Source organism: Pseudomonas xantholysinigenes (assembly GCF_014268885.2).
GTDB lineage: Bacteria > Pseudomonadota > Gammaproteobacteria > Pseudomonadales > Pseudomonadaceae > Aquipseudomonas > Aquipseudomonas xantholysinigenes.
The window spans coordinates 815,001-870,115 of the sequence record NZ_CP077095.1; the positions used below are offsets into that span (position 1 = coordinate 815,001).

Genomic DNA, 55,115 nt, shown 5'->3' on the forward strand with positions numbered 1-55,115 from the left:
CTTGCTGCGTAAGCCCACGCCGGTCGAAGATACCAGGCCGCTGCGACTGTTTATTAAAAACACAGCACTCTGCAAACACGAAAGTGGACGTATAGGGTGTGACGCCTGCCCGGTGCCGGAAGGTTAATTGATGGGGTTAGCGCAAGCGAAGCTCTTGATCGAAGCCCCGGTAAACGGCGGCCGTAACTATAACGGTCCTAAGGTAGCGAAATTCCTTGTCGGGTAAGTTCCGACCTGCACGAATGGCGTAACGATGGCGGCGCTGTCTCCACCCGAGACTCAGTGAAATTGAAATCGCTGTGAAGATGCAGTGTATCCGCGGCTAGACGGAAAGACCCCGTGAACCTTTACTATAGCTTTGCACTGGACTTTGAGCTTGCTTGTGTAGGATAGGTGGGAGGCTTTGAAGTGGGGACGCCAGTTCTCATGGAGCCATCCTTGAAATACCACCCTGGCAACCTTGAGGTTCTAACTCAGGTCCGTTATCCGGATCGAGGACAGTGTATGGTGGGTAGTTTGACTGGGGCGGTCTCCTCCCAAAGAGTAACGGAGGAGTACGAAGGTGCGCTCAGACCGGTCGGAAATCGGTCGTAGAGTATAAAGGCAAAAGCGCGCTTGACTGCGAGACAAACACGTCGAGCAGGTACGAAAGTAGGTCTTAGTGATCCGGTGGTTCTGTATGGAAGGGCCATCGCTCAACGGATAAAAGGTACTCCGGGGATAACAGGCTGATACCGCCCAAGAGTTCATATCGACGGCGGTGTTTGGCACCTCGATGTCGGCTCATCACATCCTGGGGCTGAAGCCGGTCCCAAGGGTATGGCTGTTCGCCATTTAAAGTGGTACGCGAGCTGGGTTTAGAACGTCGTGAGACAGTTCGGTCCCTATCTGCCGTGGACGTTTGAGATTTGAGAGGGGCTGCTCCTAGTACGAGAGGACCGGAGTGGACGAACCTCTGGTGTTCCGGTTGTCACGCCAGTGGCATTGCCGGGTAGCTATGTTCGGAAGAGATAACCGCTGAAAGCATCTAAGCGGGAAACTTGCCTCAAGATGAGATCTCACTGGGATCTTGAATCCCCTGAAGGGCCGTCGAAGACTACGACGTTGATAGGTTGGGTGTGTAAGCGCTGTGAGGCGTTGAGCTAACCAATACTAATTGCCCGTGAGGCTTGACCATATAACACCCAAGCAATCTGCGCACGAAAGCAGATTGTGGTGGTGAAGACGAAAGACCCGAAAGTTCGCAACATCACAAATCACATATCCGAATTGGCTGAGGGTGCTGCAAGGCATTCACGGCAACAGAATTTCTTGACGACCATAGAGCATTGGAACCACCTGATCCCATCCCGAACTCAGTAGTGAAACGATGCATCGCCGATGGTAGTGTGGGGCTTCCCCATGTGAGAGTAGGTCATCGTCAAGATTCATTTCGCAAAACCCCTATCTGCGCGAGCAGGTAGGGGTTTTGTCTTTTCCGCATTCGCCAAATCAACACCGCCCCCCCCTGTAGGAGCGGCCTTGCGCCGCGAAAGGGCCGCAACGCGGCCCCAGGATTTGCGCATCAAGCTGATACGCCGGGTCTGCTTCGCAGCCCTTTCGCGACACAAGGCCGCTCCTACAGGGGGGGGGCGATTTGCTTGCAAAAAATGTGACTCGAACGCCGATACAGTTCCTCATAATGGCCATCTCCCACAATTCGAGTCGGAACACTAGAATAGAGCCGACGCATCCACTCAGAACGCCCTTATGTCCAACCCTGTTGAACCCGAAGCGCTCGCGCAGTTGCCGCTGGACGACCTTGTGGCCTGCCACGAGTGCGACCTGCTGATGCGCAAGCCGCAGCTGCAACATGACGAGAAGGCCCAGTGCCCGCGTTGCGGTTATGAGCTCTATGCCCACCGGCACAACCTGGTCAACCGTAGCCTGGCCCTGGTGCTTACGGCCCTGCTGCTGTACGTGCCGGCCAACTTCCTGCCGATCATGCAACTGCACCTGCTCGGCCAGACCTCCGATGACACGGTCTGGAGTGGCGTGCTTGGCTTGTACAACTCCGAGATGCGCGGCATCGCCGTGGTGGTGTTCCTGTGCAGCATGGCTATTCCGCTGCTCAAGCTGCTCTGTCAGCTGGCGGTGCTGTTGAGCATTCGTCTGGACATCGGTCGCAGCTATGGCTTGCTGATCTACCGTATCTACCACCACCTGCGCGAGTGGGGCATGCTCGAGGTCTACTTCATGGGCGTACTGGTGGCCATCGTCAAGCTGGTCGACCTGGCTGAATTAAGCATCGGCCTGGGCCTGGTCTGTTTCGTCAGCCTGCTGCTGGTACAGGTTTGGCTTGAGGTGGTGATGTCGCCACACCAGATCTGGGTGGCTCTGTCGGGGGAGGATGTCCATGCGGGCGATTGATGCAGGCATCCTGGTCTGCAATGAGTGCCATGAGCTGAACCGCCAGGAGGCCGACAGCACGTCGCAGACCTGCACTCGCTGCGGTGCCACCGTGCACGCGCGACGGCCGAACAGCATCGTGCGTACCTGGGCGCTGCTGATCACGGCGATGATCCTCTATATCCCGGCCAACGTGCTGCCGATCATGACCGTCAGCGCCCTCGGCCAGGGCAGTCCGGACACCATCATGTCCGGCGTGATCACCCTGATGAAGCACGGCATGCTGCCGATCGCGGCGGTGGTGTTCATCGCCAGTATCCTGGTGCCGACCTTCAAGCTGGTGGGTATTGCCCTGCTGCTGTATTCGGTGCAGCGCCACCAGCCGCTCTCGGCCCGGCAGCGCATCCTGATGTACCGCTTCATCGAGTTCATCGGGCGCTGGTCGATGCTGGACATCTTCGTCATCGCCATTCTCGTGGCGGTGGTGAATTTCGGCCGCATCGCCAGTGTCGAAGCCAACCTGGGCGCCGTCGCCTTCGCCTCCGTGGTGATCCTGACGATGCTCGCTGCTTTAACTTTCGATCCCCGACTGATCTGGGATAACACGGAGTCGGATGACGACCATGAGTGACTTGCCTACGGCTAAAACCCGCCCCGCTTCAAACTGGTCGGCCATCTGGATCCTGCCGCTGATTGCCCTGGCGATCGGTGGCTGGCTGGCCTGGCAGGCCTATCGTGACGCCGGCATCGAAATCCAGGTGCGCTTCGAGACCGGCGAAGGCATTGTCGCCAACAAGACCGAGGTCATCTTCAAAGGGATGTCCGTGGGTAAGGTCACTGCCCTGGTGCTGGATAACCAAGGCGACAACCGCGGGGTGATCGCGACTATCGAAATGCGCAAAGAAGCCGGGCCTCATCTGACCAAAGGCACGCGTTTCTGGCTGGTGAAGCCGAGCGTCAGCCTGGCCGGGATTTCCGGCCTGGAAACGCTGGTCTCGGGCAACTACATCGCTGTGGACCCGGGCGAGGGTGAGCCGACCAAGCGCTTCACTGCGTTGAAGGAAGCGCCGCCGATGTCCGACGCCGAGCCGGGCTTGCACTTGACGCTGAAGGCCGAGCGCCTGGGTTCGCTCAACCGTGACAGCCCGGTGTTCTACAAGCAGATCCAGGTTGGCCGGGTGAAGAGCTACCGGTTGTCCGAGGACCAGGGCACTGTCGAGATCAAGGTGTTCATCGCCCCGGCCTATGCGGCGCTGGTCCGCAAGCACACACGCTTCTGGAACGCCAGCGGTGTCAGCATCGATGCCGACTTCTCTGGGGTGAAGGTGCGCACTGAGTCCTTGTCGAGCATCGTTGCCGGCGGTATCGCCTTCGCCACGCCAGAGAACCGCAAGGATAGCCCGCCCACCGACCCGAGCCTGCCGTTCCGTCTGTATGAGGACTTCGACGCAGCCCAGGCGGGCATCCGTGTGAAGGTCAGGCTCAGCGACTTCGAGGGCCTGCAGAAGGGCCGTACGCCGGTGCTGTACAAGGGCATCCAGATCGGCTCGTTGAAAAACCTGCAGATCGAGAACGACCTCTCCAGCGCCATGGCCGAGTTGACGCTGGACCCGCTGGCTGAAGACTACCTGGTCGAGGGCACCCAGTTCTGGGTGGTCAAGCCGTCGATCTCGCTGGCGGGCATCACCGGCCTCGAGGCGCTGGTCAAGGGCAACTACATTGCAGTGCGTCCGGGAGAGCCGGGAGCCAAGCCTCAACGCGAGTTCGAGGCTCGTGCGAAGGCGCCGCCGTTGGACCTGAAGGCACCGGGCCTGCACATGGTGCTGTTCGCCGACACCCTGGGCTCGCTGGAAGTGGGCAGCCCGGTCATGTACCGCCAGGTGCGCGTGGGTAGCGTGCAGAGCTACCAGTTCGCCCGCAACAGCAAGCGGATCCTCATCGGCGTGCACATCGAGAAGGAATACGCCAACCTGGTCAACGGCTCCACGCGTTTCTGGAATGCCAGCGGTATCACCTTGACCGGCGGCCTGTCGGGCATCCAGGTCAAGAGCGAGTCGCTGCAGACCCTGATGGCCGGTGGTATCGCTTTTGACACGCCAAAGCCGGATGTGCCGCTCAAGCGCCGCATTCCACGCTTCCGTCTGCATGAGAGCCAGGATGCGGCCGACCGTGCCGGTGCCCTGATCACCATTCGTGTGGACCGTGCCGATGGCCTCAAGCCTGGCACGCCGATTCGCTTCCGTGGGCTGGATGTGGGCAGTGTTGAAAGCGTGGACCTGACCGCCGATCTGCAGGCCGTGCTGCTGCGGGCGCGAATTACCCAGGCGGCCGAGCGCATCGCCCGCACGGGCACTCAGTTCTGGGTGGTCAAGCCGGCCTTGGGCCTGGTGCGTACCGAAAACCTCGACACCTTGGTCGGTGGCCAATACCTGGAAGTGCTGCCTGCGTTCAAGGACAAGGGCCCACAGCGTGATTTCATCGCCCTGAGCGACGCGCCCGAGGTGAAAGGCGAGGAGGTCGGCCTGCCATTGACCCTGAGCGCCCCGCGGCGAGGCTCGATCAAGCCTGGGGTGCCGGTGACCTATCGTGAGGTCACGGTGGGCAAGGTGACTGGCTTCGAGCTGGGCCAAAGCGCCGATCGCGTGCTGATCCATATCCTTATCGAGCCGCGCTATGCCGGCCTGGTGCGCGGCGGCAGCCGATTCTGGAACAGTAGTGGATTCGGTTTCGACTGGGGCTTGTTCAAGGGCGCCACCGTGCGTACCGAGTCGGTGGAGACGCTGATCGCCGGTGGGATCGCCTTCGCCACCCCGGATGGCGAACAGATGGGCAACCCGGCGCGGCCGCAGCAGACCTTTGCCTTGTTCGACAAGCCTGAGGATGCCTGGCTGGAGTGGGCACCGAAGATTCAGATCGGCAAGTGATCGAACGGCTGAGCTGGTACCTGTAGGAGCGGCCTTGCGTCGCGAAAGGGCCGCAAAGCGGCCCCGGCGATCTTTGCATCAGCACAGAAATCCTGGGGTCGCTACGCGACCCTTTCGCGACGCAAGGCCGCTCCTACAGGCAGAGGGGGAGTGTTGGTGGCAAGAAATCACAGGCATAAAAAAACCGACCCTAGGGTCGGTTTTTTCGACAAGAACGTCGCTTAGGCAGCTGCAGCTTCTTTCAGCGCCTTGATGTGGCCATTCAGACGGCCTTTGTGGCGAGCAGCTTTGTTCTTGTGGATGATACCTTTGTCGGCCATACGGTCGATGACAGGTACAGCCAGAACGTAAGCGGCTTGCGCTTTTTCGGCGTCTTTTGCGTCGATGGCTTTGACTACATTCTTGATGTAGGTGCGGACCATGGAACGCAGGCTGGCGTTGTGGCTGCGACGCTTCTCAGCCTGTTTTGCACGTTTCTTGGCGGAAGGTGTGTTGGCCACCGTCGAGCTCCTCGAAAGACTTTAGGTAAATAGCAAACAAAATAGGCCGCGAATCATGCCGACGAGTCGAACGGATGTCAAGGCCACCTGCAGGGTTCCGCCGAGTGGTGGGTCGATGAGCGGGAAATGTTCCCTTCTGCCGCACGACCTGTAAACTCGGGAATTTTGGCTCCCCCTGCGAAGGCGCGGGAGTATCGCACATTCGAACGCTCTCTGCAGCGTCCTCTGCCCTTGGCGTGAAACTTTTCGATGAACCTGCTCAAATCACTGGCCGCAGTCAGCTCCATCACCATGGTTTCCCGGGTGCTCGGCTTCGTCCGCGACACCATCCTGGCGCGGGTCTTCGGTGCGGGCATCGCCACCGACGCCTTCTTCATCGCCTTCAAACTGCCCAACCTGCTGCGCCGGATCTTTGCCGAGGGCGCGTTCTCCCAGGCGTTCGTGCCGATCCTGGCCGAGTACAAGACCCAGCAGGGCGAGGAAGCCACCCGGACCTTCATCGCCTATATCAGCGGCCTGCTGACCCTGGTTCTGGCCCTGGTCACCGTCGTTGGCATCCTCGCCGCGCCCTGGGTGGTCTGGGCCACCGCGCCGGGCTTCGTCGACAGCGCCGAGAAGTACGCGCTCACCACCAGCCTGTTGCGGGTGACCTTTCCTTATATATTGCTGATCTCGCTGTCGTCGCTGGTGGGGGCCATCCTCAATACCTGGAACCGTTTCAGCGTGCCGGCCTTCACGCCGACCCTGCTGAACGTGGCGATGATCGCCTTCGCCGTGCTGCTGACCCCGTACTTCGACCCGCCGATCATGGCCCTGGGCTGGGGCGTGCTGGCCGGTGGCCTGGCGCAGCTGCTGTACCAGCTGCCGGCCCTGAAGAAAATCGGCATGCTCGTGCTGCCACGCCTGAATCTGCGCGACACCGGGGTGTGGCGCGTGCTCAAGCAGATGCTGCCGGCCATCCTCGGCGTATCGGTGAGTCAGATCTCGCTGATCATCAACACCATCTTCGCTTCGTTCCTGGTGGCAGGCTCGGTGTCGTGGATGTACTACGCCGACCGCCTGATGGAGCTGCCCTCGGGCGTGCTCGGCGTGGCCCTGGGCACCATCCTGCTGCCGACCCTGGCCAAGACCTACGCCAACAAGGACCGTGAAGAGTACTCGCGGATCCTCGACTGGGGCCTGCGCCTGTGCTTCCTGCTGGTGCTGCCGTGCACCCTGGCCCTGGCGATCCTCGCCGAGCCGCTGACCGTGGCGCTGTTCCAGTACGGCAAGTTCACCGCCTTCGACGCGGCCATGACCCAGCGTGCGCTGATCGCCTATTCGGTGGGCCTGTTGGCGATCATCCTGGTCAAGGTACTGGCACCTGGCTTCTATGCGCAGCAGAATATCCGCACGCCGGTGAAGATCGCGGTCTTCACCCTGGTCTGCACCCAACTGCTCAACCTGGCGTTGATCGGCCCGCTGGCCCATGCCGGGCTGGCCCTGGCCATCAGCCTGGGCGCCTGCCTCAACGCCGGCCTGCTGTACTGGAGGTTGCGCAGCCAGCAGCTGTTCCAGCCGCAACCTGGGTGGACGATGTTCCTGCTCAAGCTGGTGCTGGCAGTGACGTTGATGTCGGGCGTGCTGTTACTGGGCATGCACTACCTGCCCGCCTGGGACCAAGGCAACATGCTCGCGCGCTTCCTGCGCCTGGGCGCCTTGATCGTGGCGGGCGTGGTGACCTATTTCGGTTGCCTGTACCTGTGCGGTTTCCGCCCGCGGCATTTCGCCCGCAAGGCGTTGCATTGAGGCGCCGGCAGGGTCAGGCGTCGGTTTTTCGCATTCCACGCCCACCGGTGGCGCTGCTGCCTGTCGCCAGCGCCCGGGTGTGGTTATAATCGGCCACTTTATGAGCAAGAAGCGCGTTATGCAGCTGGTTCGAGGTCTTCACAACCTGCGCCCCGAGCACCGGGGCTGTGTCGCCACCATTGGCAACTTCGACGGGGTCCACCGAGGTCACCAAGCTATTCTCGCGCGCCTGCGCGAACGTGGCCAGGCGCTCGGCCTGCCGACCTGCGTGGTGATCTTCGAGCCACAGCCGCGCGAATACTTCGCCCCGGACAGTGCGCCGGCCCGTCTGGCGCGCCTGCGCGACAAGGTCGAGCTGCTGGCCGCCGAGGGTATCGACCGGGTGTTGTGCCTGTCGTTCAACCAGCGCCTGAGCCGGCTCAGCGCCGAACAGTTCGTCAAGGCGGTGCTGGTCGATGGCCTGGGGGTGCGTCACCTCGAAGTGGGCGATGACTTCCGCTTCGGCTGCGACCGCGCCGGCGACTTCGCCTTCCTCACCGAAGCCGGCAAACGCCACGGATTCACCGTCGAAGCGGCCAATACCGTGATCCAGGACGGCCTGCGGGTCAGCAGCACCGAAGTGCGCAAGGCCTTGGCCGAAGGCGATTTCCAGCTCGCCGAACATTTGCTGGGCCGCCCATACTGCATCACCGGTCGCGTGCTGCACGGCCAGAAACTGGCCCGCCAGCTCGGCACACCTACCGCCAACATCCAGCTCAAGCGCCGTCGCGTACCGCTGTCCGGGGTCTATCTGGCCAGCATCGAGATCGACGGCAAGCACTGGCCGGGTGTCGGCAACATCGGGGTACGTCCCACCGTCAGCGGTGATGGTCGTCCCCACCTGGAGATTCATCTCCTGGACTACGCCGGCGACCTCTATGGCCGGTGCCTGACGGTGGAATTCCACCACAAGCTGCGTGAAGAGCAGCGTTTCGCCTCCCTGGAGGCGCTGAAGTCGGCGATCGACGCGGACATCGCCGCCGCACGTGCCCACTGGCACGCTCAACCGCTAACGAAGAGCCTGAAATGACCGACTACAAAGCCACGCTTAACCTTCCGGACACCGCCTTCCCCATGAAGGCCGGCCTGCCTCAGCGCGAACCGCAGATCCTGCAGCGCTGGGACAGCATTGGCCTGTACCGGAAGCTGCGCGAGATTGGCAAGGATCGTCCGAAGTTCGTCCTGCACGACGGCCCGCCCTACGCCAACGGCAAGATCCACATCGGTCATGCGCTGAACAAGATTCTCAAGGACATGATCGTCCGCTCCAAGACCCTGTCCGGCTTCGACGCGCCGTACGTGCCGGGCTGGGACTGCCACGGCCTGCCGATCGAGCACAAGGTCGAGGTCACCCACGGCAAGCACCTGACCGCCGACCGCACCCGCGAGCTGTGCCGCGAGTACGCCGCCGAGCAGATCGAAGGGCAGAAGACCGAGTTCATCCGCCTGGGCGTGCTGGGTGACTGGGATAACCCGTACAAGACCATGAACTTCGCCAACGAGGCCGGCGAGATCCGCGCCCTGGCCGAGATGGTCAAGCAAGGCTTCGTGTTCAAGGGCCTCAAGCCTGTGAACTGGTGCTTCGATTGCGGCTCGGCCCTGGCCGAAGCCGAGGTCGAGTACGCCGACAAGAAATCCCAGACCATCGACGTGGCCTTCCCGCTCGCCGATGAGGCCAAGCTGGCCGCCGCTTTTGGCCTGGACGCGCTGAGCAAGCCCGCCGCCATCGTGATCTGGACCACCACCCCGTGGACCATTCCCGCCAACCAGGCGCTGAACATCCACCCGGAGTTCAAGTACGCCCTGGTCGACACCGGCGAGCGCCTGCTGGTCCTGGCCGAAGAACTGGTCGAGTCGTGCCTCAAGCGCTACAACCTCGAAGGCTCGGTCATCGCCACCGCGCCAGGTTCGGCGCTGGAACTGATCAACTTCCGTCACCCGTTCTATGATCGCCTGTCGCCGATCTACCTGGCCGACTACGTCGAGCTGGGCGCCGGCACTGGTGTAGTGCACTCCTCGCCGGCCTATGGTGAAGACGACTTCGTCACCTGCAAGCGCTACGGCATGGTCAACGACGACATCCTCACCCCGGTGCAGAGCAACGGCGTGTATGTCGAGTCGCTGCCATTCTTCGGCGGCCAGTTCATCTGGAAGGCCAATCCGGCCATCGTTGAAAAGCTGAGCGAAGTCGGCGCGCTGATGCACACCGAAACCATCAGCCACAGCTACATGCACTGCTGGCGCCACAAGACCCCGCTGATCTACCGCGCCACCGCGCAGTGGTTCGTCGGCATGGACAAGCAGCCGAGCACCGGCGAGCCGCTGCGTGAGCGTGCGCTCAAGGCCATCGAAGAGACCAAGTTCGTCCCGGCCTGGGGCCAGGCGCGCCTGCACTCGATGATCGCCAACCGCCCGGACTGGTGCATCTCGCGTCAGCGCAACTGGGGCGTGCCGATCCCGTTCTTCCTCGACAAGCAGACCGGCGAGCTGCACCCGCGTACCGTCGAGCTGATGGAAGCCGTGGCCCAGCGCGTCGAAAAGGAAGGCATCGAGGCCTGGTTCAAGCTGGACGCCGCCGAACTGCTCGGTGACGAAGCCGGCCAGTACGACAAGATCAGCGATACCCTCGACGTGTGGTTCGACTCCGGCACCACCCACTGGCATGTGCTGCGCGGCTCCCACGATATCGGCCACGCCACCGGCCCACGCGCCGACCTGTACCTGGAAGGCTCCGACCAGCACCGTGGCTGGTTCCACTCATCCTTGCTGACCGGTTGCGCCATCGACGGCCACGCGCCGTACCGCGAGCTGCTGACCCACGGCTTCACCGTGGACGAGAACGGCCGCAAGATGTCCAAGTCGCTGGGCAACACCATCGAGCCGCAGAAGGTCAACGACACCCTGGGTGCCGACATCCTGCGCCTGTGGGTCTCGGCCACCGACTACTCCGGCGAGATGGCGGTTTCCGAGCAGATCCTGCAGCGCAGCGCCGATGCCTACCGCCGCATTCGTAACACCGCGCGCTTCCTGCTCTCCAACCTGTCCGGCTTCGACCCGGCCCGTGACCTGCTGCCGGCCGAAGACATGCTGGCCCTGGACCGCTGGGCGGTGGACCGCACCCTGCTGCTGCAGCGCGAGCTGGAAGAGCACTACGGCGAGTACCGTTTCTGGAACGTCTACTCGAAGATCCACAACTTCTGCGTGCAGGAGCTGGGTGGCTTCTACCTCGACATCATCAAGGACCGCCAGTACACCACCGGCGCCAACAGTGTCGCCCGCCGTTCGTGCCAGACCGCGCTGTACCACATCAGCGAGGCGCTGGTGCGCTGGATCGCGCCGATCCTGGCATTCACCGCCGACGAGATCTGGCAGTACCTGCCGGGCGAGCGCAACGAGTCGGTGATGCTCAACACCTGGTACCAGGGCCTGGCCGAACTGCCGGCCGACGCCGAGCTGGACCGTGCCTACTGGGACCGCGTGATGGCTGTTAAAGCCGCGGTCAACAAGGAGCTGGAAAACCAGCGTACCGCCAAGGTCATCGGCGGCAACCTGCAGGCCGAAGTCACCCTGTTCGCTGAAGAGGGCCTGACCGCCGACCTGAACAAGCTCGGCGACGAGCTGCGCTTCGTGCTGATCACCTCGGCCGCCAGCGTGGTGCCGTTCGTCCAGGCGCCGGCCGATGCCGTGACAACCGAAGTCGAAGGCCTCAAGCTGAAAGTGGTCAAGTCCGGCCATGCCAAGTGCGGCCGTTGCTGGCACTTCCGCGCCGATGTGGGCAGCCACCCGGAGCATCCGGAAATCTGCGCCCGTTGCGTCGACAACCTGAGCGGTTCGGGCGAGGTGCGCCACTATGCCTAATGCTCCTGCGGGGCGCTTCGGGCGCCTTGCCTGGCTCTGGCTGAGCCTGGTGGTCCTGGTCCTCGACCAGGCCACCAAGCTGTACTTCGACAGCGCGCTGACCATGTACCAGCAGATCGTGGTCATCCCCGACTACTTCAGCTGGACCCTGGCCTACAACACCGGCGCGGCGTTCAGCTTCCTGGCCGACAGTTCCGGCTGGCAGCGCTGGCTGTTCGCGCTGATCGCCGTGGTGGTCAGCGCGGTGCTGGTGGTCTGGCTCAAGCGCCTGGGGCGCAACGAGACCTGGCTGGCCGTGGCCCTGGCCCTGGTGCTGGGTGGCGCGCTGGGCAACCTGTACGACCGCGTCGTGCTGGGCCATGTGGTCGACTTCATCCTGGTGCACTGGCAGAACCGCTACTACTTCCCGGCCTTCAACCTGGCCGACAGCGCGATCACCGTGGGCGCGGTGATGCTGGCGCTGGACATGTTCAAGAGCAAGAAGTCCGAGGAAGCCGTCCATGACTGAGACCCGCATCGGCCAGAACACCGAAGTCACCCTGCATTTCGCGCTGCACCTGGAAAACGGCGACACCGTCGACAGCACCTTCGACAAGGCCCCGGCCACGTTCAAGGTCGGCGACGGCAACCTGCTGCCGGGCTTCGAGAACGCCCTGTTCGGCTTCAAGGCCGGTGACCAGCGCAAGCTGAGCATCGCCCCGGAGAACGCCTTCGGCCAGCACAACCCGCAGAACGTGCAGGTGATGCCGCGCTCGCAGTTCGAAGGCATGGAGCTGTCCGAAGGGCTGCTGGTGATCTTCAACGACGCCGCCAACACCGAGCTTCCGGGCGTGGTCAAGGCGTTCGACGACAACCAGGTGACCATCGATTTCAACCATCCACTGGCTGGCAAGACCCTGAACTTCGAGGTGCAGATCCTCGACGTGAAGGCCGTGTGAGCCTGGAGCCGAGCATGCAAATCAAACTCGCCAACCCGCGCGGCTTCTGCGCGGGGGTCGACCGGGCGATCGAGATCGTCAACCGCGCCCTGGAAGTCTTCGGCCCGCCGATCTACGTGCGTCACGAAGTGGTGCACAACAAGTTCGTGGTCGAGGACCTGCGCAATCGTGGCGCGATCTTCGTCGAAGAGCTGGACCAGGTGCCGGACGACGTCATCGTCATCTTCAGCGCCCACGGCGTTTCCCAGGCCGTGCGCCAAGAAGCCGCCGGCCGTGGCCTGAAGGTGTTCGATGCGACCTGCCCGCTGGTGACCAAGGTGCATATCGAGGTGGCCAAGTACAGCCGCGACGGCCGTGAGACCATCCTCATCGGCCACGAGGGGCACCCGGAAGTCGAAGGCACCATGGGCCAGTACGACGCCAGCAATGGCGGCGCCATCTACCTCGTCGAGGACGAGGACGATGTCGCCAAGCTGCAGGTGCGCAACCCGGACCACCTGGCCTTCGTCACCCAGACCACCCTGTCGATGGACGACACCAGCCGGGTGATTGATGCCCTGCGCGCGCGCTTCCCGAACATCGGCGGCCCGCGCAAGGACGATATCTGCTACGCCACGCAAAACCGCCAGGACGCCGTCAAGCAACTGGCCGACGAGTGTGACGTGGTGCTGGTGGTGGGCAGCCCCAACAGTTCCAACTCCAATCGCCTGCGCGAGCTGGCCGAGCGGATGAGCACGCCCGCCTACCTGATCGATGGCGCCGAGGACCTGCAGCGTGCCTGGTTCGATGGCGTACAGCGGATCGGCATCACCGCCGGTGCCTCGGCCCCCGAAGTGCTGGTGCGTGGTGTGATCGAGCAGCTCAAGGCCTGGGGCGCCAGCGGCGCCGAAGAGCTTGACGGTCGTGAAGAGAACATCACCTTCTCGATGCCCAAGGAACTGCGGGTACGCTCGCTGATCTGACTCAGCCTTCTGCGCACCGGCGGCCCTCGTCGCTGCGCAGGCTGACCCGGCCACTGGGGCTCAGCACCACCTGGTGCTGACTCCCTGGCCCGCCGCGCTGGCAGATGTCCAGCGTGATGCCGACGAAGCCGACCCCGATCGGCGCCCCTCGCTGGCTGAACCTGACTTCCCGGTTGGAACTCGCGACGATCCTTGTCGGCCTGGCCAGACGCTGCTCGCGCAGCAATTGGCCATCGCGCTCGCGCGATACACGCCAGCCCTTGCCCCAATCACCCTCCAGCGGACTGAACGTCAGTGCCTGCTGTTGCAGCGCGGCCTGGTTGCGCGTGGCTCGCAGCGCGTGTGCCAGGTCCTGGGCCACGGCGGCCTGTTGCAAGGTATCGCTGAGCCTGGCGTAGGCCGTTACGCCCACGTGTGTGAGCAGGCTGCCAATGGCCAGCGCCGACATCATTTGCAGCAGTGTTACCCCGTGTTGCCTCACCGTGCATTCCTCCCAGCAAGTGCTTCGCTGTAGCTTCCGGCCTGGCCATGCGAGGCGCCAGTCAGCCGGTTCGGGCAAGGGCCGAGGAAAGGTCCTGGGAGGGAGAGGATGCGAGCGAAAGAGGGCGGGATGACACTGCTGGAGGTGCTGCTGGCCATGACCGTGCTGGCGCTGGGGGTATTCGCCTCGGCGGCCTTGCAGGTGCGTGGCTTGCAGGCGGGCGATAGTGCCCGGCGCGATAGCCAGGCGCTGCAGCTGGCCCAGGGCATGCTCGAAAGGGTGCGGGCGCAGGGCGGGCTGGATGTTGGCGAGGCGGGCGCCTGGCAGGCGCGGGTCGCGCAGGTGCTGGGGGCGTCGGCGCAAGGGCGGCTCAGGCCTTTGGGGCAGATGCTGGTGTTGGAGGTACATTGGCCTGCCATGGCCGAACGGCCGGCGTTGCAGTTGCAGGGCAGGGTGTTGCCATGAGACGCAGGGCGACGGGGTTTGGCCTGGTCGAGGTGATGTTGGCCGTGGCCCTGGGCTCGTTGCTGCTGGTGGCGGCGGGGCAGGTGTTTGTCCAGGGCTACCAGGCTTGGCGTCTGCACGCGGCGACCGCCCAGTTGCAGGATGATGCCCGCCTGGCCCTGCAGCGCATGGCCGAGGATATCCGCCAGGCCGGGATGTTCGGCTGCCTGCGATTGGACGCGGCGGACTTCGACGACCCGGCCACTGTGCAGGCGTTCGCCAGGCCCGTGCAGGCCAGCGGCGATAGCTTGACGCTGGTAGGGGCCGAGCTGCCGGGGTTGCTGGGGGCGCCGGACTGGACCGTGCTCACCGACTGCCGCAGCTGGGCGCGCGTACAGCGCGGGCAACATGTGCCGGGGGACACCTTGCTGGCCTTGCCGGTGCGCCGAGTGACCTACCGTGTGCGCGGTGGCAGTCTCATGCTCACCACCAACGCCCAGCACGCCAGCCTGATCGACAATGTTGGAGGGCTTGAGGTACGCCAGAGCGAGGACCGCGTGGATATCGACCTGCGCATGCATGATCGCGACCATCACCTGGAACAGCGCCATAGCCTGAGCGTGGCCCTGCGCAACCCCGAGGGTGGAGTATGAATCGCCAGCGCGGCGTGGTGCTGTTGCTGGCGCTGAGCCTCAGCCTGCTGCTGGGGCTGCTGACGGCGTTGGGGATGCGTAGCGCCTTGCTGCAGGCGCGACAGGTGGGCGAGCAGATCTTGCGTGTGCAGGCTTTCGAGCAGGCCGAGGCGAGCTTGATCGAAGGCACGGCGCTGCTGAACGAAGGGCTGCCCGCGCAATGCGGGGCATGCCTGCCACCGGACCTGCCACTCGCCAGCCCCGGCGCAGCCTGGCAAGCCACCGAAAGTGGTTTTGTCTTGCTACAGGTAATCGGCGAAACCCGTCGTGCCGCGGGCCTGGCCACTGGCGAGCCGGTGATGCTGGTGCGGATCACCGCGCTGGGCCGCGAGACGCGCGCCCGGCAATTTCTCGAGGCGGTCTATGCCGTGGACGACCAGGCCGGCGTGCGGCGTGTCAGCTGGCGCCAGCGATTGGAGGAAGGCTGAGATGCAGCGCGGCCTTGGGCTGATCGAATTATTGATTGTCGTGGCGCTGATCGGCATGCTGGCAGCCATTGCCTACCCCAGTTACAGCGACCAGCTTCGGCGAGCCGCGCGCAGCGAAGCGGTCGGGCTGCTGCAGGATGCCGCGCTGCGCCTGGAGCAGCATCGCGCGCGTGCCGGTGGCTATGCCGATAGCGAGCAGCTGAAGACGGTATTGCCGGACGGCAGCCGTTACTACCAGTTGCACGCTCGCCGCGACGAAGATGTCTTCATGCTGCTTGCCCGGCGGGTAGCAGGCGGGTTCATGGCGGACGACCGCTGTGGCGATTTTCGCCTCGATCACGCCGGCGTGCGTGACAATCCGGGTGGCAGCGAAGGCATTGAAGCCTGCTGGGGAAGCTGAAGCGCATTGGGTGCCTGCGCACCGTGGGATTTCTTCAGGTGTTGGATCGAACGATGAGCAAGCAAGTAGTGATAGTCGGTGGCGGGGTGATTGGCCTGCTGACAGCGTTCAACCTGGCGGCCGAGGTCGACCGGGTGGTGGTGTGCGACCAAGGCGAGGTCGGCCGGGAGTCGTCCTGGGCGGGCGGCGGCATTGTCTCGCCACTGTACCCGTGGCGCTACAGCCCGGCGGTGACCGCGTTGGCGCACTGGTCACAGGATTTTTATCCACAACTGGGCGAACGCCTGTTCGCCAGCACGGGGATCGACCCCGAGGTCCATACCACCGGGCTGTACTGGCTTGACCTGGACGACCAGGCCGAGGCCTTGGCCTGGGCCGCCCGGGAGCAACGACCGCTCAGCGCCGTGGATATTTCCGCCGCCTATGATGCCGTCCCGGTGCTGGGGGCGGGCTACCGTCACGCCATCTACATGGCGGGCGTGGCCAACGTGCGTAATCCGCGCCTGGTGAAGTCGCTCAAGGCCGCCGTGCAGGCGCTGCCCAACGTGACCCTGCGCGAGCACTGCCAGGTCAGCGGCTTCGTTCGCGAGGGCGGGCGGGTGATCGGTGTGCAGACCGACGACGGTGTGCTGGCCGCCGACGAGGTGGTGCTCAGTGCCGGGGCCTGGAGTGGCGACCTGCTGCAGACCCTGGGCCTGAGCCTGCCGGTGGAGCCGGTGAAGGGGCAGATGATCCTGTTCAAGTGTGCCGAGGACTTCCTGCCGAGCATGGTCCTGGCCAAGGGGCGCTATGCGATCCCGCGGCGTGACGGGCACATCCTGGTCGGTAGTACCCTGGAACATGCCGGTTACGACAAGACCCCGACCGGGGATGCGCTGGAGAGCCTGAAGGCCTCGGCGGTGGAGTTGCTGCCGGCGCTGGCGGATGCCGAGGTAGTGGGGCACTGGGCTGGCTTGCGCCCAGGGTCGCCGGAAGGCATCCCGTATATTGGCGCGGTACCGGGGCACGCGGGGCTATGGTTGAACTGCGGGCATTACCGCAACGGACTGGTGCTGGCGCCGGCATCGTGCCAGCTGTTCAGCGATCTGCTGCTGGGGCGCGCGCCGATCATCGATCCGGCGCCGTATGCACCTGAGCGTATCGGATCATTGTAGATACCGTCTTGACTCTCACCCCGCAAGAGGGATTTTGGGGTCAAACGGTATCCCCGACTTCACCACCCCGTAAACCAGGTGCAGCAGCTTGCGCATCGCCGCGCAGACGATCTGTTTGTAAGCTTTGTGCCGGCTGCTCAACCGCTCTGCCAGTTCCTTCACAACAGGGTTATGTCTGATTGAGACAGTGCCTGACATCCACAAGCCTGCACGCAGCCTTGAGGCGCCTGTACGCGAAATAGTGCTCTTACCTATGAACTCTCCCGATTGCTGCACCACTGGGTTTAAGCCTGAAAACGCGACAATCGCAGAAGGGCTTTGGTATTTCAGTGGATCGCCCAGTTCGGCGAGCAGCAACGTAGCAGTGGTGTCACCCAAACCATCAATCGAGGTAATCAGCTCACGTCGCTTGCGCAGGTCTGGATCATCATCGATCGTCTGCTCGATGGCCTTCCTGGTCTTTTCCAGCTCTTCGTTGATGTGCCCGATTACGTCTTGAATCGACTGCTGTACCGCATCTAGTGCGACATCCAAACGATTCTGCTCCATCTGGCGCATTTCCTTGAGGTCGTCCAGTCGCCGCACCAGAGCACGCAAGCGGCGCTGCGCAGGGGGCTCAGGCTCCCACTGGCGAAGCGAGACAGCCTTTTGTTGGCCATAGGCAGCAATGACTTTGGCGTCAGCCTTATCTGTTTTGACGCGCCGAAGCTCCACGTCAGCGAATTTCGCAATCACCGCCGGGTTCAGAATGCACACCCGATAACCTTGGTTGTGACAGTGCTCGGCCAGCGCTTCGTGATAGATGCCTGTAGCCTCCATAACAATCCAGGCGCCTGGTTCAGCATGGCGCTCAAGCCAGTCGCTAAACTGCCTGAACCCTCCAGGATCATTGGACAGCTTGGCTTTGGTGCGCATCTTGCCATTGGGGAGCGGGATGGCAATGTCGAAAGATTTTTTGGCGACATCAACGCCAACAAAGACGGACATGATCTCCTCCTTCAAACTACGAAAGTCGATCACCCTACACTCAGTTCAACCTTGTTAATGCGTGCTCACGCCGGGGGCGGGCACTAGATACCGTTCGAACTCGTCGAGTGGGGTTGGAAGACCAGAGCGTTATCTACAGTGCGGGCTTGATGCCCTTGGAGCGGCTCTGCTTCAAGGCCTTCCCTCGATGATCAGTCGAGAACTTTCGCCTCTAGGGAGGCGAAAGTCGAGATACAAGGAGCGGCCTTGCCGAGGCGTCGGACCGGTCGGAAAGGGCTGCGTAGCAGCCCCAGGATTTCAGCGTTTACACAAAGATCGTTGGGGCCGCTCCGACGCCTCGGCAAAGCCACGCCTACGCAAGGTGCTCAGCGCTGCTGCCCTGGCCCTTGCTCCAGATGCTGCTGGCTGCAATACCATTCCTGGCCCCGCGACAGCGCGCGGTCGTTGGGCAGGTGCACGCCGCAGTGGGCGCAACGCACCATCTTCAGCGGATCTTGCAGCTGCGGCTCGGCAGGGGATTGCTGACTGGTCTTGAACTTGCGCCACAGCCAGAACGCGGCGGCGATCAGGGCGATCCAGAAAAGTAGGCGAACCATGGTGTCCAGCTTGTCGAATGAAGAAGGCGACAGTCTAGGGTGCGGCCATGAAAAAAGGGAGGCCTCAGGCCTCCCTTTCTTTTGCGCGTTCGCCGATCAGTCGAACAGACCGAAGGTCATGTAGCTGAACCAGGAACGGTCTTTCTCGGCTTCCTTCGGACCTTCCGGCAGGATCGGGTCGCCGTTCTCGTCCTTGGGCAGCAGCTCTTGCGGGATCTCCGAACGGGCATCCTGGAACTGCTTGACCACGTCCTGGTTGGCGCGGGTTTCACCCGGCGGCAGTGGGGTCTTGGTTTCGATCAGGCCCAGGGTGGCCTTGGACAGCCACGAACGGTTGCCGTTTTCGTCCACCTTGGTGACGAACTGGCCGTCGACCAGGCTCGGGTGGTCCGGGTAGTTGAGCTTGAGGGTCTCGAGGCTGGTAGCGGCCAGTTCGTCCAGGTGCATGCGCTGGTACGACTCGACCATCACTGCCAGGCCGTCGCCCACCGATGGGGTTTCCTGGAAGTTCTCCACCACGTAGCGGCCACGGTTGGCGGCGGCGACATAGGCCTCGCGGCTCAGGTAGTAGTTGGCCACGTGGATCTCGTAGGAGGCCAGCAGGTTGCGCAGGTAGATCATGCGCTGCTTGGCGTCCGGCGAGTAACGGCTGTTGGGGAAGCGGCTGGTCAGCTGGGCGAACTCGTTGTACGAGTCGCGGGCGGCGCCCGGGTCGCGCTTGGTCATGTCCAGCGGCAGGAAGCGCGCCAGCAGGCCACGGTCCTGGTCGAACGAGGTCAGGCCCTTCAGGTAGTAGGCGTAGTCGACGTTCGGGTGCTGCGGGTGCAGACGGATGAAGCGCTCGGCGGCCGATTTGGCGGCCTCGGGCTCGGAGTTCTTGTAGTTGGCGTAGATCAGCTCGAGCTGCGCCTGGTCGGCGTAGCGGCCGAATGGATAGCGCGACTCCAGGGCCTTGAGCTTGTTCACGGCACTGGTGTAGCTGGAGTTGTCCAGGTCGGCCTGGGCCTGTTGGTACAGCTCGGCTTCACTGAGGTTCTCGTCAATGACTTCCTTGTTAGAGGAACAGGCCGCGGTGAGCCCGAGGATGGCGATCAGCAGCAGGTGTTTCACTTGCATGGCGGCTTGCGTCCCTTTGACGGCCGCTGTCTTGGGCGGTGCCGTCCTGTTATGATGAGCGCCCCCGGCCAACCCCGGGGCAAAAGAAGCCGTATTTAACCACAAGCGCGCAGCCGAAACCAAAGGCTGAACGCCCGTCGATTCGAGCATGTCCGAGATCATTCAACTTAGCGCAGAGGTCCCGTCCGAACTGGGCGGCCAACGCCTCGACCAGGTCGCCGCCCAATTGTTCGCCGAGTACTCGCGTTCGCGCCTGTCCTCGTGGATCAAAGATGGCCGCCTGACCGTCGATGGCGCGGTGCTGCGACCGCGCGACACCGTCCACAGCGGCTCCATCCTGGCCCTCGAGGCCGAACAGGAGGCCCAGGGCGAATGGGTGGCTCAGGACATCGAGCTGGATATCGTCTATGAGGACGACCAGATCCTGGTGATCAACAAGCCCGCCGGGCTGGTGGTCCACCCAGCGGCCGGCCACCCGGATGGCACCCTGCTCAATGCCCTGTTGCACCATGTGCCAGACATCGTCAACGTGCCGCGCGCCGGTATCGTGCACCGTCTGGACAAGGACACCACCGGTCTGATGGTGGTGGCCAAGACCCTGCAGGCGCAGACCAACCTGGTCGATCAACTGCAGAAGCGTTCGGTCAGCCGCGTCTACGAATGCATCGTGGTCGGCGTGGTGATCGCGGGCGGCAAGATCGACGCCCCGATCGGCCGCCACGGCGGTGAGCGCCAGCGCATGGCGGTCACCGACGGTGGCAAGCCAGCGATCAGCCATTACCGCGTACTCAAGCGCTTCCGTTCGCACACCCATGTGCGGGTCAAGCTGGAAACCGGCCGTACCCACCAGATTCGCGTGCACATGGCCCATGTCGGCTATCCGTTGGTCGGCGACCAGACGTATGGCGTGCGTTTCCGCATTCCACCGGCCGCCAGCGTGGCCATGGTCGAGGCGGTGAAGCACTTCCCGCGCCAGGCCCTGCACGCCCGCTTCCTGGCGCTGGACCACCCGACCACCGGTGAGCGCATGGAATGGAAGTCGGACCTGCCGGACGACTTCCAGTGGTTGCTGTCGTTGCTCGACCAGGACCGCGAGAGCTTTATCGGATGAGTGGTCTGACGCAGTCGCTGATCATGCCCGACTGGCCGGCCCCGGCCTCGATTCGCGCCTGTGTCACCACCCGCGAGGGCGGCGTCAGCTTGCCGCCCTATGAATCCTTCAATCTTGGCGACCATGTGGGCGATGATCCGCAGGCGGTCGCCGAGAACCGTCGTCGTCTCAGCGATGAATTTGCCATCCAGCCCGCCTGGCTCAAGCAGGTGCACGGGCTGGTGGTGGCCGATGCCGACCCCGCCGTGGTGGCCGAAGCCGACGCCAGTTGGACCGATCAGCCTGGCATCGCCTGTGCCGTGATGACCGCCGACTGCTTGCCCGCTTTGTTCTGCGACCGTGCCGGGACCCGTGTAGCGGCTGCTCATGCCGGATGGCGCGGGTTGGCCGGGGGCGTGCTGGAAGCCACCCTGGACCGCCTGGCCGTGCCGCCTGACGAGGTGTTGGTGTGGCTGGGCCCGGCCATCGGGCCACAGGCGTTCGAAGTGGGCCTGGAAGTGCGCGATGCCTTTACCGCCGTGCATCCCGAAGCTGCCGCAGCCTTTGTCGACGGTGAGCGTCCGGGCAAGCTGATGGCCGATATCTACCAGCTGGCGCGGATCCGATTGGCGGCGCGGGGTGTCACCGCCGTTTACGGTGGCGGCTTCTGCACGGTCAGCGATCCACGCTTCTTCTCCTATCGCCGCACCCCGCAGGGTGGGCGATTTGCTTCGTTGGTCTGGTTGCAGCCGCGTTAACCTGTACCGGCCCCTTCGCGGGTAAACCCGCTCCCACAGGATCTCCACAGCCCTTCAGCCCACCACAGCCCCTGTGGGAGCGGGTTTACCCGCGAAGAACCCAGCGGCGAACCTTCAGGCTGACTCTTGTCAACCCCGCTAAGCTTGAATCTTCCAGAATCACCCTTATCTATTGGTCATCTCAGGCAGGTTCTTCATTACAGGTGCTGTCCATCGCTCCGCCTGCCCTTTATAGGAAGGTACCCCCATGCGAATAGACCGACTGACCAGCAAGCTGCAACTCGCGTTATCCGATGCCCAATCCCTGGCCGTGGGCATGGACCACCCGGCCATCGAGCCCCTGCACCTGCTGCAGGCGCTGATCGACCAGCAGGGCGGCTCGATCAAGCCGCTGCTGATGCAGGTGGGCTTCGACGTCAACAGCCTGCGTAAGGCGTTGAGCAAAGAGCTCGACCAACTGCCGAAAATCCAGAACCCGACCGGCGACGTGAACATGTCCCAGGACCTGGCGCGCCTGCTTAACCAGGCCGACCGCCTGGCCCAGCAGAAGGGCGACCAGTTCATCTCCAGCGAGCTGGTGCTGCTCGCCGCCATGGACGAGAACAGTAAGGTCGGCAAGTTGCTGCTCGGCCAGGGCGTGAGCAAGAAGGCCCTGGAAAACGCCATCAACAACCTGCGCGGTGGCGCGGCGGTCAATGACGCTAATGCTGAAGAGTCGCGCCAGGCCCTGGACAAGTACACCGTCGACCTGACCAAGCGCGCCGAAGACGGCAAGCTCGACCCGGTGATCGGCCGTGACGACGAGATCCGCCGCACCATCCAGGTGCTGCAACGCCGGACCAAGAACAACCCGGTGCTGATCGGCGAGCCCGGCGTCGGCAAGACCGCCATCGCCGAGGGCCTGGCCCAGCGCATCATCAACGGCGAAGTGCCCGACGGCCTGAAAGGCAAGCGCCTGCTGGCGCTGGACATGGGCGCGCTGATTGCTGGCGCCAAGTACCGCGGCGAGTTCGAAGAGCGCCTGAAAGCCCTGCTCAACGAACTGAGCAAGCAGGAAGGCCAGATCATCCTGTTCATCGACGAACTGCACACCATGGTCGGCGCCGGCAAGGGCGAGGGCGCCATGGACGCCGGCAACATGCTCAAACCGGCCCTGGCCCGTGGCGAGCTGCACTGCGTCGGCGCCACCACGCTCAACGAATACCGCCAGTTCATCGAGAAGGACGCCGCCCTCGAGCGCCGCTTCCAGAAGGTGCTGGTAGAGGAGCCGAGCGAGGAAGACACCATCGCCATCCTGCGCGGCCTGAAAGAACGCTATGAAGTGCACCACAAGGTGGCCATTACCGACGGCGCGATCATTGCCGCGGCCAAGCTCAGCCATCGCTACATCACCGACCGCCAGCTGCCGGACAAGGCCATCGACCTGATCGACGAAGCCGCCAGCCGCATCCGCATGGAAATCGACTCCAAGCCGGAAGTGCTCGACCGCCTCGACCGTCGCCTGATCCAGCTGAAGGTCGAGTCCCAGGCGCTGAAGAAGGAAGAGGACGAAGCGGCGAAGAAACGCCTGGAGAAACTGACCGAGGAAATCGAGCGCCTGGAGCGCGAGTATTCCGACCTCGAAGAGATCTGGGCTTCGGAAAAGGCCGAGGTACAAGGTTCGGCACAGATCCAGCAAAAGATCGAGCAGGCCCGCCAGGAGCTCGAAGCCGCCCGCCGCAAGGGCGATCTCAGCCGCATGGCCGAGCTGCAGTACGGGGTTATCCCGGACCTGGAGCGCAGCCTGCAAATGGTCGACCAGCATGGCAAGACCGACAACCAGTTGCTGCGCAACAAAGTGACCGAGGAAGAAATCGCCGAAGTGGTGTCCAAGTGGACCGGCATCCCGGTGGCCAAGATGCTCGAAGGCGAGCGCGAGAAGCTGCTGAAGATGGAAAGCCTGCTGCACGAACGGGTGATCGGCCAGAACGAGGCGGTGACCGCCGTGGCCAACGCCGTGCGTCGTTCCCGTGCCGGGTTGTCCGACCCCAACCGCCCCAGCGGCTCGTTCCTGTTCCTCGGCCCTACCGGGGTGGGCAAGACCGAGCTGTGCAAGGCGCTGGCCGAGTTCCTGTTCGACACCGAAGAGGCCATGGTGCGTATCGACATGTCGGAGTTCATGGAGAAACATTCCGTGGCTCGCCTGATCGGCGCTCCACCAGGCTACGTGGGTTATGAAGAGGGCGGCTACCTGACCGAGGCCGTGCGCCGCAAGCCGTACTCGGTGGTGCTGCTCGACGAGGTGGAGAAGGCCCACCCGGATGTGTTCAACGTGCTGTTGCAGGTGCTTGAGGATGGTCGCCTGACCGACAGCCATGGCCGCACCGTGGACTTCCGCAACACGGTGATCGTGATGACCTCCAACCTGGGCTCGGCGCAGATCCAGGAGCTGGCCGGTGATCGCGAGGCGCAGCGTGCGGCGGTGATGGACGCGGTGGGCGCGCACTTCCGGCCGGAGTTCATCAACCGGATCGACGAAGTGGTGGTGTTCGAGCCCCTGGGGCGCGAGCAGATCGCCGGTATCACCGAGATCCAGCTTGGCCGTCTGCGCAGCCGCCTGGCCGAGCGCGAGCTGAGCCTGAGCTTGAGCCCGGAGGCGTTGGACAAGCTGATTGCCGTGGGTTACGACCCGGTATATGGCGCACGGCCATTGAAGCGAGCGATCCAGCGCTGGATCGAGAACCCGCTGGCGCAGTTGATCCTGTCTGGCGAGTTCCTGCCGGGTGCGGCGATCACTGCGAAGGTAGAAGGCGACGAGATCGTCTTTGCCTGATCACGGTAGTCAATGAAGAGCCCCGCCTGTGCGGGGCTTTTTTTGCATATTTGCCTGTGCGGGCCTCTTCGCGGGTAAACCCGCTCCCACAGGTACCGCGCCGCGCTCAAGGGTTGTCAGATCCCTGTGGGAGCGGGCTTGCCCGCGAAGAGGTCGGTGCAGCCCCAGAAAAACCGGGCCTTTTCGGGCTTCCCAGATAACTTGCTGAATTTTTTGAAAAAAGTGCTTGCACAAAATCCAGAGTGCCCCTAATATTCGCCCCGCTGTCAGGCACTGAGCGAATCACCAGCAACATCGGGGATCGCAAAACAACTTACAAATCAGTAAGTTGAACGAAAAAAAGTGGTTGACAAGCAAAACGAAGAATGTAGAATAGCCGGCCTCAGCAGCGACAACGCGAAAGCGAAGCAGCTAAAGAGTTCGAAGCTAACACAGGCTTCGAAGCAGTAAAGATGTACCGAAGTTCAGTTCCGCGATAGCTCAGTCGGTAGAGCAAATGACTGTTAATCATTGGGTCCCTGGTTCGAGTCCAGGTCGCGGAGCCAATCTCGGGGTGTAGCGCAGTCCGGTAGCGCGCCTGCTTTGGGAGCAGGATGTCAGGAGTTCGAATCCCCTCACCCCGACCATTTTCCGGGTCGTTAGCTCAGTTGGTAGAGCAGTTGGCTTTTAACCAATTGGTCGTAGGTTCGAATCCTACACGACCCACCATGTAAAAAGGGCATCTCGACTGAGATGCCCTTTTTCTTTTGCCCGCGATTTATGTCCCCGCCCTTGCTACCCTGTGGCCTTTGCCCGCAGGAGCGCCACGCATGTCCCTCAAAGCCCGTGTTTTCATTGCCACCAGCCTGGATGGCTATATTGCCCGTGAAGACGGCGGCCTCGATTGGCTGATGGGCGCCACCCAATCCACCGACGACCATGGCTATGCCGGGTTCATGGCGGGTGTCGATACGCTGGTGATGGGGCGGGGGACCTTCGACAAGGTCATGACTTTTGGCGAGTGGCCGTATCCGGATACGCGGGTGGTGGTGGTCAGCAGCACCCTCGAAGCCTTGCCCAAGGGCGCACCGGAGCAGGTCGAGCTACACCCCGGGCCGATTCCGGCGTTGCTCGAGCATCTGCAGGGCACGGGGGCGAAAAGCCTGTACCTGGATGGCGGCAAGCTGATTCAGGGGTTCTTGCGTGAGGGGTTGGTGGATGAACTGACCATCACCCGCATTCCCGTGCTGCTGGGGCAGGGGATTCCGTTGTTCGGCGGGTTGGCGAAGGATGTGCTGTTGCAGCACATGAAGACGACCAGTTACGAGAGTGGGTTCGTGCAGAGTACGTATCGCGTGGTCAGGTGAATCGCTGGGGCCGCTATGCGGCCCTTTCGCGACACAAGGCCGCTCCTACAGGCGATCGCGTCCCCCTGTAGGAGCGGCCTTGTGTCGCGAAAGGGCTGCGCAGCAGCCCCAGGATCTTGAAGCCTCAGTGCAGCTTCAAACGCGGCTCGGTCCCGCGCCCAATCTTGCTACCCAGCATCATCATCGCCGTGCGGAAGAACCCATACAGCGCCATCTGGTGCATCCGGTACAGCGACACATAGAACATCCGCGCCAGCCAGCCCTCCAGCTTCACGCTGCCCATCAGGTTACCCATCAGGTTGCCCACCGCCGAGAACCGCGACAGCGACACCAGCGAGCCGTAGTCCTTGTACTCGTAGGTCGGCAGCGCCTTGTTCTCCAGGCGCGCCTTCAGGCTCTTGGCCAGCAACGACGCCTGCTGGTGCGCGGCCTGGGCCCGTGGCGGCACGTTGCGGTCGCTGCCCGGCTGTGGGCAGGCGGCGCAGTCGCCGAAGGCGAAGATATTGTCGTCCAGGGTGGTCTGCAGGGTCGGGCGCACCACCAGCTGGTTGATGCGGTTGGTTTCCAGGCCGTCGATGTCCTTGAGGAAGCCCGGCGCGCGAATGCCCGCCGCCCATACCTTCAGGCTGGCCTGGATGACTTCGCCCGAAGCGGTCTTCAGGCCATCCTCGGTCACTTCGCTGACCGCGGCGTTGGTCATCACCGTCACGCCGAGTTTTTCCAGGGTCTTGTGCACCGGCACGCTGATGCGTTCCGGCAGCGCCGGCAGCACCCGTGGGCCTGCTTCGATGATGGTGATGTGCATGTCTTTCGGCTGGATCTTGTCCAGGCCGTAGGCCGCCAGCTCGTGGGCGGCGTTGTGCAGCTCGGCCGCCAGCTCCACGCCCGTGGCGCCGGCACCGACGATGGCCACGCTGATCTGCTCGCTGGCCACATCACCGGCATGGGCGCGCAGGTAGTGGTTGAGCAGTTGCTGGTGGAAGCGCTCGGCCTGCTTGCGGCTGTCGAGGAACAGGCAATGCTGCGCCGCACCCAAGGTGCCGAAGTCGTTGGTGTTGCTGCCCACGGCAATGACCAGGGTGTCGTAGCCGATGGTACGCGCAGGCAGCAGCTCGCGGCCCTCGTCGTCGAGGGTCGCGGCCAGCTGGATCAGCTTGCTTTCACGGTCCAGGCCGCTCATGCGGCCCATCTGGAAGTTGAAGTGGTTCCACTTGGCCTGGGCCACGTAGTTCAGTTCATCTTCCGAGGAGTTCAGCGAACCGGCCGCTACTTCGTGCAGCAGGGGCTTCCAGATGTGCGTCAGGTTGGCATCAACCAGGGTGATCTCGGCCTGTTTGCGCTTGCCCAGGCTTTTACCCAGGCGGGTCGCCAGTTCCAGGCCGCCGGCGCCGCCGCCGACAATCACGATGCGATGAGTCATTGGGATTTCTCACAAGTTTTACGGAATTCTTGGGCACAAGGCCCGGCCACATCCGGCACGAGGGGAGGGCGAGCGCAAGGCAGCTCACAGCACCAGTCCACTCAGCAGGCGGCTCAACAGGCCCAGACCGACGGTCACGGCCACCACCAGCAGCAGGAGCAGCCATGGCCGGAAAGGCCGGCGCTCGACTTGATGCTGGGGGGCACTCAGATACTCATCGACGCGACGCTGATCTTCAGGATTCAGGCGGCTGGTCATGGTGGGCCTCGTCAGATAGACGTTGGTGAATGCGCAAACGCTACAGCGTTCACGCAAACGCATGGGTCGAATGATAATGCTTTCTATCCCCGGCGCCGAGTGTACGTGATCGCAAAGACACCCGGCACTGGATCAAAGACTGATACCTACGTCGAACACGATGCTGCGCCCCAGGTTGCCGCGCAAGAAATCCGGCGCATCCGGGTGGGCAAACAGCACCCGGGCGAAGGTCGGCCCTACCAGCGACAGCGAGCGCCAGCCCTGGCGCAGGTACTCGGTGGGCGGCGGGAAATGGCTGTTGAGGTCGAGCACCTCGCGCTTGAGGCTGGCGAAGGCGATGATGTCCAGCTCGCCCAGGTCGAGCCCACGCTCGCGGTAGTTGTGTGACTTCTTGCGCAGGGTCGGCGCCAGGCGCCCGAGCAGTTCCTGGGCGCTGATTCGCCGAGGCCGCTGCTCGCGACGCACCAACTGGGCCAGGGAAAACGCGCTGCGCCGCCGTTGCAGCTCTTCGCGCCATTCGTCGTTGAGCCGCCGGCCTTCGTCGAGCACGAAGAACACTTCGAACGCCGCGTCGCGGAACAGCACGTCCGGCGGCTCCTGCCCGGCCGGGGTGAAGTCCTCGCTGCGGTAGGGAATGTTCAGCCCTTGCAGCAGGCGTTGGCAGACCCAACGCTCACGCTCCCATTTGCGGGCATTGGACAGGAACGCATTGGCTTGTTCGGCCTGGATGGTTAGCAGGCGGAGGTAGTCTGAGTCATCCATGGGGACAAGCTTAGCCGCTAATTGATGACGGTAAGATGCTGTTTGTGCGTGGGAATCAGCCTAGCACCAGCCATTGCTGGAGCACGCCGAGCAAATGCAGCAGCCCGCCGCCCAGGCAGATCGCCGAACTGACCGCGATGAAACGCCGGCTGCGCCCGGTACCGGCCAGCATCAGCGGGCCCAGCAGGCCACGGGCCAGGTACACCAGGGTGATCAGGCAGATCACCGGTAGCAGCAAGGGTAGCGGTCGTATCAACCCCGCCGCCGACAACGCATAGGCCGACCAGGCCAGCAGCACCGCCGCGATCGCTGCCGTGACCAGGGCAGGGTAGGCGCGCCCTTGTTCGGCGGCCCGGGCCATGCGCTCGCCCGCGCCGAACAACCGATACCAACGGGGCCCCACGGCGATCACCGCCAGGTGCAGCACCCCGGCGATGGTGCTGAACAGCGCGCCGAGCAACAACGGCAGGTTGATTCCTTCGGGCATGGCGGATGCGTCCTGCAGCAAATGGAGGTGCCAGCCTATAGCAACCGGATGAACGGGAGAATGGGTGTAGACTCAGCCTTGCCCACACGGTCGACAGGGATATTGCTTACGTGATCAGCGCACAGGTCTTGTCCAGCACCAGCCTCACACTTGGTTGGCTTGGTTACCTGCCCCTGCTGGCCTGGGCCGCCAGCCGTACCCGCTGGGTGGAGCTGTTCACCGACACCCGCCGCCAGCACCTTTTGTTCGGCACGGTGTTCTGCCTGTTCGTGCTGTGGCTGGTGCGGCGTGACTTCGACACCGGCGTGTCCTATCACTTCATTGGCATGACTGCCGTGACCCTGCTGCTGGACTGGCCGTTGGCGATACTCGGAGGTTTTCTTGCCCAGCTTGGGTTGCTGCTGCTCGGTCGGCAGGACCTTGCCGCACTGGGCGTCAACGGCCTGCTGATCATTGGCCTGCCGGTGCTGGTCACCGAGGTATGCGCGATCGTGGTCGAACGCGCGCAGCCGCGTAACCTGTTTGTGTATATCTTCTGTTCCGGGTTCTTTCCTGCCGCACTGACCGTGCTGGTGTGCCTGGCGGCCGGGCTGGGGTTGCTGTGGATGGACGAGCGGTTCGCCATGCCGGAGTGGCTGAGCGACTTCGTTGGATATCTGTGGCTGATGATGTTCCCCGAGGCGTTCATCAATGGCACGGTGATCAGTGCCTTGGTGGTGTTTTGCCCCGAGTGGCTGGAGACGTTCAACCGCAGCCGATATTTGCAGGCGCCGTGGAAGGATGAAGAGCGCTGACATGAAACCATGTCCGGGTCCTGTGGGAGCGGGTTCACCCGCGAAGCATGCGACTCGGTGCATGGCACCGGCTTCGCCGGTGTTCGCGGGTAAACCCGCTCCTACAGTGATCTCACACGGCCAACAAACCATCCGGCCTCAATGCCGCGGCTCCAGATCCCCCGAATACAACTCATCCTCGGACTCTTGCGCCCCCGCGATCTTATGCTCCTCGGCCGCCCAGGCCCCCAGGTCGATCAGCTTGCAGCGGTCCGAGCAGAACGGCCGGAACGGGCTCTTGTCCCCCCATTCCACGGGCGCCCCACAGGTCGGGCAATCAACGGTCATCGGCTGGCTCATGGCTGGCCTCCTCGCAAAGTCAGGTAAAAGTGGTGCAGGCGGTCGATCTCGTCGTGCAGCGATTGCAGGTCACGATCGTTGACCACCACGTCATCGGCATGGCGCAGGCGTTCTTCCCGGGCCAGCTGGGCCTTGAGAATCGCCTGCACCTGCTCATGATTGGTGTTGTCCCGCTGCAAGGTGCGCTGCACCTGCAACTCGGTCGGCGCATCGATCACCAAAATGCGCTGGGTCTTGCTGAACTGCCCCGACTCGATCAACAGCGGCGACACATACACCGCATAGGGCGTCTCGGCCTTGGCCAGGTAGCTGAAGATCTCCTGGCCGATCAGCGGGTGCAGCAGCTGCTCCAGCCATTGCCGCTGCGCAGGATCCGCGAAGATCTGCTGGCGCAGGGCGCCACGGTCGAGCTGACCGTCTTCGAGCAATACGCCCGGGCCGAAGCGTTCGACGATGCTGGCCAGGGCAGGGCGCCCCGGCTCGACAACCCAGCGCGCGGCCTGGTCGGCATCGACCAGGTGCACGCCCAGCTCGACGAAGCGCTCGGCGGCGGCGCTCTTGCCGCTGCCGATGCCGCCGGTCAGGCCGAGAATCCAGGGGGTGAAAGGCGCTGTGCTCATCAGGTTCCAAGCAGTTGCAGGTAAGAAGCGACTATTTCATCACCCCAGAGCAATGCGATCCACCCCGCAATGGCCAGATAAGGCCCGAAAGGCAACGCAGCGCCCATTTGCGTGCGCTTCAAACGCACCAGCGTCAGCCCGATCAGCGCTCCCACCAGCGAGGCCAGCATCAAGGTCAGCGGCAAAACCTGCCAACCACCCCAGGCCCCGAGCATGGCCAACAGCTTGAAGTCGCCAAAGCCCATGCCCTCCTTGCCGGTCACCAGCTTGAACACCCAGTACACCGTCCACAAACTCAGGTAGCCCGCCACCGCGCCCCACACCGCATCGGCCAGCGGCACCAGCAACTCAAAGGTGTTGACCACCAGCCCCAACCAAAGCAGCGGCAGCACCAGCACATCCGGCAGCAACTGGTGCTCGGCATCGATCAGGCTCAAGCCGATCAGCCCCCAGGTCAGCAGCATCACCGCCAGCGCTTCCACGCCCGGCCCGAAATGCCACGCCACCAGCAGTGACAGCAGGGCGGTGGCCAGCTCCACCAGTGGATAACGCGCACTGATCCGCGCCTTGCACCCCGAGCAACGCCCGCGCAAGGCCAGGTAACTCAACACCGGAATGTTTTCCCACGCCCGGATCGGGCGCTGGCAGTGGGGGCAGCGCGACGCCGGCAGGCACAGGTCGAAACGCTCGTGCTCGGCCTGCGGCAGCCCCAGTACCTCCTGCGCCTCGCGCTGCCACTGGCGCTCGAGCATCAGCGGCAGCCGGTACGCCAGCACATTGAGAAAACTGCCCACCAGCAACCCCAGCACCGCGGCCAGGGTATAGAAGAACGGCGGATGATCGACGATTACGGCCCAGGCATTCATGTTCAGATCAGGCTACCCAACTGGAAGATCGGCAAGTACATCGCCACGACAAGGCCCCCCACCAGCAGCCCGAGGATCAGCACGATGGCCGGCTCCAGCAGCGTGGTCAACTGCTCCAGCGCCTGGCTCACCTGCTCTTCGTAATGTAGCGCGGCCTTGTCCAGCATGGTGTCGAGGGTGCCGCTGGCCTCGCCGACCGCCACCAGCTGGCGCAGCAGCGGCGGAAACAGCCCGTCCGCTTCCATCGCCTGTTGCAGGCTGGCCCCATTGGCCACGCCCTGGCGCAACGCCAGGATCGCCCGCTCATGCAGGCAGTTGCCACTGACCGGCGCCACCGTTGCCAGCGCGTCCAGCAACGCCACGCCGGCTGTATAAGAAGTCGCCAGACTGCGCGCAAACCGTGCCAACGCCGCCTGCCCGAGCAAGGTGCCGACCACCGGCACCCGCAGCCCCCAGCGCACCATCCACAACCGTGCAGGAAGATGCCGCCGATAAACCTCCCGCCCACCCACCCCCCAACACAGTTATCAACAGCACCAACCACCCCACGTGATTGCCCAGCCCTGTGGATAAATCGATCACCCATTGCGTAAACGCCGGCAGCGCCTTGTCGAAACTGGCGAACAGCCCCTGAAAGCGCGGCACCACCTCCAGCAGCAACAACGCCGCCACCCCGAGCCCGGTCAGCAGCAACAGCGCCGGATACAGCATCGCCTTGCGCACCTTCTGCCGCAGCGCCTGGCGCTTCTCCAGCATCCCCGCCATCTGCTCCAGCTGCCGGTCCAGCGTGCCCGACTGCTCGCCCACCCGCACCAGGTTGCAGTACAGCGCATCGAACCACGCCGGATGGCGCTGCAACGCCGCCGCCAGCCCAAGCCCCGCCGCCACATCCTGTTTCAACCGCGCCAGCAACGCCGCCATGCCGCTGTCCACCGTGCTGCGCGCCATCACCTCGAACGCCTGCAACAACGGCACCCCCGCCGTCAGCAAGGTCGCCAGTTGCCGGCTGAACCCCGCCGCATCCGCCTTGCCCGCCCGCTGCGGCCAACGCCACTGCAACCCACCCGCCAGCCGCACCCGCGTGGCCCGGATACCCTGGCGTTGCAGCCAGGCCTGCACGAATGCCGGGCTGCGCCCCGGTTGCTGGCCGTGTTGACGAGTGCCGGAGGCATCGATGCCCTCCCAGGCGTAGAGGCGGGTAGACGGAGGCATGCGAAGGTCCTTTGCAGTGCAGCGACAAGCCCCGTAACAGCTTGCCGGGCCCGAGGGCGGGCGCGTTTCCATGACGCTCACTAGAGTAGTTCAGCGAAGATGACGCCCTGCCGTGCAGGGGTGACAAAAGGTGTCGGTTCAGGCCTACTGCGCGCCTGCCGGCCGGGGCGCCGAAAAGATGAACATGCGCCGACCGCGCCTCCATGTATTACGAAGGAAGACCGTTCATGAAAGGGCAACGAGGTATCACCCTGATCGAACTGATGATCGTCGTCGCGATCATCGGCATCCTGGCGACCATCGCCATCCCCATGTACACCAACCACCAGGCCCGGGCCAAAGCCGCGGCGGCGCTGCTGGAGATCTCCGCGCTGAAAACGCCGATGGACATCCGCCTAAACGAAGGCAAGGACGTGCCTGACGTCGCCAGCCTCGGCGGCCAGCCCGCCACCGCCCATTGCGCGATCACTGCCAGCGGCACGGCGGCCGACGGCACCGCCAGCATCGCCTGCACCCTGGCCGACGCACCGGCCAATGTGCTGGGCAAGACCGTGACCCTGGCCCGCACCCAGGCCGGGTGGAGCTGCGTGACCACGGTGGAGGAAGACCTCGCGCCGAATGGCTGCAAGGCGCCGTGAAAGTGAGGTGAAACAGGGGTTTGCGTAACGAGCACGGCAATGGTACGTTGCGCAACACGCCGGTGTAGCTCAGTCGGTAGAGCAGCGCACTCGTAACGCGAAGGTCGCAGGTTCGATTCCTGTCTCCGGCACCAGTTCAGGTTCCAGCGAAGGCTACCAACATCTCTGAATCCCTGTGAAACCCGCCTTCTGGCGGGTTTTTCATTATGGCTACTTCATTTGCAGCATGCGAAGCTTGCCCGGGCCTAGATTGAAGAAAGTCGAAAAGCGAACAGACTACTTTTTCCTCTGAAGCGCGAGAAAATAAATCCGTCCCTTTTCCCTCGACATGTCGATGATAGGCACGAGTATCATGCACTCGAAGGTATGTTCATCAGGTGCTTTCATTTTTCCTTTCCATGACTCACGACTGAGAGCCATGCCCCCCGCGCATGTGATGCCAAGCAAATGGTAGGTAGGAAACTCACGAACTATTAGGAGTAGGGACATGGTGACCCTTGGTCTATCGCAGCATGAGGCTTGTGCCATTAGGGGGAAGCCGCGTGAGGAATGGCCCACAAGCTTTCGAATTGCATGGGACTTTAGCCCAGCGCACATTTATTTTGCCGAGGATGGAGCTTCTCCGGATGATTATTCATCGTCTGAGTACTGTTTTGGTGAGGCGGATTTGATCGAGCTGGACAGTTTGTTTCACGGGCACAGCCGAAGGAGTGTTTCAGAGCTTTGGACCATCGCTGCCCATAAGGTTGCTGGTGTGATTTGGCATTGGAGCAACGGAGGCGTTATGACGCCGCCGCTGTTAGACATAAATATGGGCTGCCTGGTAATTACAGGAGGTAACAATCGGATTGCGGTATGCAGAGCGGACGGGCAGCTACGACTGCCATTCATCTATCTCAAAGATAAAACCGAGCTGTTTTCTACCAAGATCAAATCTTTTCGCAGTTTGTCCCAGGACATAAACACTTATGGAATGTAGCAAACTAGGTGATTTCGATTGCCCACTGAATCCGGCAGCAGTGAAACTGGCACTCACTGACGTAGGGACAGTCGATAGCCCCCACCATAGGGCCGTTGATTTGACTGGGTTCTGACCTTAAGGATCGTAGATCCGGAAACTAAAGAGTCGCTGCGACTACAACCTCATCCACATCCTAAGACGACCCCGCAAGGGACGCTTTTTCTTTTGCCCAATCGATCATGATTTCACCGACTTTGGTTCCTCGTGGGGTAGGCTGGGGCGTCCAGGGCACTACCGAGTAATAAAATCCGAGTGCGCGACCTCCCTCGTGTGGTTTTAGCGTCTGCGCCCTGTTTACCGTTCGAAGCAGGGGGAAATAAATATATCCCCTTTTCGTGAATTTTTGACAAGTTACCTATCTGGGCCTTCACTACGGTAACGGCACACACGGAAGACAGAGATCGCGACTATGGTTTGGGAACTAATACATGATCCAGACGAATACATTTCGATCACTGCGGAGGTCTTTTACGATACTGCTCGCCGTAGGAATGGTGTTCGCCCTGCGAGTGATCAGCCCTTCCCGCAGACCATGAAGATCGAGTGCGCACGGAAGATCAGAGACTACCCAGTCGGTACGAGGGTGAAGCTGTGGGTGGTGGAAACCACCAAGGAGGGCAGTCGCCCATTCTTGTACAGCAGCTACAAGTGGAAGCATGAGCTTGTATAGGTATCCCGGGTATGGTGGTATCCACTCTGGTCTCCACAACTTAGAGCGCTATCTGTATGGAATGCGTTTTCACCATGGCAGCAGTACGTGGGACACCTTCGGTGTGCCGGTCCCTTTCGTCCCGGTCGGCCAACCCACGTACTGTTGCCACCCAGCCTCTTCGCGCAATCCATTTCCTACGTTTCCCATCGCCATTTCCTGGCCCCAATAACCTTGCACTAGAAGCCCCCGAGGAATAAATTCCGTACCAGTCGCGGCAAATTCCGCGACCGGGTTTGGCGACCCGGATAAACTTGGCGCAGCAGCGCCCCACACGATTGCAGGCGCTTTTTTTGCGTCCGCAGCCTCGTGCCATGGCGGCTGTGCGCGGGAGACCTTCGGGTCTGCCGGGTTCCAAGTTCCCGGTTCGCCAACCTGCGTACAGCTGCCACCCATTGTTTGGCGACAGTGCGTGGTGGTTTCAACCTAACTTGGAGTCTCATGCATGACCATCACACGTCTGTACAGGATCCTCGCATCCGCTCTCCGCCGCCCAACCCCCGCGGCCACCCCATCCCCAACCTTCTACCCGATCGACAGCCAGTCCCTCGCCACCCGCGCCAACCGGGAGGGGCCCCATGCCTGACTATGAACGCCTGTCCACCCTCCAGAGCTACGTCTGGACCCTCGAACTGCTCGGCGAGGCGCTGGTGCAGCATGACGAGGTGCTGGAGTGCGAGCACAACCCGCAGCTGAGCTTTCGCAACACGGCGGGGATTCACCAGGCGATCCGGATCATCAGCCGGTTGGCCAGTGAGCAGTTCGGCAAGCTGGAGGCGATGAAGGAGGAGAGTGTTTCTGGGGATTGATGCTTTGGAATGTTGGGGCCGCTTTGCGGCCCTTTCGCGACACAAGGCCGCTCCACAGGTACGGCGTTGGCTTTAGATTTTGCGCAGTCCTGTTGGAGCGGCGGTGCGGTCTGCACAGCAGCCTCGTTAGTGGCGATGACGCGCTAACTGAGCAGGCCAACATGCTCAAAGCACACCTGCCTCAGCCCCTACCAGAACCACCCACCCCGCGCGAGCTCCTGCTCGCAACTCCGATACTGCGCTCCGAACACCGAAGCCCGGGCCTGGACCTTCTGCGACACATTCTTCAGCCACGGCTTGGCATCGTAGCTGCGGTTGCGGTAGCCACCCCAGCCTTCGTGGTAGTTCAGGTACTGGCCATAGGCGTCCCACTTGGACACGCCGTTGACCTGCTGGCTCTTCTGCATGTACCAGCCCATGAAGTCGATCGCGTCGGCGAAGTCGTCGCGGGCGGCGCCCCAGCCGCCGGCATCGCGCTTGTAGTCGGCCCAGGTCTCGTCCTTGGCCTGGGCATAGCCGTAGGCGGTGCTGACCCGGCCCCAGGGGATGAAGCCGAGGAAGTAGTAGCGCGGCGGCAGGGCGTCGTGCTTGAACGAGGACTCCTGGTACATCATCGCCATCGGCACCTGCACCGGCGCCCCCCAGCGCGCCTGCATCTTCAGCGCCGCCTCGTGCCATTTCGGCTTCTCGCGGAAGATCTCGCAGAGGTTGTCGGGGTTGGCCGGGGGCTTGGTGGCGCAGCCGGCAAGCAGCAGGAGCAGGGCTGGCATCAAGAGCCGAAGCATGACGGGGTTCCTTTTGCGGACGTTGGGGGCGCAGGTTGCTGGTGTATCTCTACCAGGTGATTTTCTGAACTGTGAGCTTGGGTGATTACAGGCCAGCGGGTTTACAGTCTTGGATCGCCGGGGCCGCTTTGCGGCCCTTTCGCGACACAAGGCCGCTCCTACAGGTGGGCGATGCAAGGCCGTTAGCGGGCGGTTGCCTGCTCGATCAGCAATTGCCAGTTGCGAGCTTCCTGCCAGTCATCGGCGAAGGGCAGTTGAAGCCAGTAGGGATGCTGGCCGGCGCTCTGCAATTGCACGTGCAGGGTGAAGGTGCGCACGGTGTCGTGGGTGGTGGTCGAGGTGGAGCGGGACTTGCCGCCGCCGATCATGCCGAACTGATTGTTGAACGCGTAGACGTTGCGCCAGCCGTGCTTGGTGGTGGTCTGGGTGGTGCTGCGGGTGACGGCCTGTTCGTCCACGCGCACTTGCTTGACCACGCGTGGCGCGTCCATCAGCGCATGGCGCTCGCCGACCTCCGGGGCCAGCACATACAGCATGTGGCTGTCGGGGAACACCGCCAGCATGCGCCCGCCGCGGTAGACCCAGCGATACGCCCCCAAGGCCTTGCTGGCCAGGAACGTCTTGCCTTCTTCCATCCGTGCCGCATCGAGCGTGCGATAGGCCTTGTCCAGTGCGCGCTGGCGCGGGTACCACAGCACCGACACCGGGTAGTACAGCAGCCACAACAGGCACCAGATCAACACGGCATAGATTGGCCCACCGATGTAATGGCCCTGCCAGATCCACTTGAGCATCAGGTAGCCGCAGTAGGCGGCCTGGACGCACATGAATGCCAGGGTGACCTGGCGTCTGCGCTGCAGCAGCTGGATTTCAGCCTGCCGTACCTGCTCAAGGGCATGGTTGAGCGGCTCGAGCGCGGCAGTGAAGGTGGTATCGGCGGCGGCAACGTGTTGCTGAACTGACATAGGGCATCCTGCACATGAAGGCTACGCGCCACTCTGGGCGCGACGGGGCGGGAGTATACCTTGGGTGAAACGCAGGGTTCGAGCCGGGGCGGGTGAGCAATGCCAGTCCTGTATTTTCTGCCCGGTCAGTGCCTATGCCGATGATGAACATCCGGAAAATGCGCATGGCTATGTCGAATCGGCGCATGCACATGCGGGTGGCTGTGCGGCGCGGTGCCGTCCCACTCGAAGTCATGCTCATGCTGATGGTGCTCGTCGTGCGTATGCCGGTGGTTATGATCGAGGGGCTCATGCTGGTGTTCGTGTACATGATTCTCCATCAGGTGAATCCACACACCCAAGGCCATCAATGCCGCAGCGAGCAGGAACGTCACGGACACCGACTCACCCAGCATCAGGATCGCGACAGCCGCACCCAGGAACGGCGCCGTGGAAAAGTATGCTCCGGTTCGCGCACTCCCCAACCCGCGAAGGGCCAGGACGAACAGCACCAGGCTGACGCCATAGCCGAGAAACCCAACCAGCAGGATCGACCCCAGCGTGCCCAGGGCCGGCAGTTGCGAGCCGATGGCCAAGGCCAGGCCGCCATTGACCACGCCCGCCGCCAGGCCTTTGCTGCCGGCGATGAACAGCGCGTCCGAGGCGGAGACCTTGCGGGTCAGGTTGTTGTCGATCGCCCAGCAAAGGCAGGCGAACGCCACCGCCAGCGGGCCGATCCAGTCATGGGCGGTTGCGGTCTCTTGCGGCCATGACAGCACGATACCGCCCAGGACGATGGCAACCATGCCGATCACGATCCGGCGGTCGGCGTTTTCCTTGAATACCACCCACGCCAGCACTGCCGTAAGAACCGACTCGAGATTGAGCATCAGCGATGCAGCGGCCCCCGCTGTGCGAGTGAGCCCGAACATCAACGCCACAGGTGCAAGCACGCCGCCGAATAAGATCGCACCCAGCAACCAGGGCCATTCTCCGGCAGGCAGCCCGGGCCGCTGCCAGCCGCGATCGCGTACCAGACGGACAAGGGTCAGGCCGACGCCGCTGCCCAGGTAGAGCAGACCGGCCAGCAGGATGGGCGGAGTATCGACACCCAACAGTTTGGCGAGCGGTGTGCTTGCGCCAAACAGCCCGGCTGCAACCAACGCGTAGAGAACACTCAGATTCATGATGGGGCCGCCCTGTCAGGCTGATTGCGTGCAGGAGAGCATCATAGCCTTTCTGCACAAGGGCTGGAGCCAAGCTGTGGGACTAGTGGGAGAGCCATCGCGGGGCAAGCCCGCTCCCACGCTGATCCCATCGTTGATGCAACGGTTGTCTTTTAAGCGGCAGCCGAGCAGAGTCTGCCTACCTTGTCAGGAGACGCCCATGCCACCAGCCGTTTTCGCCGCCGCCCAATGCGCCATTCGTGATGGCGACATCCCCGCCAACCTGGCCTTGCACCTGGCGTTCATGCGCCAGGCCCATGGGCATGGCGTGGACCTGTTGCTCTTCCCCGAACTGTCGCTCACGGGCTATGCCCCCGCCGTGGCCAGTGGCCTGGCGCAGGACCTGGACACGCCGCTACTGGCGCCACTGCGCCAGTTGGCCCAGGAAGCGGGCATGACCACGGTGGTCGGGATGCCGCTCAAGGTGCCGGGCCAGGACAAGCCGCGGATCGCGGCCTGCATCCTCCACCCGGATGGCTCGATTGCGGTCTATACCAAGCAGCACCTGCATACCGGCGAGGACGTGTTCTTCAGTGCGGGGAGCGGCGGCGAGTTGTTGTCCGTTTCCGGGCTGTCCGTGGCCTTGTCGGTGTGCGCCGATTTCAGCCATCCGGAGCATGCCGCCCAGGCGGCGCAGCGCGGTGCGCAGGTGTACGCGACGGGTGTGCTGATCGGGGAGGGTGGGTATCCGGCGGATAGCGCGTTGCTGCAGGGTTATGCACAGCGGCATGCCATGGCCGTGCTCATGGCCAACCATGGCGGCACCACGGGTGGCTGGGCGGCGGCTGGGCGCAGTGCGTTCTGGGACGAGCAGGGGCGGTGTGTCGTGACTGCTTCAGCTACCGGGAATCGGCTGTTGGTTGTTTCCGGTCAGGCTGGGGAGTGGCAGGGAGTGGAGGTTTCACTGGCTCAGCACGCAGGCTGATCCGCTCGTGCCTGGCTACAGGTCGTCCAGTGAGACCTTCACTCGTTGTGGCGCAGCCAGGCGCTCCCGTGTTTTGGCAAGCAGGTCGTCGTCGCTCATCGGTGTGGGCTCGGCAATGTTAAGTGGTGCAGGCTCGAACCATACCGGCCACGAACTGCGGTGCCGGTTCTCCACCTGCACGCAAGGAATCAACCGCTCGCGCAACACCTCGGTCCTGCCCACGCTCACCGCCAGCCGATACTTGGCACTGTGCACGCACTCCCGGTCGCCAAACTCGCAACGGTCCAGGCTCGTGCCGCCGCATGGCCCGTTCGCCAGGCCTTTGGGGCAGGTCTCGGGGCAGATGTAGAGCGTGTCCTGCAATCGGCAACTGCCGCAGGTATCGCACCCCACCATCGGGCGCTTGATGCGCCGCTCCAGCTGATGCAGCCACTGCGCCGCCATGGGGTTGGCCCACAGCGGCCGGGTCACGGCCCAGCCGAAGGCCTTGCTCAAGGCCGTGGTGCGGCTGAACAGCTGATGGTGCATCGCCGACAGCAGGTGGTAGCGAACCTTTTCCTTGTTGGACGCGGTGATCTGCCGTTGCCCGAGGTACCAGGCGTGCCCGGGTGGGTGGAAGGTCACCGGCGCCAGGTCGGGTTCCTGCCAGGCGGCTTGCCAAGCCGGGGTCCATTCTTCCAGCGAGGTGAACTGTGGCTGCAGCGCGTTGATGGCCTGCTCCAGCGCTTTGAACTGCGCTACCTCATGGATGCCGGACAGGTGCACGCCGGCATAGCCCATCAACTTCAGGCCGATCACCTGCAAGGCCAGGCGCTGGTTGGCGCGTTCCCTGGCGTAGGCCTTGGACACCGCCGTTTCGGCGGCCAGCAGCGCGCGCATCGACGGTGTGACGGTCACCCCGGCAACGTGATCGAGCATCCCGGCGCGGCCTTCGGTCAGCGCCATGATGCAGGCCATCAGCGGCTTGGGCCGGGGCTGGCGCTGCATCCAGTCGAAGGCTTCCTGGTGTTTGTCGATATCGAAACCGAGCTGCAGGATGAACAGGTCGGCGCCAGCGGCGAGTTTCTTTTCGGCCTTGCAGTACTGCGCGCCGCCTTCGGCTTCCTGGTACTTGAACGGGTTGAGCGCGGCGGCCAGCAGCCAGTGAGGACGGGCCTGGCGGACGATCTGCAGGGCGGCGACCGATTCCAGGTAGCGCACCGGGCGCTCACCGGGGTTGTGGCCGGGCAGGCGATCGCCGCTGAGCAGCAGGAGCTGGTCGAGGCCGGCGCTGTCCATGCGTTGCAGTTGCGCCAGCAGGTCGCGGCGTTCGCGGTCCTTGCCAGAGAAGTGCAGCAGGGCGGGGACGGGGTTCGCGAGGCTGGCGAAGGCCTCCAGTGGCGACATGTCCAGGGCGCTGCCGACGCGGTCGCCGATGGCCACGGTCAATGGCCAGCCGCACAGCTGGGTGCGGGCCATGAGGGTTTCGAGGCTGGCGAAACGCTCGGCGCTGGGCTTGGGGACGAATTCCAGGATGCAGGCGAAGGCGTTGGCGTCCAGGGTCGTTTTCAGCAGGCTCATGGGGTGCGGGCTACCGGGTTGGGGCAGGGTGGCAGTGTGCGGCAGATTGGTGGGTGGGGCATGTCTGATTGCGCGGGAGACTGTGCTGGTTGAGACATCACGGGGTTCTATCAGGCGGTCCGGCCCCCTGTGGGAGCGGGTTTACCCGCGAACACGGGCAGAGCCCGTGCCATCCACCGCGGTGAATTCTTCGCGGGTGAACCCGCTCCCACAGGGGCCGCTCAAGCCTTCAATCATGAACAAATCTTAAGTTCATCTCAAATTTAATGAGTTTGTCTCACCTTGGCTGTCCGCCCAGAATCCCCTCATTCACTTTTAAGGATCGAGGGACGACAACATGGCACTGGCACACAACCTGGGGTTTCCGCGCATCGGCCGCGACCGTGAGCTGAAGAAAGCCCAGGAGGCCTTCTGGAAGGGTGAGCTGGACGAAGCCGGCCTGCGGGCCGTGGGCCGTGGCCTGCGCGCCGCGCACTGGCAAGTGCAGAAGGCCGCCGGCATCGAGCTACTGCCGGTGGGTGACTTTGCCTGGTACGACCAGGTGCTCACCCACTCGCTGACCTTCGGTGTGATCCCGGAGCGCTTCCGTGCCAAGGACGGTGCCAAACCGACCCTGCAAACCTTGTTCGCCATGGCCCGAGGTATCAGTGACAGCTGCTGCGGCGGTGCCCACGCCCAGGAGATGACCAAGTGGTTCGACACCAACTACCACTACCTGGTCCCCGAATTCAGCGCCGACCAGCAGTTCGCCCTGAGCTGGGAACAGCTGTTCGAAGAAGTCGAGGAAGCCAAGACCCTGGGCCACGCGGTCAAGCCGGTGCTGATCGGCCCGCTGACCTACCTGTGGCTGGGCAAGACCAAGGGCGCCGACTTCGACAAGCTGGAACTGCTCGACCGCCTGCTGCCGCTGTATGACCAGATCCTCAACCGCCTGGCTGTGCAAGGTGTGGAGTGGGTGCAGATCGACGAGCCGATCCTCGCCCTCGACCTGCCGCAGGACTGGAAGAACGCCTACGAGCGGGTCTACAACATCCTCCAGCGCGCCCCACTGAAAAAGCTGATCGCCACCTATTTCGGCGGCCTGGAAGACAACCTCGGCCTGGCCGCCAACCTGCCGGTCGATGGCCTGCACATCGACCTGGTGCGCGCCCCGGACCAGTACCCGACCATCCTCGACCGCCTGCCGGCCTACAAGGTGCTGTCGCTGGGCGTGGTCAACGGCCGCAACGTCTGGCGCTGCGACCTGGAAAAGGCGCTGGACGTGCTGCGCCATGCCCACGAGCGCCTGGGCGATCGCCTGTGGGTGGCGCCGTCGTGCTCGCTGCTGCACAGCCCGGTGGACCTGGCGCGTGAAGACAAGCTCGACGACGAACTGAAGAGCTGGCTGGCCTTCGCCGTGCAGAAGTGCCAGGAAGTGGCGCTGCTGACCAAGGCGCTCAACCAGCCCGAGGCGGCCGATGTCGTCGCAGCATTGGCGCAAAGCCGTGCTGTGCAACATGGTCGCGCCACCTCGCCACGTATCCACAAGCCGGCGGTGCAGGCCCGCGTCGCCGCGATCAAACCCACCGACAGCCAGCGCGCCTCGGCCTTCGCGCAGCGCATCGCCAGGCAACGCGCCGGTCTGGACCTACCGGCGTTTCCGACCACCACCATTGGTTCGTTCCCGCAAACCTCGGCGATCCGTCTGGCGCGCCAGGCGTTCAAGCAGGGCAAGCTGACCGAGGCCGACTATGTCGAGGCCATGCACAGCGAGATCCGCCACGCGGTGGAAATCCAGGAAAACCTTGGCCTGGATGTGCTGGTGCACGGTGAGGCCGAGCGCAACGACATGGTCGAGTACTTCGCCGAGCAGTTGGATGGCTATGTGTTCACCCGCTTCGGCTGGGTGCAGAGCTACGGTTCGCGCTGCGTGAAACCGGCGGTGATCTTCGGCGACCTGAGCCGGCCGAAGCCGATGACCGTGGAGTGGATCACCTACGCCCAGGGCCTGACCCACAAGGTGATGAAGGGCATGCTCACGGGCCCGGTGACCATGCTGATGTGGTCGTTCCCGCGCGAGGACGTGACCCGCGAGGTGCAGGCGCGCCAGCTGGCGCTGGCGATCCGCGACGAGGTGGTGGACCTGGAAGCGGCGGGTATCAAGATCGTGCAGATCGACGAGGCCGCCTTCCGCGAAGGCCTGCCGCTGCGCCGCAGTGCCTGGCCGCACTACCTGGAATGGGCCACCGAGGCCTTCCGCCTGTGCGCCTCGGGGGTGCGTGACGAAACCCAGATCCACACCCACATGTGCTACAGCGAGTTCAACGATGTGATCGAATCGATCGCGGCGATGGATGCCGATGTGATCACCATCGAGACCTCGCGTTCGGACATGGAGCTGCTGGAAGCCTTCGAGCGCTTCGACTACCCGAACGAGATCGGCCCTGGCGTTTACGACATCCACTCGCCGCGGGTGCCGGCCAAGGAGGAGATGGTCAAGCTGCTGCGCAAGGCCGCCCAGCGGATTCCGGCCGAGCGGTTGTGGGTCAATCCGGATTGCGGGTTGAAGACGCGCGCCTGGCCGGAGACCGAGGCGGCGTTGGTGAACATGGTGGCGGCGGCCCGAGAGTTGCGTGCAACGGCTTGAAACCGTCGGGGGCGCTTTGCGCCCCTTTCGCGGCACAAGGCCGCTCCTACAGGGAGGCGCGGTCGTCTTTAGGTCCGGCCGGAAAGGGCTGCATGGCAGCCCCGGGATCGTTCAGGCACCATCGTACTTTCGACTGTGACCAGAGCGCCCCGCCATGAAGCCCATCCACCTCACCCTCGTCTGTCACGCCCGTACCGAGGCGCAACGGGTGGGGCGCTTTGCCCTCGACGACGAACCGGCCTCTTCTTCCATCGAACTGGCCACAACCGCCCGTTGCCTCACCGCACCCGAACTGCGCGCCCGGCAGACCGTCGAGCACCTGGCTGCGACTATCGATGAAGGCCTGCGCGATTGCGACCTGGGCACCTGGAAAGGCCGACTGCTCAAGCAACTGGACGAGCGCGAGCTCCAGGCCTGGCTGGCCGACCCGCATGCCACGCCCCATGGTGGTGAATCGATTGCCGCGTTGTGCCAGCGTGTCGCAGGTTGGATGGACAGCGCCCTGGGCGAGGGGGAATGGATTGCGGTCACCCATCCCTTCGTCATCCGCGCCGCGATGCTGCATGCGCTGGGCGCGCCTTTGGCGTCGTTCCAGCGCATCGACGTGCTGCCGCTGGCGCGTGTGCGCTTGAGCCATTCCGGCCAATGGCGGCTACAACTGGGCTGATGGCTGGGCATTGGCCGCTATCGCCGGGGCGCTTCGCGCCCCCGTGTCATGCCTAACGCCGAACCAGCGCCGGCACGGCCCGCACATAGACCAGCTCGCTCACCAACTCCACCAACGTCTGGGTAATCACTGCCGCCGCCGCCAACGCGCGGACCGACTCCGGCAACGCCAACGCCAGCGGCAGCACCACCAGCGAATTGCGCGTGGCGGCACTGAAGGTCACCGCCCGCGCCTGGCCTGTGGACAACCTGAACAGACGCGCCGCAATCAAGCCAAGCACCGGCGCCAACAGCGCGAAGCCGACATACACCGGTAGCACCGGCAGCAGGTCATCCAGCCGGCTGGCCACCACGCCGATCTGCGAACCGATCACCGCGATCAGCACCAGCGCCATGGCCGGCACCGGCAGCCAGGCCCAGGCGCCGTTCCAGTTGGCGACCAGCGCCGAGCGCCGCGCGCCGGCACTGGTGGCGACCGCCAGCAACAGCGGCAGCACGATCAGCAGCACGAAGGCTTCGATGAACGGCGCCACGGAAATCTCGACATCAGCAGCGCCACCGAGTATCAGCGCCAGGTACAACGGCAGCAACGCCAGTTGCACCAGCAGCAGCACCGGCGTGGCGGCGAGGGTCAGGCGTGAGTCGCCCTTGCCGATATGGGTGAACACCACCACGTAGTCGATGCACGGCGTCAGCAGTACCAGCAGGGCACCGACCAGCACGGCGGGGTGCTCGACCAGGCCACGTGTTCCGCCCCACACCAGTAGCGGCACCAGCACGAAATTGGCCAGCAGCAGCGCGCCCATGAACCGCCGGTTGCCAAGGCCCGCGCGCAGGTCGAGGAAGGGGATCTGCAGGAACATCGCGTACATCAGCACGGCGATGGCCGGTGTCACCAGCATTTCCAGCGTCTGGACAACGCTGGGTGCCAGCAGGCCGACGGCGGCGGCGAGCGCCACGGCGATGAAGTACAGGGGGATCTGGTTGCGCTCGAGTTGATCTCTGTCCACGGATGGCTCGGTTTTTCCGACTGAATTACGAGGGTCTGTACGAAATGTGTCTGCGCGAAGGCCAGACAAGGCGAAACAGGGGGAGGAAGCGGAGTGTACTGGAGTACATGAGCATTCCGAGCCCTGTTTCAACGCAGCATGGGCGAGTGCAGGTACATTTCGTACCGAGCCTAGGTGGGGCAGGGTACTATCTGGCGCAATCCATAGGGAGTGATTCGATGCGAATTCTAGTGGTGGGTGCGAGCAAGGGATTGGGCAAGGCACTGGTCGAGGGCCTGGGTAACGCGGGTGACACGTTGATCGGCGTGTCGCGTACCCGGCCGGCGTCGTTGCCGGGCGCGGTGCGCTGGATCGAGGCCGACCTCGGCCAGCCGCGCCAGGCCGCGATGGTCATCCATGAGGCCGTGGCCGAGGGCGGGCTGGATGTGCTGGTGTACAACGTCGGGATCTGGGAACAGCGGGCCTTCGAGGAGGGCTACAGTTTCCTCGACGATGACGAGGGGCAGATCGAGCGCATGGTTGCCACCAACCTCACCGCGCCGCTGTTGCTGATCAAACGCTTGCTGCCGGTGCTGCTCAAGAGCGAACGGCCACGCATCATCCTCACCGGCTCCACGTCGGCCCTGTCAGGCAGCGGTCGGCCAGAAGTCACCTTCGGCGCCAGCAAGTTCGGCCTGCGCGGCATTGCCGAAACCTTGCGTGAAGGCTTCCGCGAGCAGGGGCTTGGCGTGAGCTGCCTGAACCTCGGCTATCTGAACACCGACGATGGGCTGGAGGTGCCGCTGGCCGAAGCCGAACAGCGCGGTGAGGGGACGCTGATCCCGCTGCACGACGTGGTCCAGGTGTGCCGGATGATGCTGAGCCTGTCGGCGGCCAGCTACGTGCGCGACATCACCTTGCCCGCGCTGCGTGACGAGCGCTTTTGAGGTGAACTTCGAACGACAGGTCCAGACCCTGATCTGCAGTGACCCTGTGCGCTGGCCCCTGCTGGCGCTGGTGCGCGATCTTGGCGTGCCGGATGCCTGGGTCGGTGCGGGTTTCGTGCGCAATGCCGTGTGGGACCATCTGCATGGACGGGCCATGACCGCGCCGCAAGGGGATGTGGATGTGCTGTGGTTCGATCCGGCGCGCAGGGATCCGGCCGAGGACCTGCGGCTGGAGGCGCGGTTGCAGGCCCAGGCGCCGGAGGTGTTGTGGTCGGTGAAGAACCAGGCGCGCATGCACCTGCGTCACGGGCAGGCGCCTTATGCCTCGACCGGCGATGCCATGCGCTACTGGGCGGAGGTCGCCACGGCAGTGGCGGTGCGGCGCACGGCCGATGACCAGTGCGAGGTGCTGGCGCCGCTGGGGCTGGACGATCTGTTTGGCATGCTCCTGCGGGCGACGCCTGGCAAGGAGGAGGTGATGGCGGAACGGGTACGGGGCAAGGATTGGCTTGCGCAGTGGCCAATGTTGCGGATAGCTGAATGAGATTGTCTGACGAACCCGCTCCCCCCCGACCGTTCCAACCTCAAGCCTTGTGCTGACGCTGTAGGAGCGGCCTTGCGCCGCGAAAGGGCCGCGTAGCGGCCCCAGGCTGCAGCGTTGAGCAACGATCGCCGGGGCCGCTTTGCAGCCCTTTCGCGGCGCAAGGCCGCTCCTACAGTGGTAGGTGTAACGCCTGAACACCCTGCAGGACAGTTGCTCTCAGGTGGATCAGCGCTCGATGGCCAGTGCCACGCCTTGGCCGCCACCGATGCACAGGGTTGCCAGGCCTTTCTTGGCATCGCGCTTGATCATCTCGTGCAGCAAGGTCACCAGCACCCGGCAGCCGGAAGCACCGATCGGGTGGCCCAGGGCGATCGCGCCGCCATTGACGTTGACCTTGGCGGCGTCCCACTCCAGCTGCTTGCCCACGGCCAGTGCCTGGGCGGCGAAGGCTTCGTTGGCTTCGATCAGGTCCAGCTCGCCCAACTGCCAGCCGGCCTTGGCCAGGCAGCGCTGGGTGGCCGACACCGGGCCGATGCCCATGATCGCCGGGTCAACGCCCGCGCTGGCGTAGGCGGCGACCTTGGCCAGTACCGGCAGGCCCAGGGCCTTGGCCTTGCTGGCGCTCATCAGCAGTACCGCGGCGGCGCCGTCGTTGAGGCTGGAGGCGTTGCCGGCGGTGACACTGCCGTCCTTCTTGAATGCGGCGCGCAGCTTGGCCAACGACTCGGCGGTGGTGCCGGGGCGGGGTTGCTCATCGGTGTCGAACACCAGCGGCTCGCCTTTTTTCTGTGGGATGTGGATCGGGGTGATCTCGTCCTTGAAGCGCCCGGCCTCGATGGCGGCCACGGCCTTGCGCTGCGACTCGGCGGCGAAGGCGTCCTGCTGCTCGCGGGTGAGGCTGTATTTGTCCACCAGGTTCTCGGCGGTGATGCCCATGTGGTAATCGTTGAAGGCATCCCACAGGCCGTCGCTGATCATGCTGTCGACCAGCTGGCCGTGGCCCATGCGCTGGCCGGTGCGCGCCGAGGGCATCACGTAGGGCGCCAGGCTCATGCTCTCCTGGCCGCCGGCGATCACCACCTCGGCGTCGCCGCAACGGATGGCCTGGGCCGCCAGGTGCAGGGCTTTGAGGCCAGAGCCGCAGACCTTGTTCAGGGTCAGGGCCGGCACTTGGTAGGGCAGCCCGGCCTTGACGGCGGCCTGGCGGGCAGGGTTCTGGCCGGCGCCGGCGGTGAGCACCTGGCCGAGGATCACTTCGTCGACCTGGGCCGGGTCCAGCTGGGTCTGGGCCAGCAACTGGCGGATCACCGCGGCGCCCAGCTCGACGGCGGACACATTGGCCAGGGCCCCCTGGAAGCTGCCGATGGCAGTACGGGTGGCGGCGACGATGACGACTTCGTTCATTGTTGTTCTCCGAATGCGGACGTGATCGCCACAGCATCGGTGCTGGGCGCTTATTTGGGAAGTTTGTTTTTCTTTGCCATTGATCCGAATTTCAAATGAATGAGTGGTGTTGGCGAGGGGCAACTAAGCTTGCTGGCAGCCGTTCCCCAACCCGCAAGGAGTCCTGATCATGCGTCGATCCCTGATCCTCCCGGCCCTGCTGCTCGCCAGTACCGCGGCCTTTGCCTCCGAGCCGAAATGCACGACCGCCGACAAGGCCACCTGGCAGGACGCCGACCAGTTCCAGGCCAAGCTCAAGGACGAGGGTTACAAGATCAACAAGTTCAAGGTCACCAAGGGTAACTGCTACGAGATCTATGGTTTCGACAAGGACGGCCGCAAGGTCGAGATCTACCACGATCCGGTCAGCGGCAAGGCGATCAAGACCGAGATCCATAAATGACCGCCAGCGTGCGGCTGTGGGACCCGTTGCTGCGGGTGTGCCACTGGTCGTTCGCTGGGGTGTTCTTCGCCGATTACTTTTTCAACGAGGTGGGTGACGACTGGCACCAGTGGCTGGGTTACTACGCCTGCGCGTGCCTGCTGTTGCGCGTGGTGTGGGGCTTCGTCGGGCCGCGCAGCGCGCGCTGGGCGGATTTTTGGCCGACGCCGGCGCGGTTGATGAGTCACGGCCGGGCGCTGTGGCGTGGCGAGCGTTATCACCGCCTGGGGCATACACCGATCGGCGCGCTGGTGATGCTGCTGATGATGCTGGGCATCGCCAGCCTGGGCTTGACCGGCTGGATGATGCTGGAGGTGGATGCGCTGTGGGGCGCCGAGTGGCTGGGTACCTTGCACAGCTGGCTGGCCGACGGGGTGCTGGCGCTGGTCTGCGTGCACCTGCTGGCGGCGCTGGTGGAGAGTGTGCGGTTGCGCGAGAACCTGCCGTTGTCGATGGTGACGGGGCGGCGGCGGTCGTCTGACGAGCCGTGAAAGTGGGGCCGCTTTGCGGCCCTTTCACGACTCGGTCGTTTTAGCCGGGACCTGTGGGAGCGGGTTTACCCGCGAAGCCGACACCGTGGTGGATGGCACGGGCTTCGCCCGTGTTCGCGGGCAAGCCCGCTCCCGCACTTATCCCGCCAGATTCTAGAAATTGAGCAAGACAGTTGCTCCCACAGGTTCCGCGCTAAACCACCAGGTGAGGGGTCACACCGCCGGGCACTGGTTGGTCACGCAGTGAATCCCACCCCCTCCCGCCGCGATCGCATCGATGTCCAACTGCACCACATCGCGCCCCGGATACAGCTTCACCAGCAAGGCCCGGGCCTTCTCATCGGCACTGCGATCACCGAACTGCGGGGCGATCACCGCGCCATTGATCACGAAGTAGTTGATGTACCCCGCGGCAAAGTCCGGGTTGCCCTTGCTGAACTTGTTGCTGCGCGGCTTCAAGGGTGGTGACATCGTGTGGATCTCCAGGGTGCGCCCGTCGGCGTCGGTGGCGCTGCGCAGGATCTCCAGGTGTTTGCGGGTCACGTCGTGGTCGTAGGAGTCTGGGTCGTTGTCCAGATTCGCCACCACCACCCCGGGCGCCGCGAAGCGCGCGTAGAAGTCCACGTGGGCGTCGGTGATGTCCTTGCCCTTGATGCCCGGCAACCAGATGATCTTGCGCAATCCAAGGCGTTCTTTCAGCTCCGCCTCGACCTGGGCCTTGCTCCAGCCGGGGTTGCGGTTGCTGTTGATCCAGCTGCTCTCGGTCATGATCCCGGTGCCATGGCCGTCCACCTCGATGCCGCCGCCTTCGCCGACCAGCTCGCTGCGCTGGTAGCCACCCCCGGCCAGCTTGGCCACGCGGGCGGCTATCTTGGCGTCCTGGCGGTGCTGCTGCTTGCCGCCCCAGCCGTTGAAGTTGAAGTCCACCGCCGCCAGCTCGCCAGCGTCGTCGACCACGAAGTTGGCACCGATGTCGCGCATCCAGATGTCGTCCAGCTCGGTCTCGACGAAGGTGATGTTGTGGCTGCCGCACTCTTGCTCGGCGATATCGCGCTCGCTGGCGCGGCAGAACACCGTCACCGGCTGGTAGGCGGCGATGGCCCGGGCAATGCGCCCGAGCGCGACCTGGACGTCTTCGGTGAAGTCTTCCCAGATCGCATCCTGGGCTCCGAAGGCGATGTAGGCGCGCGCGTGCTTTTCACCTTCGTCGGGCATGAACCAGCGGCCCGCCTCGGCGGCGCGGGCGCTGTTACCGGCCAACGGCAGGCCGAAGCTGGCGGCGGCGCCGAGGCCGGCGACCACGCTCATTTGTTGAAGGAAGGTGCGGCGTGTTGGCATGGGGTCAGTCCTGTGCGGTCTTGAAGCGGGTCCAGACGCGCATGCGCGCACGCATGTCGGCCTGGGGGATGTCCTTGCCCGGGATCAGCCGGGTGTAGGTGGCATCGTCGAGGTAGATGTCCGGGTTGTCGCGCAGGCGCGCGTCCACCAGGGGGCGGGCCTTGGCGCTGGCGGTGGGGTAGCCGGTGAAGTTGCTGATCGCGGCCATGTTTTCCGGGCGCATGACGAAGTTGATGAAACGATAGGCGTATTCCGGGTGCTTGGCGTCGGCGGGGATGGCCATGGTGTCCATCCACACCGTGGTGCCTTCACGCGGTACCCGGTACTGGAAGTCGATGGCCTTGCCCGCGGCTTCGGCGGTGCGCTGGGCCTGGATCACGTCGCCGCTGTAGCCCAGCGACAGGCAGGTGTTGCCGTTGACCAGCTCGGTGACCGGCTGCGATTGCAACTTGCGCACATGGGGGCGGATGCCCTTGAGCAGCGCGCTGGCGGCGGCCAGGTCGTCGCGCTTGGCGCTGCGTGGGTCGCGGCCCAGGTAGTGGAGCACCACGGCCAGCACTTCGTCGGGCGAGTCGATGATCGAGATGCCGCAGTCGGCGAACTTGGCCGCCAACTCCGGCTTGAACAGCAGGTCGAGGCTGTCCAGCGGCGCGTCGGGCAGGCGTTCGCGGATCTTTGCCGCGTCCATGGTCAGGCCGATGGTGCCCCAGGTGTAGGGCACGGTGGCCTGGCTGGCCTTGGGGTAGCGGTCGTGCAGCTGGCGCAGGCCGGGCTCGATGTCGTCGAGGGCGGTCAATTGCTGGCGGTCCAGGGGTTGCAGGCTGCCGGCGCGCATCAACCGCTCGGCGACCGTGTCGCCGGGGAAGATCAGGTCGTAGCCGCTGCGCCCGGACATCAGCTTGGCCTCGAGCACCTCGCTGCCGTCCATGACGTCGTAGATCACCGGGATGCCGGTTTCGGCGGTGAAACGCTTGAGGGTGTCCTCGGCAAAATAGTCGGCCCAGTTGTACAGGCGCAGGGCATCCTGCTCGGCCTGGGCGATGCCGGCGCAGGCCAGCAGGGCGGCGATGGCCAGCAGTTTCGATGGACGGCTTGGCATGCTCAGGCCCTCGCGGTCTGTGGGGTACGGCCGTCGAGGGTCATCAGCGGCGCATACAGGTCGGGGCGGCGGTCGCGGTAGATGCCCCAGGTCAGGCGGTCTTCGCGCATGCGTGCCAGGTCCAGGTCGTGCAGCCAGACGCCGCTGCTGTCGCGGTCGGCTTCCTGCAGCAGGGCGCCCTTGTGGTCGCAGATGAACGACGAGCCGTAGAAGCGCATCGACAGGCTGTCGTCGGTACGCGCCACTTCGTGGCCGACCCGGTTGGCGGCCACCACCGGCAGCAGGTTGGCGGCGGCATGACCGCGCATGGCCATCTGCCAATGGTCGCGTGAGTCCAGTTCCGCCGCGCCCGGTTCGGAGCCGATGGCGGTGGGGAACAACAGCACCTCGGCGCCCATCAGCGCCAGGCAGCGGGCGGTCTCGGGGAACCACTGGTCCCAGCAGATGCCGATGCCCAGGCGGCCGAAGGCGGTGTCCCAGACCTTGAAGCCGGTGTCGCCGGGGCTGAAGTACTCCTTCTCCTGGTAGCCGATGGCGTTGGGGATGTGGGCCTTGCGGTACACCCCCAGCAGGCGACCGTCGGCGTCGGCCACGGTCAGCGAGTTGAAGAAGGCGTTGCCGGCGCGCTCGTACCAGCTCAGCGGCAGCACCACGCCCAGCTCCTTGGCCAGGGCGGCGAAGCGCTTGAGCAGCGGGCTGTCGTGGTAATCCTGGGCCAGGGCCTGGTGGCTGTGGCACTGCTCGATGCAGAAGTACGGGGTGGCGAACAGCTCCTGCAGCAGGATCACCTGGGCGCCCTGGGCGGCGGCCCGGCGCACCAGTTGCTCGGCACGTTCGAGGTTGGCGGACAGGTCCCAACTGCAGGCCATCTGCGTGGTGGCGATACGCAGGATGCTCATGGGCGTGCTCCCTGCCAGGCGGGCTGCTGCTGGGTGATGCAGTGGATGCCGCCGCCGCCGTGGGCGATGTGGTCGATACGCACCGGCACGATCTCGCGGCCAGGGAAGGCCAGGGCTAACTGCTGCGCGGCGGCCTGGTCGGCGTCGATGCCGTAGGCGGGCATGATCACCGCGTCGTTGGCCAGGTAGAAATTGGTATAGGAGGCGCAGAACACCTCGGCTTCGGTGTCGACCGCCGCCGTGGCCTCGTACAGGTCGAGCAGTTCGAACGAGCGACCCTGAGCATCGCTGGCCAGTTCCAGGGCGCGGCGGTTCTCACGTACCACTTCGGCGTACACCGAGCCGTGATCATGGGTGGCGTCCACCAGCAGCACGCCGGGGCGGGCGAAGGCGCACACGCCATCGACATGGCCGTCGGTCATGTCACCGGTGACATACTGCGGGTCGCCCGGCAGCCAGATGGTCTTGCGGATGCCCAGCAGGCGGGCGAAACAGTCCTCGAAATCGGCCTTGCTCAGGCCCGGGTTGCGGTTGGGGTTGAGCAGCACCGACTCGGTGGTGATCAGCGTGCCTTCGCCGTCGACATGGATCGCGCCGCCCTCGTTGCACAGCGGGGTGCTCAGGCCTTCGAGGCCGAGGTGATCGAGGATGCGCCGCGCCAGGCTGCGGTCTTGGCCGTGCTCGGACTTGCCGCCCCAGGCGTTGAAGCGCCAGCTCAGGCCGGCCACGCCGTGTTGCGGGTGGGTCAGGAAGGTTGGCCCGCTGTCGCGGCACCAGCTGTCGTCCACGGCCAGCTCGATCAGCTCGATACCGGGGCCGCACAGCTGACGGGCGATGGTCATGGCCGAGGGGTCGACCACCATCTTCACCGGCTCGAAGCGGGCGATGGCGGCGGCCACGCGGGCATAGTCGCGCTGCACATCGGCCAGGGTCACGCCCCAGCCCGACTCCCACAACCCTTGGTTGTGCGGCCAGATCATCCAGGTGGCGGCGTGGCGGGCCCATTCGGCGGGCATGCGCCAGCCGCTGTCGAGGGACAGGGTCATAGTGAACTCCGATCTATTAGGGATTTTTATCAACGAAGCCCGCCGTCGCGGGTGTTGGTGTCCATGCTATGGCTAGGAAGCTGGGCCGACAAACGATAGATTTAGCGGATTACTGATCAGTCAGGCTTATCAGCATGCTCAAACACTGGCCCCCGCTAAACGCCCTGCGTGGCTTCGAAGCCGCTGCCCGCCTGGGCAGCTTCCACAAGGCCGCCGAGGCCCTGAATCTCACTCAGTCGGCGATCAGCCAGCAGATCCGCAGCCTGGAGAGCTATCTGGAACAACCGTTGTTCCACCGCAGTGGGCGCAGCGTCAGCCTGACCGATGCCGGGCACGACCTGCTCAGCACCACCCAGGCGTTGCTGCAGCAACTGGCGGTGGGCATTCGCCGGCTGGATCAGTACCGCAAGCCCAACCAACTGGTGGTCAACACCACCCCGGCCTTTGCGCGCCACTGGTTGTTGCCGCGCCTGGCGGATTTCCACCAGCGTCACCCGGACGTCGATTTGTGGCTGTTCACCAGTTTCGAGGTGCCGGACATGGCCACCGAGACCATTGACCTGGCCATTCGCGACGATATCGGGCCGCAAGCCGAATGCAGCTTCACCGTGTTGCACCAGGACCAGTTGTATCCGGCGTGTCACCCAGCGTTGCCCGAGGATGGGCGCACCACCTTGCACGGCGAACGCGAAATGGACTGGAGCCACTGGCAACTGGAGGGCGGCGAGGACGTTGGACAGCAGGGCAAAGGGCTGAATTTTTCCGACCCGGGGTTGCTGCTGGAGGCGGCGGGCGAGGGGCTGGGCATTGCCCTGGTCAGCCAGTTGCTGGGGCGGCGGATGGTCGATGAGGGACGTTTGCGGCCCTTGTCGGCACAGCGCGTACGCGGTCCGGTGTGGAGCTGCCTGGTGCATTGGGAAAGCCAGGAGGATCCGCTGGCGCGGCAGTTCCTGGCGTGGTTGCGCGAAGCCCTGCAGCCAGCGCCGTCCCTGTAGGAGGGGCCTTGCCGAGGCGTCGGACCGGTCGGAAAGGGCTGCACAGCAGCCCCAGGATTTCAGTGTTGACACAAAGATTGCCGGGGCCGCTTTGCGGCCCTTTCCGACCGGTCCGACGCCTCGGCAAGGCCGCTCCTTGTATCTCGACTTTCGCCTCCCTAGAGGCGAAAGTTCTCGACTGATCATCGAGGGAAGGCCTTGAAGCAGAGCCGCTCCAAGGGCATCAAGCCCGCACTGTAGATAACGCTCTGGTCTTCCAACCCCACTCGACGAGTTCGAACGGTATCTAGTGCCCGCCCCCGGCGTGAGCACGCATTAACAAGGTTGAACTGAGTGTAGGGTGATCGACTTTCGTAGTTTGAAGGAGGAGATCATGTCCGTCTTTGTTGGCGTTGATGTCGCCAAAAAATCTTTCGACATTGCCATCCCGCTCCCCAATGGCAAGATGCGCACCAAAGCCAAGCTGTCCAATGATCCTGGAGGGTTCAGGCAGTTTAGCGACTGGCTTGAGCGC

At 63.9% G+C, this 55,115-nt stretch carries 53 protein-coding genes, 4 tRNA genes, 2 rRNA genes and 1 pseudogene (2 of these 60 cut by a window edge); 37 read left to right on the forward strand and 23 right to left on the reverse strand.

Going from position 1 to position 55,115, the window contains the following annotated elements:
- The 5 genes from HU772_RS03730 to HU772_RS03750 form a co-directional block, all read left to right on the forward strand.
- Positions 1-1,177, forward strand: a 23S ribosomal RNA gene (locus HU772_RS03730) (it extends 1,716 nt beyond the left edge of the window).
- A 133-nt stretch (positions 1,178-1,310) separates the two neighbouring features.
- Positions 1,311-1,426 (forward strand): 5S ribosomal RNA (rrf, locus tag HU772_RS03735).
- A 323-nt stretch (positions 1,427-1,749) separates the two neighbouring features.
- Positions 1,750-2,409 carry a paraquat-inducible protein A gene (locus HU772_RS03740; protein ID WP_186662651.1) on the forward strand — a complete coding sequence of 220 codons (660 nt, stop codon included), beginning with the start codon at positions 1,750-1,752 and terminating at the stop codon, positions 2,407-2,409.
- Positions 2,396-3,019 (forward strand): paraquat-inducible protein A, encoded by a 624-nt coding sequence (locus tag HU772_RS03745; protein WP_186662652.1) that lies wholly within the window; start codon positions 2,396-2,398, stop codon positions 3,017-3,019. The genes HU772_RS03740 and HU772_RS03745 overlap by 14 nt, the downstream gene beginning before the upstream one ends.
- Positions 3,012-5,312 (forward strand): PqiB family protein, encoded by a 2,301-nt coding sequence (locus tag HU772_RS03750; protein ID WP_186662653.1) that lies wholly within the window; start codon positions 3,012-3,014, stop codon positions 5,310-5,312. Before HU772_RS03745 ends, HU772_RS03750 begins: the two co-directional genes overlap by 8 nt.
- Positions 5,313-5,533: 221 nt before the next feature.
- Here HU772_RS03750 and rpsT read toward each other — a convergent pair whose 3' ends face one another.
- Positions 5,534-5,812: a 30S ribosomal protein S20 gene (rpsT, locus tag HU772_RS03755; protein WP_003247625.1), complete on the reverse strand. Its 279-nt coding sequence runs from the start codon at positions 5,810-5,812 to the stop codon at positions 5,534-5,536.
- A gap of 249 nt (positions 5,813-6,061) precedes the next feature.
- Between rpsT and murJ the strand changes: the two genes are divergently transcribed.
- From murJ to ispH, 6 genes are all read left to right on the forward strand, one after another.
- A complete protein-coding gene (murJ, locus tag HU772_RS03760; RefSeq protein ID WP_186662654.1) occupies positions 6,062-7,600 on the forward strand; it encodes a murein biosynthesis integral membrane protein MurJ in 1,539 nt (512 codons plus the stop codon).
- A 118-nt stretch (positions 7,601-7,718) separates the two neighbouring features.
- Positions 7,719-8,669, forward strand: coding sequence for a bifunctional riboflavin kinase/FAD synthetase (gene ribF, locus HU772_RS03765; protein WP_186662655.1), 951 nt, complete (start codon positions 7,719-7,721; stop codon positions 8,667-8,669).
- Positions 8,666-11,497 carry an isoleucine--tRNA ligase gene (gene ileS / locus HU772_RS03770; protein WP_186662656.1) on the forward strand — a complete coding sequence of 944 codons (2,832 nt, stop codon included), beginning with the start codon at positions 8,666-8,668 and terminating at the stop codon, positions 11,495-11,497. Before ribF ends, ileS begins: the two co-directional genes overlap by 4 nt.
- Positions 11,490-12,005 (forward strand): signal peptidase II, encoded by a 516-nt coding sequence (gene lspA / locus HU772_RS03775; protein WP_186662657.1) that lies wholly within the window; start codon positions 11,490-11,492, stop codon positions 12,003-12,005. The genes ileS and lspA overlap by 8 nt, the downstream gene beginning before the upstream one ends.
- Complete coding sequence (locus HU772_RS03780) at positions 11,998-12,435, forward strand: FKBP-type peptidyl-prolyl cis-trans isomerase (protein ID WP_023629753.1); 438 nt, start codon at positions 11,998-12,000, stop codon at positions 12,433-12,435. The genes lspA and HU772_RS03780 overlap by 8 nt, the downstream gene beginning before the upstream one ends.
- 14 nt (positions 12,436-12,449) lie before the next feature.
- Complete coding sequence (gene ispH / locus HU772_RS03785) at positions 12,450-13,397, forward strand: 4-hydroxy-3-methylbut-2-enyl diphosphate reductase (RefSeq protein ID WP_186662658.1); 948 nt, start codon at positions 12,450-12,452, stop codon at positions 13,395-13,397.
- Between the two features lies 1 nt (position 13,398).
- Here ispH and HU772_RS03790 read toward each other — a convergent pair whose 3' ends face one another.
- Positions 13,399-13,878, reverse strand: a complete 480-nt coding sequence (locus HU772_RS03790) for a GspH/FimT family pseudopilin (RefSeq protein WP_225923103.1) — start codon at positions 13,876-13,878, stop codon at positions 13,399-13,401.
- 129 nt (positions 13,879-14,007) lie between these two features.
- Between HU772_RS03790 and pilV the strand changes: the two genes are divergently transcribed.
- Genes pilV through thiO form a run of 5 tightly spaced genes read left to right on the forward strand, consistent with a single transcriptional unit; the run spans position 14,008 to position 16,996 of the window.
- Positions 14,008-14,343: a type IV pilus modification protein PilV gene (gene pilV, locus HU772_RS25065; protein ID WP_437182415.1), complete on the forward strand. Its 336-nt coding sequence runs from the start codon at positions 14,008-14,010 to the stop codon at positions 14,341-14,343.
- Positions 14,340-14,975, forward strand: coding sequence for a prepilin-type N-terminal cleavage/methylation domain-containing protein (locus tag HU772_RS03800; RefSeq protein WP_186662660.1), 636 nt, complete (start codon positions 14,340-14,342; stop codon positions 14,973-14,975). The genes pilV and HU772_RS03800 overlap by 4 nt, the downstream gene beginning before the upstream one ends.
- A complete protein-coding gene (locus tag HU772_RS03805) occupies positions 14,972-15,442 on the forward strand; it encodes a hypothetical protein (RefSeq protein WP_186662661.1) in 471 nt (156 codons plus the stop codon). The genes HU772_RS03800 and HU772_RS03805 overlap by 4 nt, the downstream gene beginning before the upstream one ends.
- Position 15,443: 1 nt before the next feature.
- Entirely contained in the window at positions 15,444-15,842 is a 399-nt protein-coding gene (locus tag HU772_RS03810; RefSeq protein WP_186662662.1) for a type IV pilin protein, read from the forward strand.
- Between the two features lie 53 nt (positions 15,843-15,895).
- A complete protein-coding gene (gene thiO / locus HU772_RS03815; protein ID WP_186662663.1) occupies positions 15,896-16,996 on the forward strand; it encodes a glycine oxidase ThiO in 1,101 nt (366 codons plus the stop codon).
- Positions 16,997-17,011: 15 nt separating this feature from the next.
- Here thiO and HU772_RS03820 read toward each other — a convergent pair whose 3' ends face one another.
- The 3 genes from HU772_RS03820 to HU772_RS03830 form a co-directional block, all read right to left on the reverse strand.
- Positions 17,012-17,983 carry an IS110 family RNA-guided transposase gene (locus HU772_RS03820; protein ID WP_217858722.1) on the reverse strand — a complete coding sequence of 324 codons (972 nt, stop codon included), beginning with the start codon at positions 17,981-17,983 and terminating at the stop codon, positions 17,012-17,014.
- 365 nt (positions 17,984-18,348) lie between these two features.
- Positions 18,349-18,579: a PP0621 family protein gene (locus HU772_RS03825; RefSeq protein WP_186662703.1), complete on the reverse strand. Its 231-nt coding sequence runs from the start codon at positions 18,577-18,579 to the stop codon at positions 18,349-18,351.
- 96 nt (positions 18,580-18,675) lie between these two features.
- Positions 18,676-19,695 carry an outer membrane protein assembly factor BamD gene (locus HU772_RS03830; protein WP_186662702.1) on the reverse strand — a complete coding sequence of 340 codons (1,020 nt, stop codon included), beginning with the start codon at positions 19,693-19,695 and terminating at the stop codon, positions 18,676-18,678.
- Between the two features lie 148 nt (positions 19,696-19,843).
- Here HU772_RS03830 and rluD point away from each other — a divergent pair, with 148 nt between their 5' ends.
- The 7 genes from rluD to HU772_RS03865 all read left to right on the forward strand — a co-directional run bounded on the left by rluD (position 19,844) and on the right by HU772_RS03865 (position 25,701).
- Positions 19,844-20,806: a 23S rRNA pseudouridine(1911/1915/1917) synthase RluD gene (rluD, locus tag HU772_RS03835; protein ID WP_186662701.1), complete on the forward strand. Its 963-nt coding sequence runs from the start codon at positions 19,844-19,846 to the stop codon at positions 20,804-20,806.
- Positions 20,803-21,543, forward strand: coding sequence for a peptidoglycan editing factor PgeF (gene pgeF / locus HU772_RS03840; protein WP_186662700.1), 741 nt, complete (start codon positions 20,803-20,805; stop codon positions 21,541-21,543). Before rluD ends, pgeF begins: the two co-directional genes overlap by 4 nt.
- Positions 21,544-21,790: 247 nt before the next feature.
- Entirely contained in the window at positions 21,791-24,355 is a 2,565-nt protein-coding gene (gene clpB, locus HU772_RS03845) for an ATP-dependent chaperone ClpB (RefSeq protein ID WP_186662699.1), read from the forward strand.
- A gap of 469 nt (positions 24,356-24,824) precedes the next feature.
- Positions 24,825-24,900: transfer RNA gene (locus HU772_RS03850), tRNA-Asn, on the forward strand.
- 4 nt (positions 24,901-24,904) lie between these two features.
- Positions 24,905-24,981: transfer RNA gene (locus tag HU772_RS03855), tRNA-Pro, on the forward strand.
- Between the two features lie 6 nt (positions 24,982-24,987).
- Positions 24,988-25,063, forward strand: a tRNA-Lys gene (locus HU772_RS03860).
- Positions 25,064-25,164: 101 nt separating this feature from the next.
- Positions 25,165-25,701 (forward strand): dihydrofolate reductase family protein, encoded by a 537-nt coding sequence (locus tag HU772_RS03865; RefSeq protein WP_186662698.1) that lies wholly within the window; start codon positions 25,165-25,167, stop codon positions 25,699-25,701.
- Between the two features lie 124 nt (positions 25,702-25,825).
- Here the strand turns inward: HU772_RS03865 and HU772_RS03870 are convergent, their stop codons facing one another.
- The 4 genes from HU772_RS03870 to HU772_RS03885 form a co-directional block, all read right to left on the reverse strand.
- Positions 25,826-27,121, reverse strand: a complete 1,296-nt coding sequence (locus tag HU772_RS03870) for an NAD(P)/FAD-dependent oxidoreductase (protein ID WP_186662697.1) — start codon at positions 27,119-27,121, stop codon at positions 25,826-25,828.
- An 84-nt stretch (positions 27,122-27,205) separates the two neighbouring features.
- Positions 27,206-27,379 (reverse strand): DUF3094 family protein, encoded by a 174-nt coding sequence (locus HU772_RS03875; protein ID WP_186662696.1) that lies wholly within the window; start codon positions 27,377-27,379, stop codon positions 27,206-27,208.
- Positions 27,380-27,511: 132 nt separating this feature from the next.
- Positions 27,512-28,141, reverse strand: a complete 630-nt coding sequence (locus tag HU772_RS03880; RefSeq protein WP_186662695.1) for a DUF1780 domain-containing protein — start codon at positions 28,139-28,141, stop codon at positions 27,512-27,514.
- 55 nt (positions 28,142-28,196) lie between these two features.
- Positions 28,197-28,628 carry a hypothetical protein gene (locus tag HU772_RS03885; protein WP_186662694.1) on the reverse strand — a complete coding sequence of 144 codons (432 nt, stop codon included), beginning with the start codon at positions 28,626-28,628 and terminating at the stop codon, positions 28,197-28,199.
- A 110-nt stretch (positions 28,629-28,738) separates the two neighbouring features.
- On the opposite strand from HU772_RS03885, the gene HU772_RS03890 reads away from it, so the two are divergent.
- Positions 28,739-29,422, forward strand: a complete 684-nt coding sequence (locus HU772_RS03890) for an energy-coupling factor ABC transporter permease (RefSeq protein WP_186662693.1) — start codon at positions 28,739-28,741, stop codon at positions 29,420-29,422.
- Positions 29,423-29,560: 138 nt separating this feature from the next.
- Here HU772_RS03890 and yacG read toward each other — a convergent pair whose 3' ends face one another.
- From yacG to HU772_RS03910, 4 genes and pseudogenes are all read right to left on the reverse strand, one after another.
- Positions 29,561-29,761 carry a DNA gyrase inhibitor YacG gene (yacG, locus tag HU772_RS03895; RefSeq protein ID WP_186662692.1) on the reverse strand — a complete coding sequence of 67 codons (201 nt, stop codon included), beginning with the start codon at positions 29,759-29,761 and terminating at the stop codon, positions 29,561-29,563.
- Positions 29,758-30,381: a dephospho-CoA kinase gene (gene coaE, locus HU772_RS03900; RefSeq protein WP_186662691.1), complete on the reverse strand. Its 624-nt coding sequence runs from the start codon at positions 30,379-30,381 to the stop codon at positions 29,758-29,760. Before coaE ends, yacG begins: the two co-directional genes overlap by 4 nt.
- Positions 30,381-31,247, reverse strand: coding sequence for a prepilin peptidase (locus HU772_RS03905; RefSeq protein ID WP_186662690.1), 867 nt, complete (start codon positions 31,245-31,247; stop codon positions 30,381-30,383). The genes coaE and HU772_RS03905 overlap by 1 nt, the downstream gene beginning before the upstream one ends.
- A 2-nt stretch (positions 31,248-31,249) precedes the next feature.
- A pseudogene (locus tag HU772_RS03910) lies at positions 31,250-32,459 on the reverse strand (type II secretion system F family protein).
- 227 nt (positions 32,460-32,686) lie between these two features.
- Here HU772_RS03910 and HU772_RS03915 point away from each other — a divergent pair.
- The 4 genes from HU772_RS03915 to HU772_RS03930 all read left to right on the forward strand — a co-directional run bounded on the left by HU772_RS03915 (position 32,687) and on the right by HU772_RS03930 (position 35,636).
- Positions 32,687-33,097 (forward strand): pilin, encoded by a 411-nt coding sequence (locus HU772_RS03915; RefSeq protein WP_062575174.1) that lies wholly within the window; start codon positions 32,687-32,689, stop codon positions 33,095-33,097.
- Positions 33,098-33,155: 58 nt separating this feature from the next.
- Positions 33,156-33,231: transfer RNA gene (locus HU772_RS03920), tRNA-Thr, on the forward strand.
- Between the two features lie 353 nt (positions 33,232-33,584).
- Entirely contained in the window at positions 33,585-34,076 is a 492-nt protein-coding gene (locus tag HU772_RS03925) for a hypothetical protein (protein WP_186662603.1), read from the forward strand.
- 1,329 nt (positions 34,077-35,405) lie between these two features.
- A complete protein-coding gene (locus tag HU772_RS03930; RefSeq protein ID WP_186662602.1) occupies positions 35,406-35,636 on the forward strand; it encodes a hypothetical protein in 231 nt (76 codons plus the stop codon).
- A 188-nt stretch (positions 35,637-35,824) separates the two neighbouring features.
- Here the strand turns inward: HU772_RS03930 and HU772_RS03935 are convergent, their stop codons facing one another.
- From HU772_RS03935 to HU772_RS03945, 3 genes are all read right to left on the reverse strand, one after another.
- Positions 35,825-36,421 carry a transglycosylase SLT domain-containing protein gene (locus tag HU772_RS03935; protein ID WP_011535688.1) on the reverse strand — a complete coding sequence of 199 codons (597 nt, stop codon included), beginning with the start codon at positions 36,419-36,421 and terminating at the stop codon, positions 35,825-35,827.
- A 182-nt stretch (positions 36,422-36,603) separates the two neighbouring features.
- Positions 36,604-37,386: a hypothetical protein gene (locus HU772_RS03940; protein WP_186662601.1), complete on the reverse strand. Its 783-nt coding sequence runs from the start codon at positions 37,384-37,386 to the stop codon at positions 36,604-36,606.
- 125 nt (positions 37,387-37,511) lie between these two features.
- The gene (locus tag HU772_RS03945) at positions 37,512-38,552 is read right to left on the reverse strand and encodes a DMT family transporter (RefSeq protein WP_186662600.1); all 1,041 of its coding nucleotides are present in this window, start codon (positions 38,550-38,552) and stop codon (positions 37,512-37,514) included.
- A 199-nt stretch (positions 38,553-38,751) separates the two neighbouring features.
- Here HU772_RS03945 and HU772_RS03950 point away from each other — a divergent pair, with 199 nt between their 5' ends.
- Positions 38,752-39,516, forward strand: coding sequence for a carbon-nitrogen hydrolase family protein (locus HU772_RS03950; RefSeq protein WP_186662599.1), 765 nt, complete (start codon positions 38,752-38,754; stop codon positions 39,514-39,516).
- 15 nt (positions 39,517-39,531) lie between these two features.
- On the opposite strand, the gene HU772_RS03955 is transcribed toward HU772_RS03950, so the two are convergent.
- Positions 39,532-41,076 carry a methylenetetrahydrofolate reductase C-terminal domain-containing protein gene (locus HU772_RS03955; protein ID WP_225923104.1) on the reverse strand — a complete coding sequence of 515 codons (1,545 nt, stop codon included), beginning with the start codon at positions 41,074-41,076 and terminating at the stop codon, positions 39,532-39,534.
- A 337-nt stretch (positions 41,077-41,413) separates the two neighbouring features.
- Here HU772_RS03955 and metE point away from each other — a divergent pair, with 337 nt between their 5' ends.
- A complete protein-coding gene (metE, locus tag HU772_RS03960) occupies positions 41,414-43,702 on the forward strand; it encodes a 5-methyltetrahydropteroyltriglutamate--homocysteine S-methyltransferase (protein WP_186662598.1) in 2,289 nt (762 codons plus the stop codon).
- Between the two features lie 154 nt (positions 43,703-43,856).
- Positions 43,857-44,369: a histidine phosphatase family protein gene (locus HU772_RS03965; protein ID WP_186662597.1), complete on the forward strand. Its 513-nt coding sequence runs from the start codon at positions 43,857-43,859 to the stop codon at positions 44,367-44,369.
- Between the two features lie 52 nt (positions 44,370-44,421).
- Here the strand turns inward: HU772_RS03965 and HU772_RS03970 are convergent, their stop codons facing one another.
- The gene (locus HU772_RS03970) at positions 44,422-45,378 is read right to left on the reverse strand and encodes an arsenic resistance protein (RefSeq protein WP_186662596.1); all 957 of its coding nucleotides are present in this window, start codon (positions 45,376-45,378) and stop codon (positions 44,422-44,424) included.
- Between the two features lie 218 nt (positions 45,379-45,596).
- On the opposite strand from HU772_RS03970, the gene HU772_RS03975 reads away from it, so the two are divergent.
- Positions 45,597-46,304 (forward strand): SDR family oxidoreductase, encoded by a 708-nt coding sequence (locus HU772_RS03975; protein ID WP_186662595.1) that lies wholly within the window; start codon positions 45,597-45,599, stop codon positions 46,302-46,304.
- A 1-nt stretch (position 46,305) separates the two neighbouring features.
- Positions 46,306-46,848 carry a nucleotidyltransferase family protein gene (locus HU772_RS03980; RefSeq protein WP_186662594.1) on the forward strand — a complete coding sequence of 181 codons (543 nt, stop codon included), beginning with the start codon at positions 46,306-46,308 and terminating at the stop codon, positions 46,846-46,848.
- Between the two features lie 225 nt (positions 46,849-47,073).
- Here the strand turns inward: HU772_RS03980 and HU772_RS03985 are convergent, their stop codons facing one another.
- On the reverse strand, positions 47,074-48,252 hold the full coding sequence (locus tag HU772_RS03985; RefSeq protein ID WP_186662593.1) for an acetyl-CoA C-acetyltransferase: 1,179 nt from the start codon (positions 48,250-48,252) through the stop codon (positions 47,074-47,076).
- A 169-nt stretch (positions 48,253-48,421) separates the two neighbouring features.
- Between HU772_RS03985 and HU772_RS03990 the strand changes: the two genes are divergently transcribed.
- Positions 48,422-48,694 (forward strand): PepSY domain-containing protein, encoded by a 273-nt coding sequence (locus tag HU772_RS03990; protein ID WP_186662592.1) that lies wholly within the window; start codon positions 48,422-48,424, stop codon positions 48,692-48,694.
- On the forward strand, positions 48,691-49,224 hold the full coding sequence (locus HU772_RS03995; RefSeq protein WP_186662591.1) for a cytochrome b/b6 domain-containing protein: 534 nt from the start codon (positions 48,691-48,693) through the stop codon (positions 49,222-49,224). The genes HU772_RS03990 and HU772_RS03995 overlap by 4 nt, the downstream gene beginning before the upstream one ends.
- 213 nt (positions 49,225-49,437) lie before the next feature.
- On the opposite strand, the gene HU772_RS04000 is transcribed toward HU772_RS03995, so the two are convergent.
- The 4 genes from HU772_RS04000 to HU772_RS04015 are packed head-to-tail and all read right to left on the reverse strand — an operon-like array spanning position 49,438 to position 53,606.
- Positions 49,438-50,562: an agmatine deiminase family protein gene (locus HU772_RS04000; protein ID WP_186662590.1), complete on the reverse strand. Its 1,125-nt coding sequence runs from the start codon at positions 50,560-50,562 to the stop codon at positions 49,438-49,440.
- 4 nt (positions 50,563-50,566) lie between these two features.
- Positions 50,567-51,661: an extracellular solute-binding protein gene (locus HU772_RS04005; RefSeq protein WP_186662589.1), complete on the reverse strand. Its 1,095-nt coding sequence runs from the start codon at positions 51,659-51,661 to the stop codon at positions 50,567-50,569.
- Positions 51,662-51,663: 2 nt separating this feature from the next.
- Positions 51,664-52,560, reverse strand: coding sequence for an N-carbamoylputrescine amidase (aguB, locus tag HU772_RS04010; RefSeq protein ID WP_186662588.1), 897 nt, complete (start codon positions 52,558-52,560; stop codon positions 51,664-51,666).
- Positions 52,557-53,606 carry an agmatine deiminase family protein gene (locus tag HU772_RS04015; RefSeq protein WP_186662587.1) on the reverse strand — a complete coding sequence of 350 codons (1,050 nt, stop codon included), beginning with the start codon at positions 53,604-53,606 and terminating at the stop codon, positions 52,557-52,559. The genes aguB and HU772_RS04015 overlap by 4 nt, the downstream gene beginning before the upstream one ends.
- A 134-nt stretch (positions 53,607-53,740) precedes the next feature.
- Here HU772_RS04015 and HU772_RS04020 point away from each other — a divergent pair, with 134 nt between their 5' ends.
- On the forward strand, positions 53,741-54,601 hold the full coding sequence (locus tag HU772_RS04020; RefSeq protein ID WP_186662586.1) for a LysR substrate-binding domain-containing protein: 861 nt from the start codon (positions 53,741-53,743) through the stop codon (positions 54,599-54,601).
- A gap of 373 nt (positions 54,602-54,974) precedes the next feature.
- Positions 54,975-55,115, forward strand: partial view of an IS110 family RNA-guided transposase gene (locus tag HU772_RS04025; protein ID WP_225923072.1) — the beginning only. Its footprint extends 588 nt past the window's final position; the window shows 141 of its 729 coding nt (coding positions 1-141); its start codon is at positions 54,975-54,977; its stop codon lies beyond the right edge, outside the window.

Excerpts from the sequence above, each read along its gene's own strand:
- HU772_RS03740 (WP_186662651.1), top strand. The coding sequence starts at position 1,750 with ATGTCCAACCCTGTTGAACCCGAAGCGCTCGCGCAGTTGCCGCTGGAC.
- HU772_RS03745 (WP_186662652.1), top strand. The coding sequence starts at position 2,396 with ATGCGGGCGATTGATGCAGGCATCCTGGTCTGCAATGAGTGCCATGAG.
- HU772_RS03750 (WP_186662653.1), top strand. The coding sequence starts at position 3,012 with ATGAGTGACTTGCCTACGGCTAAAACCCGCCCCGCTTCAAACTGGTCG.
- murJ (WP_186662654.1), top strand. The coding sequence starts at position 6,062 with ATGAACCTGCTCAAATCACTGGCCGCAGTCAGCTCCATCACCATGGTT.
- ribF (WP_186662655.1), top strand. The coding sequence starts at position 7,719 with ATGCAGCTGGTTCGAGGTCTTCACAACCTGCGCCCCGAGCACCGGGGC.
- ileS (WP_186662656.1), top strand. The coding sequence starts at position 8,666 with ATGACCGACTACAAAGCCACGCTTAACCTTCCGGACACCGCCTTCCCC.
- lspA (WP_186662657.1), top strand. The coding sequence starts at position 11,490 with ATGCCTAATGCTCCTGCGGGGCGCTTCGGGCGCCTTGCCTGGCTCTGG.
- HU772_RS03780 (WP_023629753.1), top strand. The coding sequence starts at position 11,998 with ATGACTGAGACCCGCATCGGCCAGAACACCGAAGTCACCCTGCATTTC.
- ispH (WP_186662658.1), top strand. The coding sequence starts at position 12,450 with ATGCAAATCAAACTCGCCAACCCGCGCGGCTTCTGCGCGGGGGTCGAC.
- pilV (WP_437182415.1), top strand. The coding sequence starts at position 14,008 with ATGACACTGCTGGAGGTGCTGCTGGCCATGACCGTGCTGGCGCTGGGG.
- HU772_RS03800 (WP_186662660.1), top strand. The coding sequence starts at position 14,340 with ATGAGACGCAGGGCGACGGGGTTTGGCCTGGTCGAGGTGATGTTGGCC.
- HU772_RS03805 (WP_186662661.1), top strand. The coding sequence starts at position 14,972 with ATGAATCGCCAGCGCGGCGTGGTGCTGTTGCTGGCGCTGAGCCTCAGC.
- HU772_RS03810 (WP_186662662.1), top strand. The coding sequence starts at position 15,444 with ATGCAGCGCGGCCTTGGGCTGATCGAATTATTGATTGTCGTGGCGCTG.
- thiO (WP_186662663.1), top strand. The coding sequence starts at position 15,896 with ATGAGCAAGCAAGTAGTGATAGTCGGTGGCGGGGTGATTGGCCTGCTG.
- HU772_RS03820 (WP_217858722.1), bottom strand. The coding sequence starts at position 17,983 with ATGTCCGTCTTTGTTGGCGTTGATGTCGCCAAAAAATCTTTCGACATT.
- HU772_RS03825 (WP_186662703.1), bottom strand. The coding sequence starts at position 18,579 with ATGGTTCGCCTACTTTTCTGGATCGCCCTGATCGCCGCCGCGTTCTGG.
- HU772_RS03830 (WP_186662702.1), bottom strand. The coding sequence starts at position 19,695 with ATGCAAGTGAAACACCTGCTGCTGATCGCCATCCTCGGGCTCACCGCG.
- rluD (WP_186662701.1), top strand. The coding sequence starts at position 19,844 with ATGTCCGAGATCATTCAACTTAGCGCAGAGGTCCCGTCCGAACTGGGC.
- pgeF (WP_186662700.1), top strand. The coding sequence starts at position 20,803 with ATGAGTGGTCTGACGCAGTCGCTGATCATGCCCGACTGGCCGGCCCCG.
- clpB (WP_186662699.1), top strand. The coding sequence starts at position 21,791 with ATGCGAATAGACCGACTGACCAGCAAGCTGCAACTCGCGTTATCCGAT.
- HU772_RS03865 (WP_186662698.1), top strand. The coding sequence starts at position 25,165 with ATGTCCCTCAAAGCCCGTGTTTTCATTGCCACCAGCCTGGATGGCTAT.
- HU772_RS03870 (WP_186662697.1), bottom strand. The coding sequence starts at position 27,121 with ATGACTCATCGCATCGTGATTGTCGGCGGCGGCGCCGGCGGCCTGGAA.
- HU772_RS03875 (WP_186662696.1), bottom strand. The coding sequence starts at position 27,379 with ATGACCAGCCGCCTGAATCCTGAAGATCAGCGTCGCGTCGATGAGTAT.
- HU772_RS03880 (WP_186662695.1), bottom strand. The coding sequence starts at position 28,141 with ATGGATGACTCAGACTACCTCCGCCTGCTAACCATCCAGGCCGAACAA.
- HU772_RS03885 (WP_186662694.1), bottom strand. The coding sequence starts at position 28,628 with ATGCCCGAAGGAATCAACCTGCCGTTGTTGCTCGGCGCGCTGTTCAGC.
- yacG (WP_186662692.1), bottom strand. The coding sequence starts at position 29,761 with ATGAGCCAGCCGATGACCGTTGATTGCCCGACCTGTGGGGCGCCCGTG.
- coaE (WP_186662691.1), bottom strand. The coding sequence starts at position 30,381 with ATGAGCACAGCGCCTTTCACCCCCTGGATTCTCGGCCTGACCGGCGGC.
- HU772_RS03905 (WP_186662690.1), bottom strand. The coding sequence starts at position 31,247 with ATGAATGCCTGGGCCGTAATCGTCGATCATCCGCCGTTCTTCTATACC.
- HU772_RS03915 (WP_062575174.1), top strand. The coding sequence starts at position 32,687 with ATGAAAGGGCAACGAGGTATCACCCTGATCGAACTGATGATCGTCGTC.
- HU772_RS03925 (WP_186662603.1), top strand. The coding sequence starts at position 33,585 with ATGGTGACCCTTGGTCTATCGCAGCATGAGGCTTGTGCCATTAGGGGG.
- HU772_RS03930 (WP_186662602.1), top strand. The coding sequence starts at position 35,406 with ATGCCTGACTATGAACGCCTGTCCACCCTCCAGAGCTACGTCTGGACC.
- HU772_RS03935 (WP_011535688.1), bottom strand. The coding sequence starts at position 36,421 with ATGCTTCGGCTCTTGATGCCAGCCCTGCTCCTGCTGCTTGCCGGCTGC.
- HU772_RS03940 (WP_186662601.1), bottom strand. The coding sequence starts at position 37,386 with ATGTCAGTTCAGCAACACGTTGCCGCCGCCGATACCACCTTCACTGCC.
- HU772_RS03945 (WP_186662600.1), bottom strand. The coding sequence starts at position 38,552 with ATGAATCTGAGTGTTCTCTACGCGTTGGTTGCAGCCGGGCTGTTTGGC.
- HU772_RS03950 (WP_186662599.1), top strand. The coding sequence starts at position 38,752 with ATGCCACCAGCCGTTTTCGCCGCCGCCCAATGCGCCATTCGTGATGGC.
- HU772_RS03955 (WP_225923104.1), bottom strand. The coding sequence starts at position 41,076 with ATGAGCCTGCTGAAAACGACCCTGGACGCCAACGCCTTCGCCTGCATC.
- metE (WP_186662598.1), top strand. The coding sequence starts at position 41,414 with ATGGCACTGGCACACAACCTGGGGTTTCCGCGCATCGGCCGCGACCGT.
- HU772_RS03965 (WP_186662597.1), top strand. The coding sequence starts at position 43,857 with ATGAAGCCCATCCACCTCACCCTCGTCTGTCACGCCCGTACCGAGGCG.
- HU772_RS03975 (WP_186662595.1), top strand. The coding sequence starts at position 45,597 with ATGCGAATTCTAGTGGTGGGTGCGAGCAAGGGATTGGGCAAGGCACTG.
- HU772_RS03985 (WP_186662593.1), bottom strand. The coding sequence starts at position 48,252 with ATGAACGAAGTCGTCATCGTCGCCGCCACCCGTACTGCCATCGGCAGC.
- HU772_RS03990 (WP_186662592.1), top strand. The coding sequence starts at position 48,422 with ATGCGTCGATCCCTGATCCTCCCGGCCCTGCTGCTCGCCAGTACCGCG.
- HU772_RS03995 (WP_186662591.1), top strand. The coding sequence starts at position 48,691 with ATGACCGCCAGCGTGCGGCTGTGGGACCCGTTGCTGCGGGTGTGCCAC.
- HU772_RS04000 (WP_186662590.1), bottom strand. The coding sequence starts at position 50,562 with ATGCCAACACGCCGCACCTTCCTTCAACAAATGAGCGTGGTCGCCGGC.
- HU772_RS04005 (WP_186662589.1), bottom strand. The coding sequence starts at position 51,661 with ATGCCAAGCCGTCCATCGAAACTGCTGGCCATCGCCGCCCTGCTGGCC.
- aguB (WP_186662588.1), bottom strand. The coding sequence starts at position 52,560 with ATGAGCATCCTGCGTATCGCCACCACGCAGATGGCCTGCAGTTGGGAC.
- HU772_RS04015 (WP_186662587.1), bottom strand. The coding sequence starts at position 53,606 with ATGACCCTGTCCCTCGACAGCGGCTGGCGCATGCCCGCCGAATGGGCC.
- HU772_RS04020 (WP_186662586.1), top strand. The coding sequence starts at position 53,741 with ATGCTCAAACACTGGCCCCCGCTAAACGCCCTGCGTGGCTTCGAAGCC.